General features: G+C 70.2%; 46 protein-coding genes and 2 riboswitches. Of the genes, 28 read left to right on the top strand and 18 right to left on the bottom strand.

Going from position 1 to position 51,862, the window contains the following annotated elements; genetic code table 11:
* The 6 genes from ACNFOC_RS09220 to ACNFOC_RS09195 all read right to left on the bottom strand — a co-directional run.
* On the bottom strand, nucleotides 1-1,706 hold a 1,706-nt coding region (locus ACNFOC_RS09220), incomplete at its 3' end, for a protein kinase domain-containing protein (protein ID WP_416958573.1).
* On the bottom strand, nucleotides 1,703-2,482 hold the full coding sequence (locus ACNFOC_RS09215) for a hypothetical protein (protein ID WP_416958571.1): 780 nt from the start codon (nucleotides 2,480-2,482) through the stop codon (nucleotides 1,703-1,705). The genes ACNFOC_RS09215 and ACNFOC_RS09220, both read right to left, overlap by 4 nt.
* Before the next feature lie 134 nt (nucleotides 2,483-2,616).
* Complete coding sequence (locus tag ACNFOC_RS09210; RefSeq protein WP_416958569.1) at nucleotides 2,617-3,660, bottom strand: hypothetical protein; 1,044 nt, start codon at nucleotides 3,658-3,660, stop codon at nucleotides 2,617-2,619.
* A 31-nt stretch (nucleotides 3,661-3,691) separates the two neighbouring features.
* The gene (locus tag ACNFOC_RS09205; protein WP_416958567.1) at nucleotides 3,692-5,656 is read right to left on the bottom strand and encodes a DNA/RNA non-specific endonuclease; all 1,965 of its coding nucleotides are present in this window, start codon (nucleotides 5,654-5,656) and stop codon (nucleotides 3,692-3,694) included.
* 74 nt (nucleotides 5,657-5,730) lie between these two features.
* A complete protein-coding gene (locus tag ACNFOC_RS09200) occupies nucleotides 5,731-7,944 on the bottom strand; it encodes a trypsin-like serine protease (protein ID WP_416958565.1) in 2,214 nt (737 codons plus the stop codon).
* Nucleotides 7,945-7,999: 55 nt separating this feature from the next.
* Nucleotides 8,000-8,542, bottom strand: a complete 543-nt coding sequence (locus ACNFOC_RS09195) for a hypothetical protein (protein WP_416958563.1) — start codon at nucleotides 8,540-8,542, stop codon at nucleotides 8,000-8,002.
* A 388-nt stretch (nucleotides 8,543-8,930) separates the two neighbouring features.
* On the opposite strand from ACNFOC_RS09195, the gene ACNFOC_RS09190 reads away from it, so the two are divergent.
* Complete coding sequence (locus ACNFOC_RS09190) at nucleotides 8,931-12,302, top strand: ALF repeat-containing protein (RefSeq protein ID WP_416958561.1); 3,372 nt, start codon at nucleotides 8,931-8,933, stop codon at nucleotides 12,300-12,302.
* 286 nt (nucleotides 12,303-12,588) lie between these two features.
* Here ACNFOC_RS09190 and ACNFOC_RS09185 read toward each other — a convergent pair whose 3' ends face one another.
* The 4 genes from ACNFOC_RS09185 to gcvT form a co-directional block, all read right to left on the bottom strand.
* Nucleotides 12,589-13,956: an L-serine ammonia-lyase gene (locus tag ACNFOC_RS09185; protein ID WP_416958559.1), complete on the bottom strand. Its 1,368-nt coding sequence runs from the start codon at nucleotides 13,954-13,956 to the stop codon at nucleotides 12,589-12,591.
* A 114-nt stretch (nucleotides 13,957-14,070) separates the two neighbouring features.
* The gene (gene glyA / locus ACNFOC_RS09180) at nucleotides 14,071-15,369 is read right to left on the bottom strand and encodes a serine hydroxymethyltransferase (protein WP_416958557.1); all 1,299 of its coding nucleotides are present in this window, start codon (nucleotides 15,367-15,369) and stop codon (nucleotides 14,071-14,073) included.
* Between the two features lie 14 nt (nucleotides 15,370-15,383).
* Nucleotides 15,384-15,761 (bottom strand): glycine cleavage system protein GcvH, encoded by a 378-nt coding sequence (gene gcvH, locus ACNFOC_RS09175; protein ID WP_019058529.1) that lies wholly within the window; start codon nucleotides 15,759-15,761, stop codon nucleotides 15,384-15,386.
* 111 nt (nucleotides 15,762-15,872) lie between these two features.
* On the bottom strand, nucleotides 15,873-17,015 hold the full coding sequence (gene gcvT / locus ACNFOC_RS09170) for a glycine cleavage system aminomethyltransferase GcvT (RefSeq protein WP_416958555.1): 1,143 nt from the start codon (nucleotides 17,013-17,015) through the stop codon (nucleotides 15,873-15,875).
* Between the two features lie 34 nt (nucleotides 17,016-17,049).
* Nucleotides 17,050-17,158: riboswitch (glycine riboswitch) on the bottom strand.
* Nucleotides 17,159-17,272: riboswitch (glycine riboswitch) on the bottom strand.
* 149 nt (nucleotides 17,273-17,421) lie between these two features.
* Between gcvT and ACNFOC_RS09165 the strand changes: the two genes are divergently transcribed.
* The 10 genes from ACNFOC_RS09165 (at nucleotide 17,422) to ACNFOC_RS09120 (ending at nucleotide 28,661) form a co-directional block, all read left to right on the top strand.
* Nucleotides 17,422-18,114 (top strand): AAA family ATPase, encoded by a 693-nt coding sequence (locus ACNFOC_RS09165; RefSeq protein WP_416958575.1) that lies wholly within the window; start codon nucleotides 17,422-17,424, stop codon nucleotides 18,112-18,114.
* Between the two features lie 64 nt (nucleotides 18,115-18,178).
* Nucleotides 18,179-18,964 (top strand): enhanced serine sensitivity protein SseB, encoded by a 786-nt coding sequence (locus tag ACNFOC_RS09160; protein WP_416958552.1) that lies wholly within the window; start codon nucleotides 18,179-18,181, stop codon nucleotides 18,962-18,964.
* 136 nt (nucleotides 18,965-19,100) lie between these two features.
* Nucleotides 19,101-19,889: an enhanced serine sensitivity protein SseB C-terminal domain-containing protein gene (locus ACNFOC_RS09155; RefSeq protein ID WP_406121848.1), complete on the top strand. Its 789-nt coding sequence runs from the start codon at nucleotides 19,101-19,103 to the stop codon at nucleotides 19,887-19,889.
* A 343-nt stretch (nucleotides 19,890-20,232) separates the two neighbouring features.
* Nucleotides 20,233-21,231, top strand: coding sequence for an ABC transporter permease (locus tag ACNFOC_RS09150; RefSeq protein WP_416958550.1), 999 nt, complete (start codon nucleotides 20,233-20,235; stop codon nucleotides 21,229-21,231).
* A 53-nt stretch (nucleotides 21,232-21,284) separates the two neighbouring features.
* Nucleotides 21,285-23,033: an ABC transporter substrate-binding protein gene (locus ACNFOC_RS09145; RefSeq protein WP_416958549.1), complete on the top strand. Its 1,749-nt coding sequence runs from the start codon at nucleotides 21,285-21,287 to the stop codon at nucleotides 23,031-23,033.
* Nucleotides 23,034-23,108: 75 nt separating this feature from the next.
* A complete protein-coding gene (locus ACNFOC_RS09140; protein ID WP_416958547.1) occupies nucleotides 23,109-24,116 on the top strand; it encodes an ABC transporter permease in 1,008 nt (335 codons plus the stop codon).
* A complete protein-coding gene (locus ACNFOC_RS09135; protein WP_416958545.1) occupies nucleotides 24,113-25,216 on the top strand; it encodes an ABC transporter ATP-binding protein in 1,104 nt (367 codons plus the stop codon). Before ACNFOC_RS09140 ends, ACNFOC_RS09135 begins: the two co-directional genes overlap by 4 nt.
* On the top strand, nucleotides 25,213-26,469 hold the full coding sequence (locus ACNFOC_RS09130; protein WP_416958543.1) for an ABC transporter ATP-binding protein: 1,257 nt from the start codon (nucleotides 25,213-25,215) through the stop codon (nucleotides 26,467-26,469). The genes ACNFOC_RS09135 and ACNFOC_RS09130 overlap by 4 nt, the downstream gene beginning before the upstream one ends.
* Nucleotides 26,470-26,566: 97 nt before the next feature.
* Nucleotides 26,567-27,958, top strand: coding sequence for a M1 family metallopeptidase (locus ACNFOC_RS09125; protein ID WP_416958541.1), 1,392 nt, complete (start codon nucleotides 26,567-26,569; stop codon nucleotides 27,956-27,958).
* Nucleotides 27,959-28,004: 46 nt separating this feature from the next.
* Nucleotides 28,005-28,661, top strand: a complete 657-nt coding sequence (locus ACNFOC_RS09120) for a trimeric intracellular cation channel family protein (protein WP_416958538.1) — start codon at nucleotides 28,005-28,007, stop codon at nucleotides 28,659-28,661.
* On the opposite strand, the gene ACNFOC_RS09115 is transcribed toward ACNFOC_RS09120, so the two are convergent.
* Complete coding sequence (locus ACNFOC_RS09115; RefSeq protein ID WP_416958536.1) at nucleotides 28,570-29,808, bottom strand: alpha/beta hydrolase; 1,239 nt, start codon at nucleotides 29,806-29,808, stop codon at nucleotides 28,570-28,572. The genes ACNFOC_RS09120 and ACNFOC_RS09115 overlap by 92 nt on opposite strands.
* Before the next feature lie 174 nt (nucleotides 29,809-29,982).
* Here ACNFOC_RS09115 and ACNFOC_RS09110 point away from each other — a divergent pair, with 174 nt between their 5' ends.
* Nucleotides 29,983-30,855, top strand: a complete 873-nt coding sequence (locus tag ACNFOC_RS09110) for a thioesterase family protein (protein ID WP_416958534.1) — start codon at nucleotides 29,983-29,985, stop codon at nucleotides 30,853-30,855.
* Here ACNFOC_RS09110 and ACNFOC_RS09105 read toward each other — a convergent pair.
* Complete coding sequence (locus ACNFOC_RS09105; protein WP_416958532.1) at nucleotides 30,848-31,435, bottom strand: TIGR03086 family metal-binding protein; 588 nt, start codon at nucleotides 31,433-31,435, stop codon at nucleotides 30,848-30,850. The two genes, ACNFOC_RS09110 and ACNFOC_RS09105, sit on opposite strands and share 8 nt — an antisense overlap.
* A 78-nt stretch (nucleotides 31,436-31,513) precedes the next feature.
* On the opposite strand from ACNFOC_RS09105, the gene ACNFOC_RS09100 reads away from it, so the two are divergent.
* Together ACNFOC_RS09100 and ACNFOC_RS09095 are read left to right on the top strand one after the other, a co-directional pair.
* Nucleotides 31,514-32,491 carry a helix-turn-helix transcriptional regulator gene (locus tag ACNFOC_RS09100; protein ID WP_416958530.1) on the top strand — a complete coding sequence of 326 codons (978 nt, stop codon included), beginning with the start codon at nucleotides 31,514-31,516 and terminating at the stop codon, nucleotides 32,489-32,491.
* 140 nt (nucleotides 32,492-32,631) lie between these two features.
* On the top strand, nucleotides 32,632-33,006 hold the full coding sequence (locus ACNFOC_RS09095) for a hypothetical protein (protein ID WP_416958528.1): 375 nt from the start codon (nucleotides 32,632-32,634) through the stop codon (nucleotides 33,004-33,006).
* A gap of 82 nt (nucleotides 33,007-33,088) precedes the next feature.
* Here the strand turns inward: ACNFOC_RS09095 and ACNFOC_RS09090 are convergent, their stop codons facing one another.
* Entirely contained in the window at nucleotides 33,089-33,712 is a 624-nt protein-coding gene (locus tag ACNFOC_RS09090) for a TetR family transcriptional regulator (protein ID WP_416958526.1), read from the bottom strand.
* A gap of 150 nt (nucleotides 33,713-33,862) precedes the next feature.
* Between ACNFOC_RS09090 and ACNFOC_RS09085 the strand changes: the two genes are divergently transcribed.
* From ACNFOC_RS09085 to ACNFOC_RS09075, 3 genes are all read left to right on the top strand, one after another.
* Nucleotides 33,863-34,030 carry a hypothetical protein gene (locus ACNFOC_RS09085; RefSeq protein WP_365306810.1) on the top strand — a complete coding sequence of 56 codons (168 nt, stop codon included), beginning with the start codon at nucleotides 33,863-33,865 and terminating at the stop codon, nucleotides 34,028-34,030.
* 65 nt (nucleotides 34,031-34,095) lie between these two features.
* The gene (locus ACNFOC_RS09080; RefSeq protein ID WP_416958523.1) at nucleotides 34,096-34,392 is read left to right on the top strand and encodes a DUF4190 domain-containing protein; all 297 of its coding nucleotides are present in this window, start codon (nucleotides 34,096-34,098) and stop codon (nucleotides 34,390-34,392) included.
* A gap of 73 nt (nucleotides 34,393-34,465) precedes the next feature.
* Nucleotides 34,466-35,629: a cysteine desulfurase family protein gene (locus ACNFOC_RS09075; RefSeq protein ID WP_416958521.1), complete on the top strand. Its 1,164-nt coding sequence runs from the start codon at nucleotides 34,466-34,468 to the stop codon at nucleotides 35,627-35,629.
* A 9-nt stretch (nucleotides 35,630-35,638) separates the two neighbouring features.
* Here the strand turns inward: ACNFOC_RS09075 and ACNFOC_RS09070 are convergent, their stop codons facing one another.
* Together ACNFOC_RS09070 and ACNFOC_RS09065 are read right to left on the bottom strand one after the other, a co-directional pair.
* Entirely contained in the window at nucleotides 35,639-37,204 is a 1,566-nt protein-coding gene (locus ACNFOC_RS09070) for a multicopper oxidase family protein (RefSeq protein ID WP_416958519.1), read from the bottom strand.
* Nucleotides 37,205-37,418: 214 nt separating this feature from the next.
* On the bottom strand, nucleotides 37,419-38,162 hold the full coding sequence (locus ACNFOC_RS09065; RefSeq protein WP_416958516.1) for an N-acetylmuramoyl-L-alanine amidase: 744 nt from the start codon (nucleotides 38,160-38,162) through the stop codon (nucleotides 37,419-37,421).
* Nucleotides 38,163-38,222: 60 nt separating this feature from the next.
* Here ACNFOC_RS09065 and mnmA point away from each other — a divergent pair, with 60 nt between their 5' ends.
* On the top strand, nucleotides 38,223-39,353 hold the full coding sequence (gene mnmA / locus ACNFOC_RS09060; protein WP_416958515.1) for a tRNA 2-thiouridine(34) synthase MnmA: 1,131 nt from the start codon (nucleotides 38,223-38,225) through the stop codon (nucleotides 39,351-39,353).
* Nucleotides 39,354-39,391: 38 nt separating this feature from the next.
* Here mnmA and ACNFOC_RS09055 read toward each other — a convergent pair whose 3' ends face one another.
* Complete coding sequence (locus ACNFOC_RS09055; RefSeq protein ID WP_416958513.1) at nucleotides 39,392-40,171, bottom strand: alpha/beta fold hydrolase; 780 nt, start codon at nucleotides 40,169-40,171, stop codon at nucleotides 39,392-39,394.
* 48 nt (nucleotides 40,172-40,219) lie between these two features.
* Nucleotides 40,220-40,546 (bottom strand): DUF427 domain-containing protein, encoded by a 327-nt coding sequence (locus ACNFOC_RS09050; RefSeq protein WP_416958511.1) that lies wholly within the window; start codon nucleotides 40,544-40,546, stop codon nucleotides 40,220-40,222.
* Nucleotides 40,547-40,596: 50 nt separating this feature from the next.
* Between ACNFOC_RS09050 and ACNFOC_RS09045 the strand changes: the two genes are divergently transcribed.
* The 5 genes from ACNFOC_RS09045 (at nucleotide 40,597) to ACNFOC_RS09025 (ending at nucleotide 47,658) form a co-directional block, all read left to right on the top strand.
* Nucleotides 40,597-41,136 carry an LOG family protein gene (locus ACNFOC_RS09045; protein ID WP_416958508.1) on the top strand — a complete coding sequence of 180 codons (540 nt, stop codon included), beginning with the start codon at nucleotides 40,597-40,599 and terminating at the stop codon, nucleotides 41,134-41,136.
* A 7-nt stretch (nucleotides 41,137-41,143) separates the two neighbouring features.
* Nucleotides 41,144-41,842, top strand: coding sequence for an SDR family oxidoreductase (locus ACNFOC_RS09040; RefSeq protein WP_416958505.1), 699 nt, complete (start codon nucleotides 41,144-41,146; stop codon nucleotides 41,840-41,842).
* Nucleotides 41,843-41,913: 71 nt separating this feature from the next.
* Entirely contained in the window at nucleotides 41,914-42,921 is a 1,008-nt protein-coding gene (locus ACNFOC_RS09035) for a methionine synthase (protein ID WP_416958503.1), read from the top strand.
* A 15-nt stretch (nucleotides 42,922-42,936) separates the two neighbouring features.
* A complete protein-coding gene (ligA, locus tag ACNFOC_RS09030) occupies nucleotides 42,937-45,129 on the top strand; it encodes an NAD-dependent DNA ligase LigA (RefSeq protein ID WP_416958501.1) in 2,193 nt (730 codons plus the stop codon).
* A gap of 270 nt (nucleotides 45,130-45,399) precedes the next feature.
* Entirely contained in the window at nucleotides 45,400-47,658 is a 2,259-nt protein-coding gene (locus ACNFOC_RS09025) for a putative bifunctional diguanylate cyclase/phosphodiesterase (protein WP_416958499.1), read from the top strand.
* 119 nt (nucleotides 47,659-47,777) lie between these two features.
* Here ACNFOC_RS09025 and ACNFOC_RS09020 read toward each other — a convergent pair whose 3' ends face one another.
* Nucleotides 47,778-48,362, bottom strand: a complete 585-nt coding sequence (locus ACNFOC_RS09020; RefSeq protein WP_416958497.1) for a TetR/AcrR family transcriptional regulator — start codon at nucleotides 48,360-48,362, stop codon at nucleotides 47,778-47,780.
* A gap of 97 nt (nucleotides 48,363-48,459) precedes the next feature.
* On the opposite strand from ACNFOC_RS09020, the gene ACNFOC_RS09015 reads away from it, so the two are divergent.
* The 5 genes from ACNFOC_RS09015 to gatB all read left to right on the top strand — a co-directional run.
* A complete protein-coding gene (locus tag ACNFOC_RS09015) occupies nucleotides 48,460-48,831 on the top strand; it encodes a DUF4267 domain-containing protein (protein ID WP_416958495.1) in 372 nt (123 codons plus the stop codon).
* Nucleotides 48,832-48,937: 106 nt separating this feature from the next.
* Nucleotides 48,938-49,234: an Asp-tRNA(Asn)/Glu-tRNA(Gln) amidotransferase subunit GatC gene (gene gatC / locus ACNFOC_RS09010; RefSeq protein ID WP_007384860.1), complete on the top strand. Its 297-nt coding sequence runs from the start codon at nucleotides 48,938-48,940 to the stop codon at nucleotides 49,232-49,234.
* Nucleotides 49,235-49,240: 6 nt separating this feature from the next.
* Nucleotides 49,241-50,740, top strand: a complete 1,500-nt coding sequence (gatA, locus tag ACNFOC_RS09005; protein ID WP_416958493.1) for an Asp-tRNA(Asn)/Glu-tRNA(Gln) amidotransferase subunit GatA — start codon at nucleotides 49,241-49,243, stop codon at nucleotides 50,738-50,740.
* Nucleotides 50,737-50,979, top strand: coding sequence for a hypothetical protein (locus ACNFOC_RS09000; protein ID WP_019068646.1), 243 nt, complete (start codon nucleotides 50,737-50,739; stop codon nucleotides 50,977-50,979). The genes gatA and ACNFOC_RS09000 overlap by 4 nt, the downstream gene beginning before the upstream one ends.
* A 15-nt stretch (nucleotides 50,980-50,994) precedes the next feature.
* A partial coding sequence (gene gatB, locus ACNFOC_RS08995) for an Asp-tRNA(Asn)/Glu-tRNA(Gln) amidotransferase subunit GatB (protein WP_416958490.1) occupies nucleotides 50,995-51,862 on the top strand: 868 nt, incomplete at its 3' end.

The following is a 51,862-nucleotide window of genomic DNA, read 5'->3' as shown; positions in this document are numbered from 1 at the left end:
CCCTGCGCGTAGCCGGCGTAGATGAAGGAGTCGATCCCGGCCCGCAGCATGTCGGTGACGACGGGCTTGACGTTCCGGGTGTTCGCCGGGATCACCCGGGGGTAGGGCGGGATGCCGTACCCGCGCAACAGCAGGGTGGTGCCCTGGGCGCAGTCCCAGCTGTACGTCTGCGCGGTGCGGTCCTGGATCAGTCCGGGCAGCCGCGTCCCCTTCCGCTGCGCGAGACGGACGGCGAGCGGGAAGGACATGAGCGCGTCGGAGGGGCGGCACTGGAGGTAGGACCGGTGCTCCGCCGAGGTCAGCAGCAGTGCTCCGGACGAGACGGACAGCAGCGGCAGAAATGCCCCGTCGTACGCGGGGAGGACCTTGACGGCCGTCTCGTTGTTGGACGGACCGAGCACGGCCAGCACGTCCGCGTCCTGGATCAGCTTCTCTGCCGCGGCCGGTGCGCGCACATCGCTGCCGCCGTCGTCCGCAGTCTTCACAGTGAGCGTGAAGGGCTTGTTCCTACGGGAGTTGTACTGCTCGACCGCCAGCCGCGCGCCGCGCTCCTGCGCCTGTCCCGCCGTTCGCTGCGGCCCGCTGAGATCCGCCTGCACGCCTATGGCCCAGTGGCGGGTCGGCGATGCCGAGGTGCCCGGGGTGTCGTCGTCGCGCAGGACGGCCCAGGCCGCGGTGGAGCCCGCCGCCAGGAGCAGTGCCGCGCCGGAGGCCATGAGCAGCCGTCGTCGGCCGGGCGACGCCGGTTCCGCGTCCCCCGGCGCGTCGGCGACGGTCGGCTCGATGTCGGGCAGCGCCAGCATCTCGGCCGAACGGTCGGCGATTCCCCGTACGACGTCGTCGGGCAGCCAGTCGATCGGCCCGCCCTTGGGGACGGCGTCCTCGGCCAGCAGCACCGTGCAGATCTGCTCGGCCGTCGGACGGTCCGCCGGGTCCTTCGCCAGGCACAGGTGCAGCAGCGTCAGCAGATCGGTGCCCGTGTCCTCGTCGGCCTCGATGCCTTCCAGGTCCGGTTCGTCGTGGACCGTGCGGTAGAGCAGGGCGTCGACCGCGCCGGTACCGAACGGCGGACGGCCGCTCACCGCGTAGGCCAGCAGGCAGCCCAGCGAGAAGATGTCGCTCGCCGGGCCCAGCGCGGCGCCGCGCGCCTCGGCCTGCTCGGGGGAGAGGAAACCGGGCGTGCCGACGACCAGGTCGGTGGAGGTGATCGCGGTCTCGTCGGCGGCGCGGGCGATCCCGAAGTCGATCAGGCGCGGACCGTCCACGGCGAGCAGGACGTTGGCGGGCTTGACGTCACGGTGGACAAGACCGACGGCGTGCACCTCGCGCAGCGCCGCGGCGAGCATCCTGCCCAGGACCCGTACGCTCCTGACGGGTAACGGACCATGACCTACGACCGCCTCCCCGAGCGAGGGGCCCGGCACGAACGCGGTGGCCAGCCAGGGTGCCGCCGCGTCCGGGTCGGCGCCGGTGACCGGCACCGCCCAGGGGCTGGTCACCCGGCGGGCCGCCGCCACCTCGCGGCGGAACCGGGCGCGGAAGTCCGGTTCGTCCGCGTACTCGGCCTGGATGACCTTGACCGCGGCCAGCGTTCCGGCCTCCGTACGGCCGAGGTAGACCACGCCCATGCCGCCCGCGCCGAGCCGGGCCAGCAGCCGGTGTCCGCCGATCGAGGCAGGGTCGGTGGGGAGCAGCGGCCCGCTCATTCCGCGGCCTCCAGTTCGCCCTTGGCGCGGCTGATCATGGCGCCCGCGCCTTGCTGAAGAGCGGCGCTGACCTCGTCCGCGGACCTGCCCTCGGAGCCCTTGCCGACGGCGGCGACGGTGACCGGGCCCAGTCGGCTCTGCGCCCAGGAGTAGTAGTAGGGGCCGCCGAGTTCGTCGCTGTAGTACTTGCCGCCCTCGGTCAGCATGTCCTCGGCGGCCAGGTTGCCCAGGGTGCCGAAGTCCGAACCCTGGGAAGCCAGTCCGGTGATCCGCTCACCCTGGCGGAGCTGCTGGTCGGGGCAGCGCAGGGCTTCTTCGAGGGTCTCGGACATCTCCCAGTCGGCGTCGTTCACGGTGCGGTGCACGGTGACGACGGCGGCGACGCGGATCGGGCCCTTGCCGTCCTTGGCGGGCACTTCGCTGTAACGGGTGAGGGTGGCGAGCACCGTCGCGGGCAGTGACTCGCGCTCCCATACGCAGTCCGCGTCGAGCACGGGCCAGAAGTCGGGGTCACTCTCGTACGGATCGCGCTTCACGAAGCCGGGACCCCAGTTGATCGGCACCGCCGCGACGGCGCGGGCGAGGCGTTCGGCCTCCGCGGAGGTCTTCGGCGCGCGGCCGGGATCGGCGGTGAAATCCAGGCCTGTGGCGCTGGGAGCCGGAGTCGGGCTGGAGCGCGTGCCGCTGCCCGTGGTCGCGCCCTTGGAGCCGGCGGGCCCGGTGGTCCCGCCTCCCGCGGCCCCCGAACAGCCGGCCAGTAACAGCCCGGTGGCCAAGGCCCCGCAACATAACCGCACCGGTCTCTGATGCGCCATCAACTTCCCCCATCCATACGCCAGTTACCCCCGCAGGGAGCGTAGCGACTATGCCACTGGCGCACTATGAACGTGCCGGAGTCCGTCGTCCGCGCTCACTGGACCAGTTCGATGTGGGGATGGTCCGGGGAGGCCGGGCAGATGTGGAGTTGCAGGTCGGAGCCCCGGGCGATGTCGAGCATGGTGAAGTTCGCCGGAGGGGTGCCGGGGAGGAGTGGTGTGGGGTCGGTCTGTTCCTCTTCGGGGGTCCAGCTCTTGCTGCCGGCGTTCCATTCGGTGGTGGCGATGGTCAGCAGCGGATCCGCCTCGGTGCCGCATGCGGGGCAGAGCCGGGGCACGGGGTCGGTGAGGCCCCAGCGGGTCCAGCCGCCGACCTTCCAGCCGGGGGCATGGGAGAGCTGCTCCCCGTAGAACTCGTCCGGGGCCGCCGCGTACGCGCTGTCCACCGCCGCTCCCGCCGCCTCCCAGCTGCGCGGGTCTCCCAGTTGCTGCTGCAGTTCCTTGCTCAACTCCATGAAGTTGGGGAACTCGGTGACCTGCTCCGGTGCGAGCAGGCACGGCTCCGGCAGATAGCCGCGGGACTGGAGCACGGGTGGTTCGGGCGGTGCGTCGAGTACGTGGGTGACGGTGGCGGCGGACCGCCAGAACAGCGCGGTCCTGGGGTGTGTCGGGTGGTCGAAGGGGCACCAGAGGACCTGGAGCAGATCGGCCTCGGACTGCCCGGGCGGGCGCAGCAGGGGGATGTCGCGGACGTACAGCTGGGCTACGGGCAGCATGGCCGTCGGACCCTCGGGCCACGGCCGGCCGGCCTTGATCCGCTTCTCGGTGGCCAGTTCCTCGGGCGTGGCCGCAGGCGCCTGGGGATCGCGGCGCCGCCGTTCGGCCGCCGCCGCCCGGTTGCGGCGCAGCAGCCGCATGTCGTCCGGTGAGATGACCGGCCGACGGCTCGGCACGTGCGGCCCTTCGCAGTACGGCCACGGCTGGTCGGCGGGCCACAGCAGCGGCCCGCCGACAGAGCTGTCGTGCGGCGACGGTGACCCGGGGCGTGGGTGCAGCCGGGTCGCCGTGCGTGCCAGCGGGGCCAGTTGAGGGAAGACCGCGGCGACGTCCAACGGCCGCGGCGGGGTGGTGAAACTCATTCCGGCTCCCGATGGCACGAACAGGGTGGGATCAGTTACCGAGGTTGAACAGCCCGGTGTTTCCACGGGTGTTGGGGATGTAGACGTCGGGGAACAGCTGCTCCACCGATCCGTCCTCACGCTCGATGACGGCGCTCATCGTAACTCCCACGGGAATCGTGCTGGTGGCGTCCAGATACGTGGGCGTGACCTGATAAAGGATCGCGTCGTCCTCCCCGAACGACTGCTCCGCCACCTCGTCCCGGGCCTGCTCCTCGTAGTCCCACATACTTCCCGCACCGGTGTTCATCCCCACCTGCCAGCAGGGGACGAGGTTCTTCGAGATCCTCCCGCCGAGGATATTGGCGATCAGGTGGCACCGAGAAAGTCCGGCGGTGTCGAGCTGGTTCGCCTGGGCGAACAGCTGTGCGTCCTGCCAGCCGGTGATGTCTCCCCCGGCATCACTGCCCGGTCCGGGCGTCTTCCCCAGGCAGGCCTGGGCCGTGGTCGCCCGGACACCGGCCGCACCCTGCGGGTTGGTGGTCTTGTTGACGTGGGCGACCGGTTCGGTGGTGTTCAGGATCCACCCGTTGCCCGCCAGGCGCGCCCCCTCCGGCGAGACCCCCAGGCAGGCAGCGTGCGAGCCGTCGATCGACGCCGTGAGTGCCAGCTTGAACTGGTCGGCGTCGATGACCCGCTGGCTCTTGAAGCCTTCCGAGAGCTGACCGTCGGCGAACTGCTTGTCGGCAAGCGCGACATGGGCACGTACGCAGGGCTTGGCGGGGTCCACACTCGAACCGCCTCCCAGCTCGAAGATGATCCATCCACCGTTGCCCTGGTTGGGGATGACCTCGGCGCATCGGGCTCCGTCCGTTCCTCCTTCCTGGGTCTCCGCGAAGGGGAACGCGGCACAGGTGTCGGTCGGAATGAGGTCGGTCGCGTCCGCGAACGGCTTCGACGACGCGCTTCCACAGGTGCGACTCGTACGGTCGGCGACGCCGCTCTTGGCCCGGGTCAGCAGCGTGTCCCGGCCCCAGTGGTCGACGAGGTTCTGCTGGGCCCACAGGTAGGCCGCCACCGCACCGCCCTGGTCCGAGCCCTGAGTGCTCATCGGCACGACGGCCGTGACTGTGGGGATGACGCAGCCCGGCGACGCCGTGGGCTCGGCCGTGACATCCCTGACGGCGTCGTCGCAACGGATCTTGCGCGGGTTGTCCCACGAGGCGTTCGGGTCGACGGCCGTGGCACCCGGGGAGGTCACGTACAGCTTGTACGAGGTGGTGAAGTCGACGCTGCTGTTCAGGGCGGGCGCCGAGGAGTAGGCGACGGTGCCGGTGAGGGACTGGCCCAGGGTCAGGTCGCCGCCGTACCAGGGCGCGGTCTTCGTCGCTGTGCAGCCGGTGGTGCAGGCGGCCCGGAACTTGGCGTTGAGAGCGGTGACTTCGCCGCTCGCGGCGGCCATCGTCACCGTGACCTGCTCGCTCCACGTCGTGCCACTCGCGGGCAGGGTCGCACTGGTCGAGATCTCCAGGGTGCCGCGTCCCAGCTCCTTGCCGTTGCTGTCACGCAGGATGTAGACGACGCTCACCCCGGTCACGCAGTACCCGAAGCGCTCGTAGGAGTAGGTGCCGGGGCTGGTGATGTCGCAGCCGCCGGCGACTGCTGCCGCGGCGAGGGTCCGCTGCTCTGTCGCCGTGCTCTCGGCCGGAGCGGGGCTCGTGCTCACACATGCCTCGGCGGCGCCTGCCCGGCGTTCCTTCGAGCCTGCCCGCGTGGGCTCGCAGTGCTCCCCGGAGTCCGCCGGAAAGGCGCTGGTCCTGGTGAGGGGCGCGGTCGCCGGCACATCCGCCGCATCGATCGTGCCCACTTGTCGCGGCTTCGCCTCCACTCCCTGCTGCGCGTAGCTCACGCCAGGCGTGGTGAACCCCAGCGTCACCACGGTCAGCAGGGTCAGTACGGCCGATCTGACACGTATTCGTCCAGGCCGTTCAGGTCGTATCGCATGCTTGGTCGTCATACCTCTCCTCTTGGCAGGGGGCATCGGAAGAGCCCCTGGGAACCGGCCGTCGCCGGCCCCCAGGGGCTCATGGGTCAGCGCGCCGCGTAGCCGAAGTCGGTGTCGGCGGCGGGGAGGCCGCCCGCGCCCGGCTGGTACGTGGTCACCGCGGCGACTGTGCCGCCGGCGGTCACGTTGGACAGGGGCAGCGCGTACAGGGAGCCGTATGCCGAGGGGCCGTTGGGCATGCCGACGTACAGGTTGCCGCCGGTGTAGTGGATGCTGCTGCCCAGTCGCTGGTTCGCGCCCGGGGTGCCGGGGATGCCGTCGCCGTCGCCCGCCTCCAGCCAGCGGTCGCTCGCGCCGGGTGTGCCGAGGAGCGAGAAGGTCTGCACGGCGCCCGCGCTCGCGGTGGTGCCGATGGCCTCGTCCGGGATGCCGACGGCCAGCTTGAGAGTGCCTGCCGAACTCACCGAGCGCGGCGCGGTGTTCACCGCGGCCAGGGTCTGGCCGAAGTGGTCCCCGGCCTCGGAGACGCCGGAGACGTCGTCCTCGCCGGTGCCCCCGGAGTAGCCCTGCAACTGGCTGTAGGTGCCTGCGGCGGTGATCCGGAAGGTCAGGACCCAGCCCGTTTCGGCCTTGTCCACGCCGTCGACGGCCAGGGTCTCGCCGGGCGAGCCGACCGCGAGGATCGACTCGGTGGCGGCAGCGGTCGCCGAGGGGCGGTAGGGGACCAGAGCCAGGGACTGGCCGAAGAGGTCACCTGCCTCGGCGGCGCCGGAGACGGTGTCGAGGTCCTGGTCCAGGCCGAACAGCGGGGTGGGACGGCCCTCGGAGTTCAGCGTGTGGGAGAAGACGGCCAGGTTGCCGGCGTTGGCGTCGGAGCCGATGGCGTCGCCGGGCGCGCTGATGGCGATGTGGTTGGCGTCGGCGGCGACGCTGGTGCCGAAGCCGTCGCCCGCCTCCGCCGCTCCGTCGACACCGGTGGCTTCCTGGTTGACGGCGATGTTGGTGGTGCCGTGCAGATAGATCGCGCTGCCGGCCTTGGCGACGGAGCCGAGGGCCTCGCCGGGCACGCCGATCACCAGGAACGGCTCGCCGGTGGTGGTGGCGCCCGCGGCCAGGGCGTGGCCCATACGGTCGCCGGTCTCGCTCGCGGAGGCGGCCAGTCCGCCGGTGCCCGCGCCCTGTTCGAGGTGGGTGTCCTTCGCCGTGCCGGTGCCGAGGCCGCCGGTCGCGCCGTGCAGGATGTCGACCATGCCGGCGTCGGCGACGGTGCCGATGTCCTCGGCCGGGGTGCCCACGGCCAGGTCGGTGCAGCCGTCCTCGTCGTAGTCGAAGGTGGCGATGGACTCGCCGAACCTGTCGCCCGCCTCGCCGGCGCCGGTCACCCAGTCGAGGTCCTGGTTGATCTCGGCGGTGCCCTTGCCGCCGCCGTACACGATCCGCACCAGGCCCGCCCCGGCGTCGCCGCCCACGGTGGCCCCGGGGTCGGAGACCGCGATGTCCCCGACGCCGTCGCAGTTGAAGTCGGTGACGGGCACCGCGTCGACGGTCGCGCTCACCCAGGAGGCGAGGTCGTCGACGCGGGAGACGACACCGCCGGTGCTGGTCACGCCGGCGTCGATGCCGTAGCAGCCGCCCTGGTACGACTGGCTGGCGAGGGCGGCCAGTTGGGCGGTGCCGCTGCCGGCCCGGACCAGGGGGCCGCCGGTGTCGCCCATGCAGGCGGCGATGCCGCTCGTGCCGGTGACCGAGGCGGTCGTGGTGGCGGCGGAGTTCACGGTGAAGGCGCCGGTGTGCAGGCTCAGCGGTGCCCATTCGCTCGCGGTGCGGCCGTAGCCGGCGAGGGTGAGGGTCTCGCCGGCGGTGGGCGCGGCGGTGGCCAGGGCAATCGGGCTGACGCCCGTGACCGGGCGGTCGAGGCGGGCCAGGACGGCGTCGCGGTCGGTGCGCGGGACCAGTTGGACGATCTCGCGGGCCGCGCCGGCCGTGCCGGTCAGGTCGGAGCGGCCGATGACGGCGGTGGTCCTCACGGCCGGCTTGCCCGCGGGCACGCTCAGGCCGGCGGCCGGGTCGGCGGCGAAGCAACTGGCCGCGGTCAGCAGCCACTCGGCGTCCACGAGAACGCCGGAGCAGCCGCGGTCGTGATCGCCGAGGGTGATCTGCGCGGTGTAGGCGTAGGTGGTGTCGGCGGCGGCGACAGCGGGGCCGGTGACGGCGGTGGCGGGGGCGGCCGCGAGCCCGGCGGAGCCGAGGGTCAGCGCGGCGGCCAGTGCGGCGAGGCGCACAGGTCTGGCGTAGGTCATGAAGTCGGTTCCCTGGTGGGTGGTGGCGGATCGGGCAGGAGTGCTCGGCAGGGCGCTACTTGGAGGTCCGAAGCTCCAGGAGCGTCCATTCACGGGCCTGGTCGTCCGCGCTCTCGCCCACCGGGGTCCAGGCGTTCTTGGCGATGTCGTACGACTGCTCCTCGGTGCCGACCGTCATCTCCGCCTCGGTCGTGTAGTCGTTGCCGCGGATGAGGTAGACCGACGGCAGCTCCAGGGTCAGCCAGCCGGAGTTGCCCTTGACGTCGAAGCAGACCTTGCTCTGGTCCCGGGCCTGGACCTCCAGCTGGCCGGTGCCGCTCACGCAGTCGGCGAGCGTGATGTGACCGTCACCCCGCTTGAGCACGATGTTCTTCTCCGCGAGGATCTTGTCCGCCTGCGGGTAGTCGAAGTTCTCGACCGCGTAGCCGGGGGCGCTGTCCGCGACGGCCGCGGCCGGGCCGGCCTCGGCGTGGGATCCGCCGGGGACGCCGACCGCCAGGGCGGCCCACGCCAGGGCGCCGACCGCGGCCGTGGCCAGGGTGCGGGCCAGAAATCTATTACGCCGCGGCTGTGCCGCAGATGTGATACGCGACTTCATCACTTTCCTAAACTCGTGGCTTCCGAATCGATTTCAGTAGCGCGCTTCAAGGCAAACGTGAAGGAAATAGACAAAGCCGCGAGTGCTTCCGCATCGCTTTCCCCCGCCTAGATGCCACCTCGCTTCCTCGGGTTTGTCCACTCCTCAAAACCCTTAAAAAGGACGGCAGTTGGAGCTCCGATGTGACGCTCATCACACCGCTGAAGGGTTGTACGGCTTCTATAACGAAGAGATAAAGAAAGCTTTCTGTGTCGGATTCCAGCCGCTTTTTAAATTCACGGCGGCACATTGATTGCTCTGCGAACCTGCGTTTGTATGGTCACGTCATCGCGCAGGCAGCACGCACGCCCCACCGGGGGCCACACAGAAACCACGGGGGAAAATCCACATGCAGACGATCTTCTGGAGCCGCAGACGAGTGCTCGGCTCGCTCGCCGCGGTGACGGCCGCCGCCAGCACGCCCCTGACGTGGGCGCCCGTGGCCCGAGCGGCCGACGCGGCAGCGACGACGGCCGGTCCGCTCGCGCTGCCGGACACCGCCCGGGCGAAGGTGGTCAAGGCCTGGATGACGGGCGGCAGGGCCACCAGGGCGGCAGCGGCCGACGCGCTTTTCGGCACCGACGCCGACATCACCACCTTCCTCGCCCAGACGCTGTCGACGGTGACGACGGAGGACAACCGCGTCGCGATCGCCAGCTACCTCACCCGCTCCGGCAAGGGCCTGCGCCGCGAGGCCGTCGCCGCTCTCGACAACGGCGACAGTTCCATCGCCGCCTTCCTCCAGGGCGGTTACGAGCCGGCTCTCCTGGAAGACCTCCAGGTGGCGACCGCCATCCTGTCGGCCACCGGCGGAACGGCCCTCCAGCGCAAGGCGTCCGCCGCCCTGGACACGGGCACCCGGCCGGCGCTGGAGGCGTTCCTGACGGAGGGCCAGTACACCGCCCGCCTTGAGGACTCGCAGGTCCAGGTCGCCGCCATGCTGGTCAAGGCAGGGCCCGAGGTGCAGAAGTACGCGAACCGCGCCCTGGACGGCACCGCGACGGACATCCAGTGGTTCCTCGACACCGGCCAGCACATCGCCCGCGCCCGCGACCAGGAGTCGGCGACCATCGAGGAACTCGTCGCGGTCGTCGACCGGGAGGGCAAGCGCGCCCAGGCCGAGACCGACCTGGCCGTCGAGGCGTCCGAGCGGGCCCAGGCCGCCGCGGCCGCGGCGAAGGCGGCGGCGGAGAAGGCCGCGGCCGAGGCGGCGGCCGCCAAGGACGACGTACAGAAGTCCGCGGCGGCGGCCCGCAAGGCGGCCAGCGCGGCCACGGGCGCGGCGAACGCCGCCCGTATCGCCATCAACGCCTCCAACGCGGCCGTGAACGCCTCCCGCCGCGCCTCCATGGCGGCCACCGCCGCAGGCGGGGCCGCGGCCGTCGCCGGCGGGGCCGCGTCCCGTGCCTACAACGCGGCCATCGCCGCCTCCAAGGACGCGAGCAAGACCCAGGCGGCCAAGGACGCGGCGGTCGCCGCCCGCAACTCCGCCGCCAAGGCCCGTACCGCGGCCAAGGCCGCCGACTACGCGCGGGCCGCCTGCGCGCAGTCCGTCACCGCCAGTTCCTCGGCCGCCTCCGCCGCCCGCAACTCCGCGGCCGCCGCCACCTCCGCCGCGCAGGCCGCCGCCGCGTCCGGAGTCGCCCAGTCGCAGGCCGCCGAGGCCAAGCGGCAGGCCGCCATCGCCACCACCGCCGCCAACCGCGCCACCAACGCCGCCTCCACCGCCCAGGCCCTCAACAACACGGCGGCGGCGGCCGCGGCCGCCGCGCGGGACGCCGCCAACTCCGCCGCCGCCCACGCCGAGAAGGCGGCCGACGCCGTCGACGAGGCCGTGGCGAACGCGGGCAAGGCCATCGACTTCGCGAACAAGTCCACCGCCCACGCCGGCGAGGCCGTCAAGGCCTCCGACACCGCCACCAAGGCCGTGACGGACGCCATGGCGGTCGCCAAGGCGGCCCGGGACGCGGAGCTCGCGCGCCTGGAGCAGGAGCGGCTCCAAGGCGTGGACGAGGCCCGGCTGCTGGCCGAGATCGAGACACAGGAACTGGCCGAGTACGCGAACAAGCGGGCCCAGGAAGCGCAGACCGATCAGGCGACCAAGGACCTGATCAGCGGCGCAGAGAAGGCCCTCTTCACGGACGGCGACCTGTCGCTCGCCGCCACGCTGGGCCGCAAGGCCGCCACCGCGCTGCTCGAAGCCAAGGGCGCCTGGACGCGGGAGGCCGCCCAGTTCGCGCTGTCCGGCAGCGACGACGACGTGTTCTCCTGGATCGACCTCGACCGGGGCGTCGCCCAGGGCCAGGACGACCGGGAGACCGTCCTCTACATCGCCCAGGTCTCCAACCCCGCCATCGCCAGGGCGGCACAGGCCGCGCTGGCGAGCACCAGCTCCACGGCGGTGGGCGACTTCCTCACCTCCGGGGTGATCAAGGCCTCGCAGGACGACAACCGGGTGCAGATCGGCAAGATCCTCGACCAGAAGCCGGGCAAGGCCGTCACCGAGGCGGCCAACGACGCGCTGGACGAGAACACCCCGGAGGCGCTCCAGGACTTCTTCGACCGCACCTACCCCGCCGCCGTGCGGGAGGACGACGCGGTCGAGACCGCGACCTCGGTGGCGAACGGCGGCGACTACACCAAGGCCTACGGCGACGTCGCCCTGGAAGGGCCGACGTGGATGCGCCGGAACTTCGTCCAGGTCGTGCAGCACTCCTCGGCCCAGCTCGACCACGACTCCGCCACCCACGTCGCGGCGATCCAGGGGGCGATCGCCGCCGCGGCCAAGACCGCCTACGCGGCGCAGCAGACCGCGGCGCTGGCGTCACAGGTGGCGGCGACCGCCCGCGAAGCCGCCACGGAGGCCCAGGAGTGGGCGGACAAGGCCGTCGCCGCGGGGACGAAGGCCGGCCAGTACTCCGACCAGGCCAGACAGAACGCCGACGCGGCGGACAAGTCGGCCGCGGACGCGCAGGCCTCGGCGGCCAAGGCCTCGGCCGCCGCGACGTCGGCGCGCACCGCCTCCCGCTCGGCCAACTACTCCGCGAACAAGGCGATCGACTCGGCCCGTTCGGCCCTGGCCTCCTCCTACAGCGCCCAGGCGTCCGCGGCCGACGCGCGCGCGTCCGAGCTCGAAGCGGGCCGGGACGCGGCCACGGCGGCCGCGGCGGCGACCCAGGCACGCGCCATCGTCATCGAGAAGCGCCAGGCCGAGGCCCGTGAGGCCGCCCGTGAGGCCGCCGAGAAGGCGCAGGAGGACCGGAACAACGGCAGCAACCCGGCCGACAACGGCACCAACGACGAGGTCAACCAGAACGGCAGCGGCTCCGACAACGACGCGTGGTACTCGGACGCCGGCTGGTGGGCCGACGCCTTCAACTACGTCAGCATCGGAGCGGGGTTCATCTCCGCCGGCCTCGGCCTCGCCAGCCTCGTCTTTCCCCCGTTCGCCGTCGTCGGTCTCCCGGCCGCGGCGGTCTTCGCCGACATAGCGATGGGAGCCGGCGCGCTGAGCACCCTGTTCACCGGCATCGAATACGGCTTCACCAGCGGCGAGTTCGGCTGGGCCGCGGCGGGCACCGCGTTGAGCCTGGTCACCTACGGCCAGTCCAAGTGGATCACCCCGGTCGCCAAGCGGGTGGCTCCCGTGGTGAAGCAGGTCGCGGAGGAGGGCAAGGAGCTCGTCTCCTCGATCACCAGCGGCCTGTCGTCGATGTTCTGACAGCAGGGCGGCCGTTCTTCACGCTTCGAGGTGTCGGGCAACGTCGCGTGAAGGAACGGCCGTTGGTGAACCGGCGTCCGCCGAACCGGGCGAGGAGCAGGCCGCCTTGGAGGACGAGGTGTTCCCGGTTGGTCATCGGGCGAGCACCGCCTCCACGGCGGGGCGGATGACGCAGAGAGGCCGGTCAGCCGCTGCTCCAGGCGGGTCGGGGCGGATCGGAACAGTGATCCAGGGTGCCGCGAACTCCCAGGTCAGGCGCCCGTCCCAGGGGATTTCCCGGGGCCTTTCAACACTCGATGATGTTCACCGCGAGCCCGCCCCGGGCCGTCTCCTTGTACTTCACGCTCATGTCCGCCCCCGTCTCCTTCATCGTCTTGATGACCTTGTCGAGGGACACCTTGTGCGAACCGTCCCCCCGCATCGCCATCCGCGCCGCGGTCACCGCCTTCACCGCGGCCATGCCGTTGCGTTCGATGCAGGGGATCTGGACGAGGCCGCCGACGGGGTCACACGTGAGGCCGAGGTTGTGCTCCATGCCGATCTCGGCCGCGTTCTCGACCTGTTCCGGGGAGCCGCCGAGGACCTCGGCCAGCGCGCCCGCCGCCATGGAGCACGCCGAGCCGACCTCGCCCTGGCAGCCGACCTCCGCGCCGGAGATGGAGGCGTTCTCCTTGAAGAGCATGCCGATCGCGCCGGCGGCGAGCATGAAGCGGACCACGCCCTCCTCGTCCGCGCCCGGCACGAAGTTGATGTAGTAGTGCAGGACGGCCGGGATGATTCCGGCGGCGCCGTTCGTGGGGGCCGTGACGACTCGCCCGCCCGCCGCGTTCTCCTCGTTCACCGCCATCGCGTAGAGCGTGATCCACTCCATCGCGTGCGCCAACGGGTCGCCCTCCGCCCGGAGTTGGCGTGCCGACATGGCCGCCCTGCGCCGGACCCGGAGGCCGCCGGGCAGGATGCCCTCCCGCGACATGCCCCGCGAGACGCACGCCTGCATCACCCGCCAGATCTCCAGCAGCCCGGCCCGGATCTCCTCCTCCGTACGCCAGGCGCGCTCGTTCTCCAGCATCAGCGCGGAGATCGACAGACCGGTCTCCTGCGTCAGCCGCAGCAGCTCGTCGCCCGTGCGGAAGGGGTACTTGAGGACCGTGTCGTCCAGCTTGATGCGGTCGGCGCCCACCGCCTCCTCGTCGACGACGAAACCGCCGCCCACCGAGTAGTACGTCTTCGACAACAGCTCGGTGCCCGCCGCGTCGTACGCCCACAGCGTCATGCCGTTCGCGTGGTACGGCAGGGCTTTTCGGCGGTGCAGCTTCAGGTCGGAGTCGTAGGAGAACGGGATCTCGTGCTCGCCGAGGAGCCGGATGCGCCCCAACTCCTTGATCCGCTCGACCTGTTCATCCGCCCCCTCCACGTCCACCGTGCGCGGCGACTCGCCCTCCAGGCCGAGCAGCACCGCCTTCGGGGTGCCGTGCCCGTGGCCGGTCGCGCCGAGGGAGCCGTACAGCTCGGTGCGGACGGAGGCGACGGAGTCCAGCAGTTCCTCGTTGCGCAGCCGGCGCGCGAACATGCGGGCCGCCCGCATCGGGCCGACCGTGTGGGAGCTGGACGGGCCGATGCCGATCGAGAACAGGTCGAAGACCGAGATGGCCACGGTGACTCCTCAGAACGCAGGACAAGCAGGGTGGTGCAAGGGGGTAGGACACCGGCGCGCACCTCCCAGTGTGCGCCGGTGTCCCCGACGGCGACTGCCGCCCGGTGGGCCGACCTACAGCCCGGGATACAGCGGGTACTTCTCCGCCAGCGCGGTAACCCGGGCCTTCAGACCCGCCACGTCGGCCTCCTCGAAGGGACTGGGCGCCTTCAGCGTCTCGGCGATCACGTCCGCGACCTCGGCGAAGTCCTCGGCCGTGAAGCCGCGGGTCGCCAGCGCCGGCGTACCGATGCGCAGACCCGAGGTGACCATCGGGGGCCGCGGGTCGTTCGGGACGGCGTTGCGGTTGACCGTGATGCCCACCTCGTGGAGCCGGTCCTCGGCCTGCTGGCCGTCAAGCTCGGAGGTGCGCAGGTCGACCAGGACCAGGTGCACGTCCGTACCGCCCGACAGGACGTCGACCCCTACGGCCTTCACGTCGTCCCGCACCAGGCGCTCGGCCAGCAGCCGCGCACCCTCAACGGTACGCCGCTGCCGCTCCTTGAAGTCCTCGCTCGCCGCGACCTTGAAGGAGACCGCCTTCGCGGCGATCACATGCTCCAGCGGACCGCCCTGGAAGCCCGGGAAGACGGAGGAGTTCAGCTTCTTCGCGAACTCCTTCTTCGCCAGGATGATGCCGCCGCGCGGGCCGCCCAGCGTCTTGTGGGTCGTGGACGTGACGACGTCCGCGTACGGCACCGGGTTCGGGTGCAGCCCCGCCGCGACCAGGCCCGCGAAGTGCGCCATGTCGACCCACAGGTACGCCTCGACCTCGTCCGCGATCCGGCGGAACTCGGCGAAGTCCAGCTGGCGCGGGTACGCCGACCAGCCCGCGATGATCACCTTCGGGCGGCGCTCCTTGGCGAGCTTCTCGACCTCGGCCATGTCGACCAGACCGGTCTGCGGGTCGACGTGGTAGGCGACCACATCGAACTGCTTGCCGGAGAAGTTCAGCCGCATCCCGTGGGTGAGGTGGCCGCCGTGCGCCAGGTCCAGGCCGAGGATCGTGTCGCCGGGCTTGGCCAGCGCGAACAGGGCGGCCTGGTTGGCGGAGGCGCCCGAGTGCGGCTGCACGTTGGCGTACTCGGCGCCGAACAGCTCCTTGACCCGGTCGATCGCGATCTGCTCGGCCACGTCGACGTACTCGCAGCCGCCGTAGTAACGACGGCCCGGATACCCCTCGGCGTACTTGTTGGTGAGGACCGAGCCCTGTGCCTCCATGACCGCGACCGGAGCGAAGTTCTCCGAGGCGATCATCTCCAGCGTGGACTGCTGCCGGCGCAGCTCGGCGTCGACGGCCGCGGCGATGTCCGGGTCGAGCTCGTGCAGGGGAGTGTTCAGGACGGACGTGTGGTCGGACGTGTGGTCAGACATGGTGCTACGACTCCTCAGCCGGCGGAAAACGCGGTGTACTCGTCGGCGGAGAGCAGGTCGCCCGGCTCCTCCGCGACGCGCACCTTGAACAGCCAGCCGCCCTCGAAGGGGGCCGAGTTCACCAGCGACGGGTCGTTCACGACGTCCTCGTTGATCTCGGTGACCTCGCCGCCGACGGGCGAGTACAGGTCGGACACCGACTTCGTCGACTCCAGCTCACCGCAGGACTCGCCCGCGGTCACCGTGGAGCCGACGTCGGGGAGCTGGGCGTAGACGACATCGCCGAGCGCGTTGGCCGCGAACTCGGTGATGCCGACCGTCGAGACGCCGTCCTCGGCGACCGACAGCCACTCGTGCTCCTTGCTGTAGCGCAGCTGCTGGGGGTTGCTCATGGCCTGAATTCTCCTGTACGCGGGGGAGTGCTGATGAATGGGGGACTACGGAGGACATCGGCGGGCAGGGGCGATCCGCCCCGGGTCACGGACGTGACGCTACGACGACTGTCACTTCTCGCGCTTGTAGAACGGCAGCGCCACGACCTCGTACGGCTCGTGACTGCCCCGGATGTCCACGCCGACACCGGCCGTGCCCGGCGCCGAGTGCGCGGCGTCGACGTAGGCCATGGCGATGGGCCTGCCCAGCGTGGGGGAGGGGGCGCCGGAGGTGACCTCGCCGATCACCTGGCCGTCGGCGACGACGGGGTACCCGGCGCGCGGGACCCGGCGGCCCTCGGCGACGAGCCCGACGAGGACGCGCGGCGGCTGCGAGGCGGCGCGCTCGGCGGCCGCCTCCAGGGCCGTACGTCCGACGAAGTCGCCGTCCTTCTCGAACTTCACGACCCGGCCGAGCCCGGCGTCGAACGGCGTCAACTCGGTCGACAACTCATGCCCGTACAGCGGCATGCCCGCCTCAAGGCGCAGCGTGTCCCGGCAGGACAGCCCGCACGGGATCAGCCCGACAGACGCCCCGGCCTCCGTCAGCGCCGCCCACAGCTTCTCCGCGTCGGCGGGCGACACGAACAGCTCGAAGCCGTCCTCGCCGGTGTAGCCGGTGCGGGCGATCAGCGCGGGGACGCCCGCGACCGTGCCGGGCAGACCGGCGTAGTACTTCAGGCCGTCGAGGTCGGCGTCGGTGAGCGACTTGAGGATGCCGGGGGACTCGGGGCCCTGGACGGCGAGCAGCGCGTACGCGTCACGGTCGTCACGGACGACGGCGTCGAAGCCCTCGGAACGCTCCACCAGCGCGTCCAACACCACCTGGGCGTTGGAGGCGTTGGCCACGACCATGTAGTCAGAAGATGCAGCCTCGTCGTCGGCCAGCCGGTAGACGATCAGGTCGTCCAGGATGCCGCCGTCGGCCCGGCAGATCATGGTGTAGCGGGCGCGGCCGAGGCCCACGGAGGCGATGTTGCCGACGAGGGCGTAGTTGAGGAGACGGGCCGCGTCCGGTCCGGTGACCGTGATCTCGCCCATGTGGGAGAGGTCGAAGAGGCCGGCCTTCGTGCGGACGGCGAGGTGCTCGTCGCGCTCCGAGCCGTAGCGCAGCGGCATGTCCCAGCCGGCGAAGTCGGTCATCGTCGCACCGAGCGAGCGGTGCAGCGCGTCGAGCGCGGTGCGGCGCTTCTCAGGGATGGCGGTACTGCTCATCGGTCGGTCTCCCAAGGCATGACGGCGAGGTCGTTCCTCCCCATCTGTCATCGGGACCTGAGAGGTTCGCCATGACCGCACGCGGGACATGGGTTGCACCTTGGGTGGGGCCACCGGGAGGGCGGCCCGCTTTTCAGATGTGCCTCGCCCGCGCGGTAACGGGGCCTGAGAGATTCAAGGGAGGGACTTGCTCCTTCGGCGCCCCGGATGACGTACGACTGACGACGTACGACCGGGGACTCTCCCGCGCGGATTCAAGCGGCCGGTATGCAGTTAGGCGGGCACATCATCGCACAGGCTTTGTAACAGGCCTGTGGCCGGACGCGAACGGAACCGCGAGACACCGTGCATTACCTTCTCTTTACGTTCAGTGGGGAGAACCTTTCCTGACCCCGCAGGGAGGACGATCACGGTGACAAGGACCACGGTGTACGCCACGACCTCGGCCGTAGCGCTGCCCAAGCAGCCCTCGGCCCCGGCCAGGGAGGCATGCCCGGCCCGGCCGGTGCGGACGGTCCGCGATCTCCGCGAGCGCGCCGGCCGCAGTCCGCACGGACTCCTCTTCGGCCCCCGCGACCTGGTCGTGGTCACCGGCCTGCCCGGCAGCGGCAAGTCCACGCTGATGCGGCGCGCGGTGGCGGGCGGCGACGGCGTCCGCGTCGACAGCCAGGACACCCGCGACCGCTGGGACGCCCGTATGTCCCGTATATCGGGCGTCCTTCCCTACGCGGTCTACCGCCCCCTGGTCCGCGTCGCGCACTACGCCGGGCTGCACCGCGTGCTGCGTTCCGCGTCCGGAGCCGTCGTGCACGACTGCGGTACGCAGACCTGGGTGCGCGGCTGGCTGGCCCGGGCCGCCGGGCGCCGGGGCGGCGCGCTGCACCTGGTGTTCCTCGACGTCAGCCCGGACCTCGCGCTCGACGGCCAGCGCGAGCGGGGGCGCGGAGTCTCGCGGTACGCGTTCCTGCGGCACCGCAGGGCCGCCGCCCGGCTGCTGCGCTCGGTGGAGCGCGGTGAGCTGCCCCGGGGCGTCGACTCGGCGGTCATCCTGGACCGGGACGCGGCGGACGTGCTGCGCCGGATCGACTTCGCGGACTGAGCCGCTAGCCTTTTCAGCCACAGCAGGGTTACAGCAGGCGGTTTCACCAGCAGGCGGTAGGTAGATGGACTTCCCGGCGGACTTTCCCGGTCAGGCGCACCCCCACCCCCATCCGCACGGCGGTTGGCCGGGCAACGAGCTGGAGGAGGTGCTCTCGGCGTCCCTCGGCATGCCCTCGGCCGGCGGCCGGATCGTCGAAGTGCTCGGCCGCAGCTTCGTCTGGGTCCCGCTCCCCAGCGGCGGCGGCCCGCAGAGCGGCCCCCTGGACCTGCCGACGCTGGACATCGAGGGACAGGCGTTCGTCCCGGTCTTCAGCTCCGAGGAGCAGTTCCGCCAGGTCGTCGGCTCGCATCTGTCGTTCACGATCGCGCCGGCGGTGGAGTTCGCCCGCGGGCTGCCCCCGCAGGTCGGCCTCGCGGTGAACCCGGGCGGCGTGGTCGGTGTCCCCCTCCCGCCCCTCGCGGTGGCCGAGCTGTGCCGCATCGGCCGCTCCGCCCTCGACGGCCCCACCAGCGGCGGCCGCGTCCGCCTCTTCGAACCCGACTGGCAGGACGACCCGGTCGACTTCCTCGCCGCGGCCTCCGCCGAGTTCGCCGCGATCGGCGTCGTCGGCTCGGCCCGCCGCTGCCTCGCCGCCATCGAGACGGCCGACCCGGTGATGTTCGTAGGCGTCGAACTCACCAACTGGGACGGCGACTTGAGAGCGGCCCCCATGGAAGCCCTGGCCCGAGCCCTGGGCACCACCACAGTCCCCTGGCAGGTAAACCTGGTCCTCCTGGACGTAACCCAGGACCCGGTGGCGGACTGGATGAGGCAGACAGTGCGACCCTTCTATACGCAGGGTCACTGAGGCGCCCCTTTAGGGGCGCGGGGAACTGCGCGCTCAGCCACAACGCACCGCCACTCGCGAACGCACCCCAGGCCCCCACCCATTGGGCGCTTAAGCTGTTTCCAAACGCAGGGCACCTACAAAAAGGAGCGGACACGTGAGCGCCAGCGGCACCGCGACCGGCCAGGTCGAGCACATGCTGCGCCAGGTGACGCCCGGGCGCTACGACGCCTACGAGGCGCTCCTGCGCGCCCTCGCGACCCCCCACTCCGGCCAGATCTGGATGCTCCTGTGGCACGGCCAGTCCGGCTCCCCGGACGCCCAGTACGGAAACATGCAGGTCGACAAGTACGGCTACGCCCCCTGCGTCACCTCCGCACAGGAACTGTCGGCGAGCGGCTGGAACCGCTCCTACGAGGTGGTCGACGGCCTCGACGTCGCCCGCACCCTCTACCCCGACCACTTCGGCCTCTGGCTCAACCCGCACGCGCCGGGCGGCGGCGTCGGCATCCCCTGGCTGGACCTGCGCCGTATCGCCACCGGCCTGGAACGCCAGCCGGCAGGGCCCCTGCGCCTGTCGGAGCCGGGCATCGAGATCCCGCAGTTCTACGCCCTGCTCACGCAGAACGCCCACCGCACCCCGGCGGTCCGCGCCCTGCGCCGCGCCTGGGTGCAGCCCGCGCTCGGAGCGCCGTATCTCGCGATCGGTCTCGACGTCTACGACACCAGTCCGCCGGCCGTGGACTCGGTGCGCGGCATGATGCAGCAGTCGATCGGCGTGGTCCCGGACGGGCTGCCGGTCTCGACCGTGGCGATGTCCGACGAGTACGACCCGGTGGCGCTCTGGCTGCGGGCGAACGCGCGCCCGTTCTACGACCGTGAGGCGCACGCGGCGCCCGCCCAGGCGGGTGGGTACGGCTACCCACCCGTCCGTGGTGGATACTGACCCGGCGAGTCCTCTTCTCCGCTTCTCCGCAGGATTTACGTCTACGACACATTTCTTCGCGCGTAGATAGCGGTGTGGTGCCCCAAAAGACGCCGGATCTCCGTTCTGTCCCAAGTGCCCGGCGTCCGGGGTCCGTTACCCACTGTTCGGATAACGGAATCCCTAGTTAAGCATCACGGTTGCGCATACTTTCGCCGTCAGGCCTGGCGGGTGATCGCAGCCACGCTGAAGACTCGCGTTTCAGACACAGGGTCCAGCGACCCATGTCCACTGCATGTCGACAAAGCCGCTAATCCGCGGCAGGCGTAAGCCGGTAACCACCGGCGAGAGGGGTCGGGTCACAGTGACCGCACCGATCGAGACCACGGGGGCGGAAGCCGGGGCGCAGCCGGAGGCTGTGCTCGTCGGCGCCGATAAGGGGCAGATCGAGGGCCGTTCCCTTGGACAGATCGCCTGGACCCGGTTCAAGAAGGACAGAGTCGCCGTCGCCGGCGGTGTCATCGTCGTCCTGCTGATCCTGGTCGCGGCACTCTCCCGTCCGATCCAGTCGATGTTCGGCCTGGACCCCGACGCCTTCAACCAGGGCTTGATCGACGCCAACACCTCGCTGCCCAAGGGCGGTTGGGGCGGCATGAGCTGGGACCACCCGCTCGGTGTGGACCCGCAGTTCGGCCGGGACGTCGCCACCCGCATCCTCGAAGGCTCCTGGGTGTCGCTGGTGGTCGCCTTCGGCGCCACGATCCTGTCGAACGTGATCGGCACGATCCTCGGCGTCGTCGCGGGGTACTACGGCGGCCGGGTCGACTCGATCATCAGCCGGCTGATGGACACCTTCCTCGCCTTCCCCCTGCTGCTCTTCGCCATCGCCATCTCGGCGACCCTCCAGGGCGGCGCCTTCGGCCTCAGCGGCCTGCCGTTGCACCTGAGCGTGCTGATCTTCGTCATCGGCTTCTTCAACTGGCCCTACCTGGGCCGGATCGTCCGCGGCCAGACTCTCGCCCTGCGCGAGCGCGAGTTCGTGGACGCCTCCCGGGGCATGGGCGCCAAGGCGCCGTACATCCTCTTCCGGGAACTGCTGCCCAACCTGGTCGGCCCGATCATCGTCTACTCGACGCTGCTCATCCCGACGAACATCCTCTTCGAGGCGTCCCTGAGCTTCCTCGGGGTCGGCATCCAGCCCCCGCAGGCATCCTGGGGCGGCATGTTGCGGGACGCGGTCACCTATTACGAGGTCGACCCCGCGTACATGATCGTGCCCGGCCTCGCCATCTTCGTGACCGTCCTGGCGTTCAACCTGCTGGGCGACGGTCTCCGCGACGCTCTCGACCCCCGCAGCCGCTAGGGCCCGCACCCGAGAGTCCATCAAGTTTCCGACAATGGAGGAAGCAGACCATCATGCGAAGGTCAGCGCTGGCCGCAGTTGCGGCCATCGGCGCTGCGACACTGCTCATGGCAGGTTGCAGCAAGGCCGATGACAGTAAGAGTGACAACGGTACGAAGGCGGCTGGGGCCAACGCAGCGACCAAGGACGTCGTCAACGCCTCTACGCACAAGGGCGGGACGGTCACCTACGAACTGTCCGACGTTCCGGACTCGTTCGACCCGGGCAACACGTACTACGCGTACATGTACAACTTCAGCCGGCTGTACGCCCGTCCGCTGATGACGTTCGAGCCCGCCGCCGGTTCCAAGGGCAACACCCTGGTCCCGGACCTCGCCGCGAGCAAGGGTGTCTCCAGCGACGGCGGCAAGACCTGGACGTACAAGCTGCGTTCGGGCCTGAAGTACCAGGACGGCACGGCGATCACGTCCAAGGACGTCAAGTACGCCGTGGAGCGCTCCAACTTCGCGCGTGACGTGCTCTCCCTCGGCCCGAACTACTTCCAGCAGTTCCTGGTCGGCGGCAAGGACTACAAGGGCCCGTACAAGGACAAGAGCGCCGAGGGCCTCAAGTCCATCGCGACGCCGGACGACACCACGATCGTCTTCCACCTGAACACGGCCTTCCAGGAGTTCGACTACCTGGTCGCGGCGCCGCAGACGGCTCCGGTTCCGCAGGCGAAGGACACGGGCGTCGACTACGTCAAGAACATCGTGTCCTCCGGCTCGTACCAGTTCTCCAGCTACGAGGACGGCAAGTCCGCCACCCTCGTGCGCAACAAGAACTGGGACCCGAAGACCGACCCGCTGCGCAAGCAGTACCCGGACAAGATCGTCGTCAACCTGAAGGTCAACGCCGACACGATCGACAAGGACGTCCTCGCGGGCAACGCGATCGACATGGGCGGTACGGGTGTCCAGGCCGCGACCCAGGCGCAGCTGCTGACCTCCGCCGACAAGAAGGCGGGCACGGACAACACCTTCGGTGGCCGTCTCGTCTACATGGCGATCAACACCAAGGTCGCGCCGTTCAACAACGTCGCCTGCCGCAAGGCCGTCGAGTACGCCATCGACAAGGTCTCCGTGCAGACCGCCGAGGGCGGCCCGATCCGCGGTGAGATCGCCACCACCGTGCTCCCGCCGGACATCACCGGTTACGAGAAGGCCGACCAGTACGCCACCACGGGCAACAAGGGTGACGTCGCCAAGGCCAAGGCGCAGCTGAAGGCCTGTGGCAAGACGTCGATCTCGACCAACCTCTCGGCCCGCAGCGACCGCCCGCAGGAGATCTCCGCGGCCACCGCGATCATCAACTCGCTGAAGGCCGTCGGCATCAACGCCAGCCTGAAGCAGTACCCGTCGGGCAAGTACTTCACCGACTACGCGGGTGTCCCGAAGTTCACCGAGCAGCAGAACATCGGCCTGATCATGATGCAGTGGGGTGCCGACTGGCCCTCCGGCTACGGCTTCGAGCAGCAGATCCTGAACGGTGCGGCGATCGGCGCCTCGGGTAACACCAACCTGTCGCAGTACGACAACAAGACGGTCAACGAGCTTCTCTCCAAGGCCATCGGCACGGAGGACGTGAGTACCCGCAACAGCATGTACGCCCAGATCGACAAGCAGACCATGAGCGACGCGGCCCTCGTTCCGCTGACCTACTTCAAGGTCCTGCTGGCCCGTCCGGCGAACTACAGCAACCTGGTGTCGACGGCGGCCTTCAGCGGCCAGTACGACTACCTCAACATCGGCACCACGAAGTAGTCGTAGCCCCGGAAGGCAGGTGAAGGCATTGGTGCCCGCGGGCTTTGCGGCCCGCGGGCACCAGCGCCGATCCCCGTGATCTCGTACATTCTCCGTCGGACGGTCGCAGCGGTGATCCTGCTGCTGGTCGTCTCCGCGGTCACCTTCGGCATCTTCTTCCTGCTGCCACGGCTCGCCGGCCAGACCGCGGACCAGCTGGCCCAGCAGTACATCGGGAAGAGCCCGTCCGCGGCGGACATCGCCGCGGTCAAGCACAACCTCGGTCTGGACCAGCCGCTTTACCTGCAGTACTGGCACTTCATCAAGGGGATCGTGGCGGGCGCCACCTACAACCTCGGCCCCACCACGGTGCACTGCGACGCGCCCTGCTTCGGCTACTCCTTCAAGGACCACGTCGAGGTCTGGCCGCAGCTCACCTCCCGCCTTCCGGTCACCATCTCGCTGGCCTCCGGCGCCGCCGTGCTCTGGCTGCTGTCCGGTGTCACGGTCGGTGTGATCTCCGCGCTCAAGCCGCGGTCGTTCTTCGACCGAGCCTTCATGGGCGTGGCGCTCGCGGGTGTCTCGCTGCCCATGTTCTTCACGGGCAACCTGGCCATCCTGCTCTTCACGTACCAGTGGCCGATCTTCGGCCGCACCTACGTCCCGTTCACCGAGAACCCCGTGCAGTGGGCCAACACGCTGTTCCCGGCGTGGTGTTCGCTCGCACTCCTCTACTCCGCCATCTACGCGCGGCTCACCCGCTCGGGCATGCTGGAGACGATGAACGAGGACTTCATCCGCACGGCCCGCGCCAAGGGCCTGCGGGAACGCAACGTCGTCGTCAAGCACGGTCTGCGGGCCGCCCTGACGCCGATCATCACCGTGTTCGGCATGGACCTCGGTCTGCTGCTCGGCGGTGCGCTGATCACCGAGTCGGTGTTCTCCCTGCACGGCATCGGCCAGTACGCGGTGCAGTCGATCGAGAGCAACGACCTGCCCCCGATCCTCGGCGTGACCCTGCTCGCAGCGTTCTTCGTAGTGATCGCAAATCTCCTGGTGGACCTGTTGTACGCCGCCGCCGACCCGCGGGTGAGGCTCTCGTGACCGACCTTGATCCTTTGTCTGCGACTGGAGCCGCAGTGGGCGAGCCCGTCGACGCGTCCAAGGCCCCGAACGCGTTCCTGGAGGTCCGCGACCTCAAGGTGCACTTCCCGACCGACGACGGCGTGGTCAAGTCCGTCGACGGGCTCAGCTTCTCGCTGGAGAAGGGCAAGACCCTCTCCATCGTGGGCGAGTCGGGCTCCGGCAAGTCCGTCACCTCGCTGGCGATCATGGGCCTGCACCGGCTCGGCCCGCGCGGCAAGAACGTGCGGATGACCGGCGAGATCTGGCTCGACGGCCAGGAACTCGTGGGTGCCCAGCCGGACGAGGTGCGCAAGCTCCGCGGCCGGCAGATGTCCATGATCTTCCAGGACCCGCTGTCCGCGATGCACCCGTACTACAAGATCGGCGACCAGATCGTCGAGGCGTACCGGGTCCACAACGACGTCAGCAAGAAGGCCGCCCGCACGCGTGCGATCGAGATGCTCGACCGGGTCGGCATCCCCGAGCCGGCCAAGCGGGTCGACGGCTACCCGCACGAGTTCTCCGGCGGTATGCGCCAGCGCGCCATGATCGCGATGGCCCTGGTCAACAACCCCGAACTGCTCATCGCGGACGAGCCGACGACCGCCCTGGACGTGACCGTCCAGGCGCAGATCCTCGACCTGATCCGGGACCTTCAGAAGGAGTTCGGCTCCGCGGTCGTCCTGATCACGCACGACCTCGGTGTCGTCGCCGAGATCGCCGACGACGTCCTGGTCATGTACGGCGGCCGGTGCGTGGAGCGCGGTCCCGTCGACGAGATCTTCGAGAAGCCGCAACACCCGTACACCTGGGGCCTGTTGGGCTCGATGCCGCGCATCGACCGGGAGACCTCGGAGCGGCTCATCCCGGTCAAGGGCCAGCCGCCGAGCCTCATCAACGTCCCCTCGGGCTGCGCCTTCCACCCGCGCTGCCCGTACGCGGACATCCCCAAGGGCGACGTCACGCGAACCGTGCGCCCCGAGCTGGAGCTGGTCCCCGGCGGGCACTGGTCCGCCTGCCACCTCCCGGCTGCGGACCGTACGCGGATCTGGACCGAAGAGATTGCGCCGAAGCTGTGAGCGATACGAACAAACAGACCGCCACCGCGGTCGTACCGGAGCAGGCGTCCTCCTCGGAGGACCGTGAGGTACTGCTCAAGGTCGAGGGCCTGAAGAAGCACTTCCCCATCAAGAAGGGGATCCTTCAGCGTCAGGTCGCCGCGGTGAAGGCCGTCGACGGCATCGACTTCGAGGTGCGCAAGGGCGAGACCCTGGGCGTGGTCGGGGAGTCGGGCTGCGGCAAGTCGACCATGGGACGGGTCATCACCCGGCTCCAGGACCCGACGGGCGGCTCGATCCACTTCGAGGGCCAGGACATCACGAGCCTGAACGCGGCCGGGATGCGTCCGCTGCGGCGGGACATCCAGATGATCTTCCAGGACCCGTACGGCTCCCTGAACCCCCGGCACACCATCGGCTCGATCGTCTCGGCGCCGTTCCGGCTCCAGGGCGTGGAGCCCGAGGGCGGGGTGCGCAAGGAGGTCCAGCGCCTTCTGGAGCTGGTGGGTCTGAGCCCCGAGCACTTCAACCGCTACCCGCACGAGTTCTCCGGCGGCCAGCGCCAGCGCATCGGCATCGCCCGCGCGCTCGCCCTCAAGCCCAAGCTCGTGGTGGCGGACGAGCCGGTCTCGGCGCTCGACGTGTCGATCCAGGCGCAGGTCGTCAACCTCATGGACGACCTCCAGACGGAGCTCGGCCTGACGTACGTGATCATCGCGCACGACCTCTCCGTCGTACGCCATGTCTCGGACCGCGTCGCGGTGATGTACCTCGGCAAGATCGTCGAACTCGCCGACAGCACCAAGCTGTACGAGTCGCCGATGCACCCGTACACCAAGGCCCTGATGTCGGCCGTGCCGGTGCCGGACCCCAAGCGCCGGGGCGCCAAGAGCGAGCGCATCCTGCTCAAGGGCGACGTCCCCTCGCCGATCTCCCCGCCCAGCGGCTGCCGTTTCCACACGCGCTGCTGGAAGGCCACGGAGATCTGCCGCACGAAGGAACCCCAGCTGATCGAGCTCCGGCCCGGCCAGCAGGTCGCCTGCCACCACCCGGAGAACTTCGCGGACCAGGCCCCGCAGGACACCGTCCTGCTGAGCGCCGCGAAGGAAGCGGTGGAACTGGTGGGCGCCGCGGTCCTGGAGAAGTCGGCGGAGACTCCCGGGGCGGAGGCCCCGGCGGCAGTGGCTCCCGCGACGGAGACCCCGGAGGCGGCGGCTCCCGAGGCGGAGACGCCCGAAGCGGAATCCGGCGATCAGGAGTCAACTGCCAAGTAGGGCATGACAAGTTGGTAAAGTCATGACCATGACGAAACGGGAGAGTGCAGAGTCGAGCGCGTCCGACTGATCGGAAACGCACCCGAAGGGACGACTCATGGCACTCTCCCGTTCGGCACGTTTAGGGGCCCTCGCTACCGCGGCGGCCTCTTTTCTTGTCATAGCCGCCTCCTCCGCCCCCACCCCCGGCGCCGACGGCATCGGTGACTCCTACTTCCCGCAACTGGGCAACGGCGGCTTCGACGCCCGGCACTACGCCCTCGACGTCGCCTACAACCCCGACACCGACCGCCTCGACGGCCGTACGACGCTCACCGCCCGCGCCACCCAGAACCTCTCCTCCTTCGACCTGGACCTCCAGAAGCTGGAGGTCACGAAGGTCGAAGTGAACGGAAGACGGGCCCAGTTCACCCGCACCGGCGACGAACTGCGCATCACCCCGCGCGACTCCCTCCGCAAGGGCAGGGACTTCACGGTCACCGTCACCTACGGCGGCGTCCCCGAGCCCCTCAACGGCCCCATCGTCTTCGGCTCCGACTACGGCTGGATGAAGACCGCCGACGGAGTCTTCGTTGCCTGCGAACCCAACGCCGCCTCCACCTGGTTCCCGTCCAGCGATCACCCCTCCGACAAGGCCACCTACGACATCCGTATCAAGGCCCCCAAGGGGCTCACCGGAGTCTCCAACGGCCGCCTCGTCTCGACGTACGACAAGGGCGACTCGACGTACACCCACTGGCGGGAGTCGAAGCCCATGGCGACCTATCTCGCCACCGCCACCATCGGGAAGTTCGACGTCAAGACGGGGACGACCCCCGGCGGGACGCCGATCTACGTCGCCATCGACCCCGTCCTCGCCAACAGCAACAGCGTCGACGTGTACGCCGTGACGGCCGCCGCCACCGACTACTGGTCGCAGGTCTTCGGGCCCTATCCCTTCGAGGAGACCGGTGCGATCGTCGACGACATGCCGGAGGCGGGGTTCTCGCTGGAGGTGCAGAGCAAGCCCGCCTACTCGGCCGTGCGCAGCGAGACGACGATCGTGCACGAGCTGGCCCACCAGTGGTTCGGCGACTCCGTGTCGGTCGCGCACTGGAAGGACATCTGGCTCAACGAGGGCTTCGCGACCTACGCCCAGTGGCTGTGGGCCGAGCACCAGGGCACCCGCACCGCGCACGACTCGTTCCTGGCCGGCTACAACTCCCGCCCGGCTGACGCCGCGTTCTGGCAGACCGTGGTCGGCGACCCGCAGCGGGACACGATGTTCGCCTCGGCCGTCTACCAGCGCGGCGCGATGACCCTCCAGATGCTCCGCGAACGCATCGGCGACACCGCGTTCTTCAAGCTGCTGCCGACCTGGACGAAGCTGCACCGCTACGGCAACGCGAGCACCGCCGACTTCATCAAGCTCGCGGAGAAGATCAGCGGACAGCAGCTCGACGATCTGTTCCAGACCTGGCTGTTCACGCCAGGGAAACCGACCCTGTAACCCTTGCTTTGAAAGGGAGGCACCCTTCTGTAGGTAAGAATGTGGGGTGCTTCAGCAACTGTTCAGCCCCTCCGTCCAGCACACGCTCGACCTCGTCGGCATCTTCGTGTTCGCGATCTCCGGCGCGCTGCTGGCCGTCCGCAAGAACTTCGACGTGTTCGGCATCGCCGTGCTCGCCGAGGTCACCGCGCTGGGCGGAGGGGTGTTCCGGGACCTCGTCATCGGGGCGGTGCCCCCGGCCGCCTTCACGGACCTGGGGTACTTCCTCACTCCGTTCCTCGCCGCCCTGCTCGTCTTCTTCCTCCACCCGCAGGTGGAGCGGATCCAGCTCGGGGTCAACGTCTTCGACGCGGCCGGCCTCGGCCTGTTCTGCGTCACCGGCACGGTGAAGGCGTACGACTACGGGCTCGGCCTGACCGCCTCGGTGGCCCTCGGTCTCGGGTCCGCCGTCGGCGGCGGTGTGCTGCGGGACGTGCTGGCCAACGAGACCCCGTCGCTGCTGCGCTGGGACCGCGACCTGTACGCGGTCCCAGCGATCGTCGGCGCCACCATGGTCGCGCTCTGCATCCGCTACGACGTGCTGGGCCCGTTCACCAGCGGGCTCGCGGTCGTCACCGCTTTCGTGCTGCGCCTGCTCGCGATGCGGTTCCACTGGCGAGCTCCGCGTGCGTGGAACCGGAGGTCGACCGTCCGCGAGGAGTAGTCGTCCCGGTCTTCGCGTGCGGGTGGTTCTTGCCCATCTCCAGGGTCAGCCAGCGGAACACCGCCTTCACCTGCGGCCGCCACAGCGCCATCGTGTGACCACCGTCGCTGCGCGGCAGGAACACCACGTGCACGGTCGTCGGCGCCTCGGCGACCGACGCCAGCGCGGTGCCCGCCTCGTAGCCGTCGCCGGACTCGCCGGAGATGTACAGCGCGATCGGCGGCGGGGTCCTCTTCGCCTTCAGCAGCAGGTACGGGTTGTTCGCGGCGCGCAGGGCCGGGCTGGCCGCGGCGAGTGAATTGCGTTCGCCGATCGGGTCGTTGTAGCCGGACATGCCCACGGCCGCGCGGTAGCGGTCCGGGTGGGCGACGGCGAGCTTGACCGCGCAGTGCGCCCCGGCCGAGTAACCGGCCACCGCCCAGCCCGAAGGGGCGGGCTCGGCGCGGAAGTTGTCCATGACCATCCTCGGCACGTCGACGCTCAGCCAGGTGTCGGCGTCGACCGTGCCGGTGATGTTGGCGCAGCCCGTGTCGACGCCGGCCAGCAGGTTGGTGCGCGGCGCGACCAGGATGAAGGGCGCGACCCGCCCGCTCTTCATCAGCGGCAGCAGCTGTTGGTTCGCGTGCAGCGACCCGAACCAGGCCTTCGCCGAGCCGGGATAGCCCGGCAGCAATTCCACCACCGGGAACTTGTGATGCCGGTAGGCGGGCTCCTTGTACTGCGGCGGCAGCCACACGTACACCTCGGCGTTGACACCCGACACCTGGCCCTTGAGCTGGGTGACCTCGACCCCGCCGGCCGCGCGCATACCGGCGCCCTCGGCGGGGGAGAAGTGCTGCTTGACCTTGGGCAGCCGTTTCAGCGAGATGTCGCCGGTGCCGTTCTTGCCGAGGTCGGCGGCCTGCTGGACGTGGTTGCCGGTGCCGAGGAGGTCCGCCCAGTTGTCGTAGAGGTTGTTCTGGTTGTTGACCATGACGAAGACCAGGGTGACCGCCGTCGCCTGGGCGAACAGCAGCATCAGGGCCCGTGCCGCCACGCGTACGGCCTTCGGGCCGCGCATCCGCGACCACAGCACGAGCGGCAGGATGAGGGCGACGATCGTCAGCACGACGGCGGTGTAGAGGAACGAGGTCCCGGTGAGGCTCATGTCCCCCAAGAGGCGGATCACCGGCCGCGGGTCGCGGACGAGTCCGGACACTTACCGAGAAATTGCCGGTTCCTCACCCAGGAGCCCGGTGGTTCGGCGGTGGTTCGCCGGAGGTTTCATCTGCCCGCAATAACAAAGCTACCGCTTAGTAATTACCTGTTGTACGGTTCATCCATGCGAGAAGCAGCATCCGCGCCGGCGGCCACGACGGCTACCCGGGCCACGATCGGCGACAGCGAGTTCGACCGCGACACGGCGGTCACCCGTCGCGCGCCAGGCGTCTACGACATCGACCTCTCGGCCGGATGGACGATCATCAGCGCCGTCAACGGCGGGTACCTCCTCGCCGTCCTGGGCCGAGCCCTCGCGGACGCCCTCCCGCACAGCGACCCGTTCACGATCTCCGCGCACTACCTGACCGCGTCCCAGCCGGGCCCGGCGGTCATCCGCACGGACACCGTCCGCACCGGCCGCACCCTCTCCACGGGCCAGGCGTCCCTCTTCCAGTACGACGAAGAGGGCGTGGAGGTCGAGCGCATCCGCGTCCTGGCTTCCTACGGCGACCTGGACACCCTCCCGGACGACGTCCGTACGACAGCGCGCCCGCCGGTGTTCCCGCCCATGGACCAGTGCTTCGGCCCGGAAGACGGGCCCGCCCCGGTCTCCGGCAGTTCGGCGATCGCCGACCGCCTGATGCTCAAGCTCGACCCGTCCACCCTCGGCTGGGCCCTGGGCGCCCCCTCCGGCAAGGGCGAGATGCGCTCCTGGTTCGGCCTGGCGGACGGCCGCGACGCCGACCCCCTCTCGCTCCTGCTCGCGGTGGACGCGCTCCCCCCGACCGCCTTCGAGATCGGCCTGAAGGGCTGGGTCCCCACGGTCGAACTCACCGTCCACGTCCGCGCCCGCCCCGCACTGGGACCGCTGCGGGTGTCGATCACCACCCGCAACCTGGCCGGCGGCTTCCTGGAGGAGGACGCGGAGGTCTGGGACAGCGAGGACCGACTGGTGGCCCAGTCACGGCAGTTGGCGCGAGCCCGGCTCAGCTGACCGGCTTCCGCCCCAGCCAGGCCGCCAACTGCCCGTAGGCGTCGGCCCCTTCGGCCACCGGCTGGGCCGTGTCGAAGGGTGTGCCGGCGTCCCGCTGCTCGTCGGGCAGGACCCGGCGGGCCACGGCTAGGGCGAACTCGGCCAGTTCCGGGTCGAGTTGGACGGGGTGGCCCAGGGCCTCGGAAAGGTCCCAGGTGTGGGTGACGCCCTCCATCAGGTAGCCGGAGAGTGCGACGCGGCCCGGAGCCTTGCCCCACGGGACCTGGACCAGGGCGTCCAGGCGTGCGTCGTCCGCCCAGGCGTTCCTGACCCGGAAGCGGGCCTCGTCGTACGCGGCCGGCCAGCCGTCGTCGTCGATGCCGTCCACGAAGGGGTGTACGGCCATGCCGTCGCCGCCCTCCCCGATCGTCGCGATGCGGTGGGCGCCGCCGGCGAGGTGGCTCAGCAGGGTCCGGACATCGAACTCCGTGCACGGGGTGGGGCCGGCCAGCTGCTCCGGTCGTACCGTCCTGATCAGCGCGGCCGCCTGCTCGGTGGCGCGAGTGTAGAGGGGGCGGGGGTCGTTCGCGTTGGTGTTCATGGCGGTGATGCTGGACCCATAACCTGACAGTTTCCGTCAACATTTGTGCCGGGTTTCCGGGAGGCGGATGCTGGAGTCGTGAAGGCCGACCGACTGCTCTCGATCCTGTTGCTGCTCCAGACCCGGGGCCGGGTGCCCGCGCATGAACTCGCCGACCGGCTGGAGGTGTCGGTGCGGACCGTCTACCGGGACGTCGAGGCGTTGTCCGCCTCCGGGGTGCCGGTGTACGCCGAGCGGGGGCGGCACGGCGGGATCGAGCTGCTCGCCGGGTTCCGTACGGACGTCACGGGACTGACCGCCGACGAGTCGCGCGCCCTGTTCATCCTGGCCGCGCAGGGCGCCCACGCCGCACTCGGCCTCGACGCCGCGCTCGGTTCCGCGCTGCGCAAGGTGATGGCCGCGCTGCCGGCGCCGTACCGGCCGGCCGCCGAGGTGACCTCCCGGCGGATCCTCGTCGACGCCACGCGCTGGAAGGGCGGGCCCCAACCCGCCGTGGATCTCGACGTGTTGCAGGACGCGGTGTTCGCGGACCGGCGGCTGCGGCTGCGCTACCGGCACAGCGGGGCGAAGGAGCCCAGCACCTACACCGTCGACCCGTACGGCCTCGTCTCCAAGGCCGGTGTCTGGTATCTCGTCGCCGACCGCCGTGCGCGCCCCCGCCTCTTCCGCGCCGACCGCGTGCACTCGGCCACCCTCCTCCCCGACCCCGTGAAGCGCCGTCCGGGCGTCGAACTCGCCCACGCCTGGGAGGAGTTGCGCCGCCAGGTCGAGGAACGCCCCGGCGGACTCGACGTCACCGTCCGCGTCCGCCGCTCCCGCCTCGACATGTTCCTGCGCCTCAACGCCTCCTCGCTCGCCGAACTCCCCGAGGACCAGGGCGAGAACGAGTGGGTGACGGTCCGTCTGTCGTACGGCGTCGTCCGCGAGGCCCGTCAACTGCTCCAGTTCGCCGACGCGTTGGAGGTCGTATCACCGCCGGAGGTGCGCGCGGAGGTGGCCGCGGCGGCCGCTTCTGTCACGGAGCTGTACCAGCGAGTAGGGGAGGGCCGATCGTGAAGTACCTGGTCACGACGGTATTTTGAGCTGCCCTTTACTCGGCGCACAGGGTGGGGACAGGGTGCCGACAACGAAGCCTTAAGCGGCGTTGGTTGAGTTCCCAACTCAAGACCTCCTCATCGTTTTTGGAGCTGTTTCTCATGAAGCGTGCGCGTCTCGTCCCCGCGGTGGCCCTGTTGGCGCTCTCGCCCCTGGCCCTGGCGGCCTGCGGCTCGAGCGACTCGTCGTCGTCCTCCGGCAGCGGCAACTCCGGCTCCACCCAGTCCTGTTCCGCCGCCTCCGGCATGCCGACCGGCAATTCCACGGCACGACCCAGCGGCGCCCCGTCCGGCGCGCCCACGGGTGCCGCGGCCTCGGGCAAGCCCACGGGGCAGCCGACCGGCAACCCCTCCGGCATGCCGACCGGTGGACCCGGCGGAGGGGGCGGACAGGGCGGCCAGGGCGGCGGCCCCGGCGGCGGGTGCGGCGGCGGCCCGGGCGGTGGCCAGATGAGCGGGGCCCCGCAGCAGGGCTGACCGCGGCTCCCGCACGACAGGGGCGGCACACCCGTACACCGGGCGCGCCGCCCCTGTCGTATGTCTGTCCCGCGCGGTGCGCTCAGCCGAGCCAGTGCCGGCGGCCCACGCTGATCAACCGCATCTGCTGCTGCGCGAGTTGGGCCACGCGCTCGCGCTCCTCGGTCGACGACTCCAGTGCCTCCAGGAAGAGCGAGGCCGTGATGAGCATCTGGTCGACGTAGAGATGGGCCAGCATCAGCAGGTCGTCGTCGCGCCAGCCCCGTGACTCCGGGTCCTTGGCGAGCTCGGCCTTCACCTCCTCGGCGAACCGAGCGAGTTGGTCCCGGATGGCCTCCCGCACCGGCTGCACCCCGCCGTGCCGCTCGCGCGCGATGAAGCGGACGTGGGCCGGATACGTGTCCACGTGACGGGCGATCAACTCGACCGCGCGCGTGATGCGTTGACCGCTGTCCGCCGGGGCCACCGTCTGCCGGATCATCGGATGCAGACTGCCCAGCGCCTCCTCGACGAGCGCGACCCCGAGGTCGGCCGTGGAGCGGAAGTGCCGGTAGAAGGCGGTCGGGGCGACGCCCACGGCCCGGGTGACCTCGCGCAGACCCAGGCTGCTCAGGCTCTGCTCCTCCAGCAGCCCCAACGCGGCGTCCAGCAACGCCTGTCGGGTCTTCTGCTTCTGTACCTGCCGGATGCCGAGGGTGTGACTCATGTCATCCAGTTAACAACTGTTCTCCGTAATTGGAAAGTCGCCGGACGCGCTAGACTCAAGTTCAGTGAACAAGTGTTACTACAACCGTTCACCGAAACGTAACGAGAGCCGTCCCGGACGTACCGGTCGGCTCGGAGGGGGATTCATCCCATGCTGTTCCTCGTCGTAGCGCTCCTGCTGTTCGGCGTCGTGGTGGGCACCGTGGCCCACGCCCCGCTCGCCTTCACCGCCGTCGCCGCCACCGTCATCGCCGTCTGGCTGGGCATCTTCGCGCTCCGTGAGCGGCACGGCCGCCGCAGCCGTACGACCGCCAACTGACCGTCCGCGGCCGCCAGTCGACCGCCCGTCCCGCCATCCGCCCGATCATCGGGAGCTGAACCCACATGCAACTCACCGCACCGGCAACCAGCACCACCACCGACAACAACGCCGACGTGAAGCCCACCGGCCGTCGTGACGCCGACGGCATGGCCGTCGCGTCCTTCATCCTCGGCCTCGTCGGTCTGCTCGTGCTCAACGTCTTCCTCGGCCCGATCGCCATCGCCCTGGCCGGCGTCGCCCTGTGGCGCGGCACCGTCCGTCGCGGCCGTGCCTTCCTCGGCCTGGGACTCGGCATCGCCGATCTGCTGGTCCTCGTCGCCTTCATGCAGCTGGACAGCACGGTCTCCTGGAGCTTCTAGGAGGCGGGCCGGATCCCGTCGAGGCGCCCGCCCCTCCGACGTGCCCACCGGGGCCCGTAGAATCGGCGTCACCATGGCATACCTCGACCACGCCGCGACCACCCCGATGCTTCCCGAGGCAGTCGAGGCGATGACGGCCCACCTGAGCATCACGGGCAACGCCTCCTCCCTCCACGCTTCCGGCCGCAAGGCCCGGCGTACGGTCGAAGAGGCCCGGGAGACCCTCGCCGAAGCGCTCGGCGCCCGCCCCAGCGAGGTCGTGTTCACCTCCGGCGGCACCGAGGCCGACAACCTCGCGGTGAAGGGCCTGTACTGGGCCCGCCGCGACGCCGACCCGGCCCGCACCCGCGTCCTGGCCAGCCCCGTCGAGCACCACGCCGTCCTGGACGCCGTGCACTGGCTCGGCGAGCACGAGGGCGCCACCGTCGAGTACCTCCCGGTCGACTCCTACGGCCGTGTCCACCCCGAGGTGCTGCGCGAGGCGATCGCCCGCAACCCCGACGACGTCGCCCTGGCGACCGTGATGTGGGCCAACAACGAGATCGGCACGGTCCTGCCGGTCCGTGAACTCGCCGATGTGGCGGGGGAGTTCGGCATCCCGCTGCACGCCGACGCGGTGCAGGCCTTCGGTCAGGTCCCCGTCGACTTCGCCGCCTCCGGGCTCGCCGCGGCGACCGTCTCCGGGCACAAGATCGGCGGTCCGTACGGCATCGGCGCCCTGCTGCTGGGCCGCGAGTACACCCCCGTGCCCGTCCTGCACGGCGGCGGCCAGGAGCGCCATGTCCGCTCCGGCACCCTCGACGTCCCCGCGATCGCCTCCTTCGCGGTCGCCGGCCGGCTGGCCGCCGAACAGCGCGAGTGGTTCGCCCGCGAGATCGGCGCCCTGCGCGACGACCTCGTCGCGGCCGTCCGTACGGCGGTCCCGGACGCGATCCTCGGCGGCGACCCGGTGGAACGCCTCCCGGCCAACGCCCATTTCACCTTCCCCGGCTGCGAGGGCGACTCCCTGCTGCTCCTGCTGGACGCCCAGGGCATCGAGTGCTCCACCGGCTCGGCCTGCACGGCGGGCATCGCCCAGCCCAGCCATGTCCTGCTCGCCACCGGCACCGATCCGGACCTGGCCCGCGGCACCCTGCGCTTCTCCCTCGGCCACACCTCCACGGAGGCCGATGTGGAGGCGGTCGCGAAGGCGATCGGCCCGGCGGTGGAACGAGCGCGTGCCGCCGGGCTGACCTGACCTCGCTACCTAACTGTCCGTCACCATGAGGGCGGCCATCATGCCCTCGTCCTCGTGCTGGAGGAGATGGCAGTGGAGCATGTACATGTACGTGTCGTCGCTGAAGTCGGTGAACTCCATGGCGATCTGGATCGAGCCGCCACCGACCACTTCGTAGGTGTCGTACCAGCCGAGTTCGACGCCCGTCGGTGTCTCGCCGTTGATCGATATGAGCTGGTACGGCACGTCGTGCAGATGGAACGAGTGTTCCAGCTGGGTGCTGTTGGTGATCGTCCAGATCTCCTTGGAGCCCAGCGTGGTGCTGATCATCGCCATGGAGTCCATGCTGGTGCCGGCCGAGCCGTTGATCAGCATGGTGGTGCCGCTCTGGCCGAGCGTGATGGTGCGGGCGGTGAAGTCGCTGGTGTCGTACCGGTCGATGGTGTTGAGGGTGCTGGGGAGGTCGTCCGGAGTGTCCGTGCCGCTCGCGGTGATGGCGAGGACGTCGTAGGTGCCGCTGCCGCCGCGGACCCAGCCGGTGGTGATGACGGCCTGGAGCGTGGCGTCCGCGCTCAGGTCCATCACGAACTCGGCGCGGGCGCCGGCCACCAGCCGGATCGACGTCACGTCGGTCGCCTCGGTCAGATAGCCCTGGTCGGTGGAGATCTGGCTGAGCGTGCCGCCGTCGCTGCGCTGGATGGTGATGATGTCCGACGGCGAGGCGTTCAGCGCCCGGAACCGGGTGCGGGTCTTGGTGGCGGTGAAGCCGAGTGTGGTGGCGTCGACGTTCGTGCCGTTCAGCAGCAGCGGGTAACTGAGGCCGGTGCCGAGGTAGCCGGCCAGGTCGTACTTGATGTCGCCGGCGCTGTCGGTGGCGAGGCACTGGAAGATGAGCGGGATGTCGTCGACGCCGTAGTCGCTGGGCAGCGCGGCGGACGCGTCCGAGGAGTCCTCGACGATGATCATCCCGGCCAGGCCGTGCACGGCCTGCTTGGCGGTGGTGCCCAGCGCGTGCGGGTGGTACCAGAGCGTGGTGGCCGGGTCCTTGACCGTGAACGTGGGCGCCCAGGTCGTGCCGTCGGAGAAGGCCACCTGCGGGCCGCCGTCCATCTTGGGCGGGACGTGGGCGCCGTGGAAGTGGACGGTGGTGTCCTCGCCGAGGCTGTTGGTGATGTTCAGCAGGACCGTGTCGCCGTTGGTCCACTTCATGGTGGGGCCGAGGAACGACTGGTTGTAGCCCATGGTGTCGCTGGTGACACCGCTCAGCACCTCGGCGGTGCCGGTTTTGGCCTCCAGGGTGAAGGTCGTGGTGCTGTCGGTGGTGGTGCCCTCCAGAAGGTCCGGGATGACCAGGGTGCTGTCCGCCGCGGAGGCCTTGTTCTTCGCCGCGTCGTTCAGCAGTGAGAAGGCGCCTCCCGCCGCGGCGACCGCCGCGATGCCGGCCCCGGCCATGCCGCCGAGGAACTTGCGCCGGTGCAGACCCTTGCCCCGCAGCGCGAGGTCCTTGCCGTGCTCGCGCTTCTCGGCCGTGGACTTGCGGTGGTTGCCCTTCGCGTCTCTGTTCTGTTCGGACGCGGGCTCGCTGGTGTGTGTCATGCGGCCAGAGATTTGACCTAAGGGCTGTGTAAAGACTTGGGGACAGTTAGTAGTCAGCAGAGCAATCTATGAAAGGTAAGCGTGCGCGATCGCTCCCCAACTCCCCTTGGGTGAAAGCCGAGTTGGCATGCCCCAGGTCACATCCGGAGCAGGGGACGCATCGGACACCGCCGTGACTGAAACGACTCATAGCCAAACCGCCATGTGACCAGCGTCACGCTTGCGTCCGATGTGCCCGCCTTACGAGCCCCATGTACCGGTCCCAGTCCCAGTACCGCCCGGGGTCCGTGTGATCGGTCCCCGGCACCTCCACGTGTCCGATGACGTGCTCCCGGTCCACGGGGATGCCGTAGCGCTTGCATATCTGCGCCGTCAGCCGCGCGGAACTCGCGTACATCGCGGTCGTGAACGACGACTTCCGCTCCACGAAGCCCTCGTGCTCGATGCCGACGCTGTGTTCGTTGTACTCCCGGTTCCCCGCGTGGAACGCCACGTCCAGCTCGCGGATCATCTGCGTGATGCCCCCGCCCTCGCGGACGATGTAGTGCGCGGCCGCCTGGTGCCCGGGGTCCTGGAAGGCCTTCACCGCGCTGTCGTAACTTCCCTGCGTGACATGGATGACCACGCGGTCTATCGCGTAGTCGTCCGGCCGGTCGGCCCGCCGGTAGTTCGCCGAGGACGCCGCCACCCACGTGGCCCCCCGGAAATCGACCGCCCCCGGAGTCCGCGGCTTCTCCACCCCCGGCATCCGCCACCACAACCGCGACAACTCGTCCCGAGCCACCACAGCGGTCCCTACGGCGGCCACGGCGCCGCCGATCAGCAGCGCCCGCCGCCCGGGCCGCCGGCCGGTGGAACCCGGTGACCTGTCCGCGCCGCCAGGCGGCTTTCCCGCCCGATCGTCCCGAGCGCCGTCATGACTGTCCTGATGGCTCTGATCGCTCTGTGTCTCCCCCATGTGATCGTCAACGGATACTCGCGGGTCCCGGTTCCCGATGCCCCGTACCCTGGAAGGGTTATGACTGAGACCTCGCCGCGCCCCCGCCCCCTTCGCGTACTCGCCGCCATGTCTGGCGGAGTCGATTCCGCCGTCGCCGCCGCCCGCGCCGCCGAAGCCGGCCACGACGTGACCGGCGTCCACCTCGCGCTCTCCGCGAACCCGCAATCGTTCCGCACGGGCGCGCGTGGCTGTTGCACCATCGAGGACTCCCGGGACGCCCGCCGCGCCGCCGACGTCATCGGCATCCCCTTCTACGTCTGGGACCTCGCCGACCGTTTCCGCGAGGACGTCGTCGAGGACTTCGTCGCCGAGTACGAGGCCGGGCGCACCCCGAACCCCTGTCTGCGCTGCAACGAGAAGATCAAGTTCGCCGCCCTCCTCGACAAGGCCCTCGCGCTCGGCTTCGACGCGGTCTGCACCGGCCACTACGCCCAGGTGATCGTGAACGAGGACGGCACCCGCGAACTGCACCGCGCCTCCGACATGGCGAAGGACCAGTCGTACGTCCTCGGTGTCCTGGACGAGCGGCAGCTCGCGCACGCGCTGTTCCCGCTCGGCGACACCGTGACGACGAAGGACGAGATCCGGGCGGAGGCCGAGCGCCGCGGCCTCGCCGTCGCCAAGAAGCCCGACTCGCACGACATCTGCTTCATCGCCGACGGCGACACCCAGGGCTTCCTCGCGGGCCGCCTCGGCAAGGCCGAGGGCGACATCGTCGACGAGTCCGGCTCCGTCATCGGCTCGCACGAGGGCGCGTACGGCTTCACCATCGGCCAGCGCAAGGGCCTGCGCATCGGCACCCCGGCCGCCGACGGCAAGCCGCGCTACGTCCTGGACATCTCCCCGGTCGACAACACGGTGACGGTCGGCCCGGCCGCCTCCCTGGACGTCAGCGGCCTCACGGCCGTCAAGCCCCGCTGGTGCGGCACGGCACCCTCCGGCCCCGGCACCTACACCGCCCAGCTCCGCGCCCACGGCGGCGAGACCCAGGTCACCGCCGAACTCGTCGACGGCACCCTGGAGGTGACGTTCACCGAGCCGGTACGGGGCGTGGCCCCCGGGCAGGCGATCGTGCTCTACGACGACACGCGCGTGGTGGGGTCGGCGACGATCGCGACGACCACGCGCGCGGCGACGGCGATGGCCTGACCCGGCCGTTACAGGGCCCGTTCGCGGTTCGCCTGCGGCTAGACCGAGAAGAACTCCGTGAGCAGCGGCGCCAGCACGGCCGGGTCCACCATGTGGGCCTGGCCGTCCAGGGTGCGGTACGTCCCGTCCGGCGCCGCGTCCGCCACCGCCCGCGCGGCCTGCCGCATCCACTCGGCGCTCGCGCCGCCCGCGATCGTGAGCACCGGGACGGACAGGGACGCCAGTCGTTCCGCCGGCACCAGGCCGTCGCCCATGGCCGCGTCGTCGTAGGCGAGGGTGGGGGCGATGGCCTCCATGCCGGGCCACATGGGCGAGTTGCGGGCGCCGTCGATCATCTCCGGGGGTGCGCCGGTGAGTGCCATGAAGAGCGCGACGGCGTCGCCGTGGCGGTCCTCGGCGAGCAGTTCCGTCAGCCGCTCGGTGTACTCGGCGCGCTCCTTGGCGCCGGACGCGTCGAGGGCGAACGGCGGCTCGTAGAGGGCGACTTGGGTGACGGGCAGGCCGCTCGCCGCCGCGTGCAGGACCAGGGCGGCGCCGGAGGAGTGGCCGTAGAGCGCGGCGCTGCCGCCCACGGCGTCGATCAGCGCCGCGAGGTCCTCGACCTCCCGGGCCACCGCGAAGGGCGCCGTGTCGCCGCTCGCGCCCCGGCCCCTGCGGTCGTAGGGGACCGCCCCGAACCGGTGCGCGAGCTGCGCGGCGAGCGGCAGGAGCCCGTCGCCCGTCGTCATCGCGCCACCGACCAGGACGACGGGCGGACCCGCACCGATGCGCTCGTACGCGATGGCGCTGCCGTCGCGCGAAACAGTCTTCTTCTCCATGAAGGTGAAGACTGCCGAAGGAACTTCGACTAATCGGCTACGACACTTCTACTTCGACACTTCTACTACGTAGAAGCAGAGGTGGTCCTTGATCTGCGCGACGTCGGGCTTGGGGTCGGGGTACGCCCACACCAGGTCGGCCGCGTCGGGGAGCGACCAGTAGGACGCGTCGCCCTTGAAGGGGCAGTGCGTGTGGGTCTCGGAGGGGGTCAGGAGGTCGAGGCGCACGTCCTCCGGGGGAAGGTAGTACCGCACCGGGGAGCCGGTCTCCTTCAGGATCAGGGGGCGGTCGCTCTCCGCCAGTACCTGGTCGCCGTGGACGACGCGTACATGCTGGTCGCCCTGCTCGATCGTGATCGTGTGTCCTTGGGCCATACCGGAAAAGCACTCGCGGACCCCTGGTTCTTCCCGCGTACGGTGACGACATGAAGATCTGTGTCTTTCTCTCCGCCGCCGATCTGGACGAGCGCTACACGCGCCCCGCGCGGGAGTTCGCGGAACTGCTCGGCAAGGGCGGGCACACGCTCGTGTGGGGTGGTTCGGAGGCAGGGCTGATGAAGGTGGTCGCCGACGGCGTACAGGCGGCCGGCGGACGGCTGGTGGGCGTCTCGGTGACCTTCCTGGCGGCGTCGGCACGGGAGGGCGCCGACGAGATGGTGATCGCTTCCGACCTCGCCGAACGCAAGAAGCTGCTCCTGGAGAAGTCCGACGCCGTGGTGATCATGGTGGGCGGCACCGGGACCCTCGACGAGGCGACCGAGATCCTGGAGCTGAAGAAGCACGGTCACACCGACAAGCCGGTGGTGCTGCTCAACACGGCGGGCTTCTACGACGGCCTGAAGACCCAGTTCCGGCGCATGGAGGACGAGGGGTTCCTGCCCGTCCCGCTCACCGACCTGGTGTTCTTCGCGGAGGAGCCGGTGGGGGCGCTGGCGTACCTGGAGGAGTCGCTCGGTATGCAGTGATGCGAGCATGGCGGGCATGGCTACACATGTGATCACCGGGGCCGGTTCCGGCATCGGCGCGGCCGTCGCCCGCCGGCTGCACGCGCGCGGGGACGAACTCGTGCTCCACGCGCGCGACGCGGGCCGCGCGAAGGAACTGGCGGCGGAGTACCCCGGGGCACGCACCCTGGTGGGCGACCTCGCGGACCCCGACAAGCTCAGCTGGGCGTTCTCGCACCAGAGCCTGCCCGACCGCGTGGACACGCTCCTGCACATCGCCGGGGTGGTCGACCTCGGCCCGGTGGGCGAGCTGACCCCGAAGACCTGGCGCCACCAGCTCAACGTCAACCTGATCGCCCCCGCCGAACTGACCCGCCACTTCCTGCCCCAACTCCGGGTCTCCGGCGGCCACGTCCTCTTCGTGAACTCCGGCGCGGGCCTGCGGGCGAGCGCCGACTGGTCCGCGTACGCCGCCTCCAAGCACGGCCTGAAGGCCCTGGCGGACTCCCTGCGCCACGAGGAGCACCCCAACGGCGTCCGCGTCACCTCGGTCTACCCGGGCCGCACCGCCAGCCCCATGCAGGCCAAGGTCCACCAGCAGGAGGGCAAGCAGTACGACCCCTCCCAGTGGATCGACCCCGAGTCGGTCGCGACGACGATCCTGATGGCGATCGATCTGCCGGGGGACGCGGAGGTGAACGACCTGACGGTGCGGCCGGGGCGCTGAGGTCGCCCCCTGGGGCTCCGCCCCAGTCCCAGGGGCGTCACCCCAGCCGAAGGGTTCCGTAGGCTGCCCGGGTGAGCAACAAACCTACGTTCAGCTTCGGCGCGGCCACCGGTATCGGTTCGCTGCCCGGCACCGACGCCCGTGAGGCCGCGAAGACCGCGACCGGCGCCTTCGAGGACTTCCCGTTCCTGCCCGAACTGCCCGCCCGGGGACCCGGCGCGGACATGATCGGCCGGACCGCCGGGCTGCTCGTCGAGGTGTACGCGCGTGTGGAGCCCAGCGGTTGGCGGATCGGGGACCGGCCGGGGCGGGACACGAAGCGGGCGTGGGCGTGGCTGGGGGAGGACCTCGACGCGTTCGAGGAGTTCACCCAGGGGTACGAGGGGCCGCTCAAGGTGCAGGCCGTGGGTCCCTGGACCCTCGCCGCCAGTCTGGAGTTGAGGAACGGCGAGTCCGTGCTCTCCGACCTCGGAGCATGCCGTGACCTCGCCGGCTCGCTCGCCGAGGGCCTGCGCAATCACCTCGCCGACGTCCAACGCCGCGTCCCCGGCGCCCAGATCGTGCTCCAGCTCGACGAACCGTCCCTCATCGCCGTCCTGCGCGGACAGGTCAGGTCCGCCAGCGGCTACCGCACGCACCGCGCCGTCGACCGTCAACTCGTCGAGGACACGCTCCGCCAGGTCGTCGGGGTGCACGAGAACGGCCCGGTCGTCGTCCACTCCTGCGCACCGGACGTGCCGTTCGCCCTGCTGCGCCGGGCGGGCGCGGCGGGGGTGTCCTTCGACTTCGCCCTCCTCACCGAGCGTGACGACGACGTGATCGGTGAAGCGGTCGAGGCCGGCACCCGGCTCTTCGCCGGTGTCGTGCCGGGCACGGACACCGCATTGTCAGACCCTGCCGGTAGCGTCATGGGTGTCAGGACGCTGTGGCGCAGGTTGGGGCTGCGACCGGGACTTCTCGCGGAGGCGGTCACGATCACCCCGTCGTGCGGACTCGCGGGGGCTTCTCCCGAGTACGCGCGCCGAGCTCTCGCCCACTGCGTCCGGGCGGCGAGATCCCTCGCGGACAACCCTGAGTGACGGAAGGACAACACGGTGGCCGGCGACAGGCAAGCGGAGACGACGGTGCCCGCAGAGGCACGGGAGAAGCACGCGCAGCTCGCTGAGCAGATCGAGGAGCACCGCTTCCGGTACTACGTGAACGACGCTCCGGTCGTCAGCGACGCGGACTTCGACAAACTCCTGCGCTCCCTGGAGGCGTTGGAGGAGGAGTATCCCGAGCTGCGCACGCCGGACTCCCCGACGCAGAAGGTCGCGGGGGCGTACGAGACGGAGTTCACCTCCGTCGTCCACCGCTCGCGCATGCTCTCCCTGGACAACGCCTTCGACGACCTGGAGCTGGCGGCCTGGGCCGAGCGCGTCCACAAGGACGTCGGCACCTCGGAGCACCACTTCCTGTGCGAGCTGAAGGTCGACGGCCTCGCCGTCAACCTGACGTATGAGCACGGCCGCCTCACGCGCGCGGCGACCCGCGGCGACGGTCGTACGGGCGAGGACATCACGCCCAACGTCCGCACGATCGCGGAGATCCCGGACCGCCTCACCGGCGACCGCGTGCCCGACCTCGTGGAGATCCGCGGCGAGGTCTACTTCCCGATGGAGAAGTTCGAGGAGCTCAACGCCCGCCTGGTGGAGGCGGGCGACAAGCCCTTCGCCAACCCCCGTAACGCGGCGGCCGGTTCACTGCGCCAGAAGGACCCGCGCGTCACCGCCACCCGCCCCCTGCACATGGTCGTCCACGGCATCGGCGCCCTGGAGGGCTTCGACGCCCTCACCCGCCTCTCCGAGGCCTACGACCTGCTCAAGACTTGGGGCCTGCCCACCTCCGCGCACAACAAGGTCGTCGACGACCTCGACGGCGTACGGGAGTTCATCAGGTACTACGGCGAGAACCGCCACTCCGTGGCGCACGAGATCGACGGCGTCGTCGTCAAGCTCGACGAGATCCCCCTCCAGGGACGGCTCGGCTCCACCTCCCGCGCCCCGCGCTGGGCGATCGCGTGGAAGTACGCGCCCGAGGAGGTCAACACCAAGCTCGTCAACATCCGCGTGGGCGTGGGCCGTACGGGCCGGGTCACGCCGTACGCCCAGGTCGAGCCGGTGACGGTGGCCGGCTCGGAGGTCGAGTTCGCGACGCTGCACAACCAGGAGGTCGTCAAGGCCAAGGGCGTCCTCATCGGCGACACGGTGGTGCTGCGCAAGGCCGGTGACGTCATCCCGGAGATCCTCGGCCCGGTCGCCGACCTGCGCGACGGCAGCGAGCGGGAGTTCGTGATGCCGGCCGAGTGCCCAGAGTGCGGTACGCCGCTGCGGCCGATGAAGGAGGGCGACATCGACCTGCGGTGCCCCAACGCCCGTGCCTGCCCCGCCCAGTTGAGGGAGCGGCTCTTCTACCTCGCGGGCCGCAAGGCGCTGGACATCGACCACTTCGGTTACGTCTCGGCGGCCGCGCTCACCAAGCCGCTGGAGCCGGCGGACCCGCCGCTGCGGGACGAGGGCGACCTGTTCGGCCTCACCATCGAGCAGCTGCTGCCCATCAAGGCGTACGTCCTCGACCAGGACAGCGGGCTGCCCAAGCGTGACCCGAAGACCGGCGAGGAGAAGATCGCGACGGTCTTCGCCAACCAGCAGGGCGAGCCCAAGAAGAACGCCCTCGCGATGCTGGAGACCATCGCCGCCGCCAAGGACCGCCCGCTCGCCCGCATCCTCACCGGCCTGTCGATCCGTCATGTCGGCCCGGTCGCGGCCGAGGCGCTGGCCCGCGAGTTCCGTTCGATCGAGCGGATCGAGCAGGCCGACGAGGTGGAGCTGGCGAACACCGAGGGTGTCGGCCCGATCATCGCCGCCTCGCTCAAGGAGTGGTTCGCCGAGGACTGGCACCAGGAGATCCTCCGCAAGTGGCGGGCCGCCGGTGTCCGCATGGAGGAGGAGGCTTCCGGTGAGGACGAGGGCCCGCGTCCCCTCGAAGGGCTGACCGTGGTCGTCACCGGCACACTCGAGCACTTCACACGGGACGGGGCGAAGGACGCCCTACAGAGCCGGGGAGCGAAAGTGACCGGTTCTGTTTCGAAGAAGACGTCTTTCGTCGTCGTAGGTGACAATCCTGGTTCGAAGTACGACAAGGCGATGCAGGTCAAGGTGCCTGTTCTGAACGAGGACGGCTTCACCGTCCTGTTGGAACAGGGACCCGAGGCGGCCGCCGAAGTCGCGCTTCCGGTCGAGGAGTAGCGAGGAGCAGCGGTTGAAGGCCACCCGATCGGCGCATACCAGATGCATACGGGTGGCCGGGTCGCATTCGGGCAACCGTCTACGACCGCTGCCCGTGGAAGCCTTCTGCGGCCTACTGTTGAGGTGTGCACCTGCCGTGCCCAGCTGCGGTTGGGGCAACCCCCTGCTCTTGGTGAGCAGGGGGAGGGGTTTTCCAAACGCGGTGCCGTTGACGGAAGTCGGGCATCGGACCGCGTGGCGTGGGCACCGCCGGCTGTGAGAGGGACGGGAATGGAACCGACCGAGAGCGCCCCCCCGGACTCACCGCTGCGCCGGCTCACCGGCGCCTGGCGGGAGAGCCGTTGGGGAGCGCGCCCCGTGGAGCGTCCGGGCGCCCAGCCGCGCGCCACCGGACAGTACTCCACACCCGATGCCCGCCACTCCGCACCACTCTCCGCCAACCCCGCCTCAGGGCTGCCGGGCGGCGACGGCGAACGCCATCTGACCTGGCCCGCCCTGCCCACGGCGGTCGTCGTCGCGGCCGGGTTCGTCCTCGGCGCCGGCTTCTTCCGGGCGTTCACCGGCGACCACGCGCTCTTCCCGTCCGGCACGGTCGGCTGGTCGCTGGCCGTCCTGACCGGCATCATCGTCGGCCACCTCGTCGCCCTGGGCCGCGCCCGCTGGTGGGGCGGCACCGGCTCGGGCGCCGCCCTCACCCTCGGCGTCCTGCTGCTCTACGGCTGGGTCGCCGCCGGCATGGTCAGCCTCACCGTCGTCGTCCTGGTCGGCATAGCCCGGCGCAACCGCTGGCGCCAGGGCCTGCTGCACGGCGCGGTGGACATCCTCGGCATCGCCGCCGGAGCACTCGTGCTGGGCGCCTTCGGCCGGGTGCCGTCCGTCGAGAAGCCCTGGAACCCCGACACCTGGACGGTCTACACCGCTCCCGAAGTGGTCCTGGTCGCCGTCGCCTATCTCGCCGTGACCCGCACCCTGCTCTGGTACCTGCACGCCCCGCGCCACGGCGGACTGCCCACCGTCGCCCGCACCGCCCTGCTCAGACAGGGGCTGGTAGCCGTGGCCCTGCTCGGCATCGCACCCCTCATCTGCGTGGTCGCCGTAGCGCAGCCGGTACTGCTGCCCCTGTTCTCGATCCCGCTCATCGCCCTCGACTCCACCTTGTGGATGGCTCGGGCCAGAGCGGAGGAACAGCTGCGCGACCCGCTGACCGGGCTGCCCAACCGGCAGTGGCTCCTGGAGCGCATCTGGACCGCGCTGGACGACGCCGAGCGCATCGGCGCCAAGGCCGCCCTCATGCTGATCGACCTCGACCGGTTCCGGTCGGTCAACGACACATTGGGTCATCTCGCCGGAGACCGGCTGCTGTTGCAGATAGCCGACCGGCTGCGGGTGGCGCTGCCGCGCGGGGCGGAGGCCGCGCGGCTCGGCGGTGACGAGTTCGCCGTCCTGCTGCCCGTCGCCGACTCCACCACGTCCGCGACCCGGGTCGCCCGCAACCTCGTCGCCGCGCTCAGCTCCCCGCTCGACCTCGACGGGCTCACTCTCGTCCTGGAGGCCAGCGCGGGCGTCGCCGTCTTCCCCGACCATGCCCTCGACGCCGAGGGACTGCTGCGCCGGGCGGACGTCGCGATGTACCAGGCGAAGCGGGACCGTACCGGCGTCGAGGTCTACGAGTCCAAGCGGGACTCCAACACCCCGGACCGGCTCGGCCTGTTGGGCGACCTGCGCCGCGCCCTCGACGCGCACGAGGTGCAGCTGCACTACCAGCCCAAGGTCCGTTTCGACGGCCAGGTCGCCGGCCTGGAGGCGCTGGTGCGGTGGGTGCACCCGGAGCGCGGGAAGGTGCCGCCGGACGAGTTCATAGCGATCGCCGAGTCGTCCGGGCTGATGCCCCATCTCACGGAGTACGTGCTCGACACGGCCCTCGCCCAGGTCGCCAGATGGCGCGCCCAGGGCCTGTTCGTACCGGTCGCGGTCAACGTCTCCCCGCGCGACGTCCACACCCCCGGCTTCGCGGGCTCGGTCGCCGCGCGCCTCGCCCGCCACGGCGTCCCGCCGGGTTCGCTCCAGCTGGAGATCACGGAACACGTCCTCCTGGAGGACCCCCAGCGCGCCGCCGACACCCTCAACGGGCTGACCGGACACGGCGTGAAGATGTCTCTCGACGACTTCGGCACGGGGTACTCGTCCCTGGTGCATCTACGGCGGCTGCCGGTCAGCGAGTTGAAGATCGACCGGTCGTTCGTGGCGCGGCTCGCGGTGGACACGGAGGACGCGGAGATCGTGCGGTGCACGGTGGATCTCGCGCATTCCCTCGGGTTGCTCGTCGTCGCCGAGGGTGTTGAGGACGACGAGACGTGGGAGCGGTTGCGGGATCTGGGGTGTGATGCGGTTCAGGGGTGGCTTGTTGCTGCGGCGATGCCTCCGGAGGACATGACGGCGTGGCTTCGGGCGAGGGGTTCGCGGGGTTGGCAGCGGCCTCGCGCCGCGTTGCCTGCGGCTGCGGCAGATGATCCGGGGCGGATCGGCTGACGTCGCTGCGCCCATGGGGGTGGGGGCTTCTGTTCGTTCGCGACCGCCGGTCCGTCGTGGCTTGTCGCGCCCACGCGGCGGAGCCGCAAATCGACACAGCCCCGCGCCCCTTGGGTGTCTCAGCGCAACCCTGTTGTGAAGTGGGCGATCAGTAGCGCCAAGCGCTGCTCATGTGCGCCTTCCGGTAGGCGTCCGCTGCGCATCAACGTCACCAAGCCGTGCAGGCCCGCCCAGTATGTCTCCGTGAGCAGGCCCGGGTCGTCGTCCTCGGCCGCGATGGGCTCGACCGCCTGGAAGATCTCGCCGAAGGCCGCCTGCAAGGGCGCCGGTGCCTCCGGGGTGGCGAACGGCAGGTCGACGATGTGCGTGAACATCGCGTCGTAGAGGGCCGGGCGGCGGCGTCCGAACGACGTGTACGTCTCGCCGACCGCGCTGAGCGCCCCGCGCGCACCCTTCGCCGCCGTGCGCGCCGTACGCAACTCGGCGGCCAGTACGGCGCAGCCCTCCACCGCGACCGCCGCCATGATGGCGCCCTTGTCCTTGAAGTGGCTGTAGAGCACGGGCTGGCTGTACTCGATCTCGGCCGCCAGACGTCGGGTCGTCACCGCGTCCCAGCCCTCCGTCTCGGCCAGTTCCCGCGCGGCCGAGACGATCAGCCGCTCCCGCTCCGCCCGTTCGCGCTCACGGCGCGTCTGAATCGTCATGACCCGGATTCTAGCATCGCTAGCCTTCCTGTCGACGCTCTGCTAGCTTCGCTCCAAGAGCTAGCGCTGCTAGAAAACAGTCGTGAGGAGAAGTGACGTGACCATCACCGCCTACACCCTGGCCGTCGTGCTCGACCTGTTCTGCCTGTTCCTCGGCTACCGGTTCCTGTTCCAGCCCGGCCCCGCCGCCGCCGGTTACGGAGTCCCGGCCGATCCCGCCGGTGACGCCGGCGCCTACCTCACGATCAAGGGCCTCAGGGACGGCACGCTGGGCCTGGTGGGCCTTGCGGTGCTGGTCTTCGCCGGGGTGGATGCCGAGGCCTGGTTCATGCTCTGCGTGGCGCTCGTGCCGCTCGGCGACACCCTGATAGTGCTGCGCAACGGGGGCAAGAAGGCGGTGGCGTACGGGATCCACTTCGCCACGGCGGTCGTCGTGCTCATCAGTGCCGTCCTGCTGTTCCTCGTCTGACGCGGCGCCCCGGACCGGGGTCCCGGCGAAACCGTTTAACGGCTGAGGGCCCCCGCCCCATAGGATTGGCGCCAAACCACACACACTCACCCCAGAGGAACGCTGCATGCCTGGCATCACGCGCGAGGAGGTCGCCCACCTCGCCCGGCTGGCGCGTCTGGAGCTGAAGCCCGAAGAGCTCGAGCACTTCGCGGGACAGCTGGACGACATCATCGGCGCGGTCGCCCGCGTCAGCGAGGTCGCCGACCAAGACGTACCGCCGACCTCCCACCCGCTGCCGCTGACGAACGTCATGCGCGCGGACGAGGTCCGTCCCTCGCTCACCCCCGAGCAGGCGCTCTCCGGCGCCCCGGCCCAGGAGCAGCAGCGTTTCAAGGTGCCGCAGATCCTGGGGGAGGACTAGAACACCATGACGGACAGCAACATCATCAAGCTCACCGCAGCCGAGATCGCCAGGAAGATCGCCGCCGGCGAACTCACCGCGGTCGAGGTCACCGAGGCCCACCTGGCCCGGATCGAGGCCGTCGACGAGAAGGTGCACGCCTTCCTGCACGTCGACCGCGAGGGCGCCCTCGCACAGGCCCGTGCCGTCGACGAGAAGCGGGCCAAGGGCGAGAAGCTCGGCCCCCTGGCCGGCGTACCGCTCGCGCTCAAGGACATCTTCACCACCGAGGGCATCCCGACCACGGTCGGCTCCAAGATCCTCGAGGGCTGGATCCCGCCGTACGACGCGACCGTCACCAAGCGGCTGAAGGCCGCCGACGTCGTCATCCTCGGCAAGACCAACATGGACGAGTTCGCCATGGGGTCGAGCACGGAGAACAGCGCTTACGGGCCCACCGGTAACCCCTGGGACCTCACCAAGATCCCCGGCGGCTCCGGTGGCGGTTCCTCCGCCGCGCTCGCCTCCTTCCAGTCGCCGCTCGCGATCGGCACCGACACCGGCGGTTCCATCCGCCAGCCGGCCGCCGTCACCGGCACGGTCGGCGTCAAGCCGACGTACGGCGCGGTCTCCCGCTACGGCATGGTCGCCTTCTCGTCCTCCCTCGACCAGGGCGGGCCCTGCGCCCGTACGGTCCTGGACGCGGCGCTCCTGCACGAGGCCATCGCCGGACACGACCCGCTCGACTCCACCTCGATCGACGCGCCGGTCCCGCCGGTCGTCGAGGCCGCCCGCAACGGCAGCGTCCAGGGCATGCGCGTCGGCGTCGTCAAGCAGTTCCGCGGCGAGGGCTACCAGGCCGGCGTCATCCAGCGCTTCGACGAGGCCGTGGCCGTACTGAAGGAACTGGGCGCGGAGATCGTCGAGCTGGACTGCCCGTCCTTCGACCTCGCCCTGTCGGCGTACTACCTGATCGCGCCCTCCGAGTGCTCCTCCAACCTCGCCCGCTTCGACGGCCTGCGCTACGGCCTCCGGGTCGGCGACGACGGCACCCACTCGGCCGAAGAGGTCACCTCGATCACCCGTGAGGCGGGCTTCGGCCCCGAGGTCAAGCGCCGCATCATGCTCGGGACGTACGCGCTCAGCTCCGGCTACTACGACGCGTACTACGGAAGCGCCCAGAAGGTCCGTACGCTCATCACCCGCGACTTCGAGAAGTCGTTCGAGAGCGTCGACGTGATCGTGTCGCCCACGACGCCGACCACCGCCTTCCCGATCGGCGAGCGTGCCGACGACCCGATGGCGATGTACCTCGCGGACCTGTGCACCATCCCGACCAACCTGGCGGGCAACTCGGCCATGTCGCTGCCCTGCGGTCTCGCGCCGGAGGACGGTCTCCCGGTCGGGCTCCAGATCATCGCCCCGGCGCTGAAGGACGACCGTCTTTACAAGGTCGGCGCCGCCGTCGAGGCCGCCTTCGTGGAAAAGTGGGGCCACCCGCTGCTTGAGGAGGCACCGTCGCTGTGAGCAACGCACTGTCGAAGGCCAAGGGCTTCAAGAAGTCGAAGTCCGGCACGTATGTGTCCATCGCCACCACCGCGTTCGGCGCGCTGGGTGTCGCCAAGCAGATCAAGAAGGCGCGCACCGAGCACGACACGCTCCGTCTGATCGACGCCACGGTCTCCGCCGTCGCGATCGTCACCGGCCTCGCCATCCTGTACCGCGAGCTGAAGCGGCTGGGCGACGACGACGTCCTGCTGGGCTGAGAGGGAAAGTTCACCGTGACCACCACGACCGACCTGGAGTCGTACGAGGACGCTCTCGCGTCGTACGACCCCGTCATGGGCCTCGAGGTCCATGTCGAACTCGGCACCAAGACCAAGATGTTCTGCGGCTGTTCGACCGAGCTGGGCGCCGAACCGAACTCGCAGACCTGCCCGACCTGCCTCGGCATGCCCGGCGCGCTCCCGGTCGTCAACGCGATCGGCGTCGAGTCCGCGATCAGGATCGGCCTCGCGCTGAACTGCGAGATCGCCGAGTGGTGCCGCTTCGCCCGGAAGAACTACTTCTATCCGGACATGCCGAAGAACTTCCAGACCTCCCAGTACGACGAGCCGATCGCCTTCAACGGCTACCTCGACGTACAGCTGGAGGACGGCGAGACCTTCCGGGTGCAGATCGAACGCGCCCACATGGAGGAGGACACCGGCAAGTCGCTGCACGTCGGCGGCGCGACGGGCCGTATCCACGGCGCCTCGCACTCGCTGCTCGACTACAACCGCGCCGGCATCCCGCTCATCGAGATCGTCACCAAGCCGATCGAGGGTGCGGGGGAGCGTGCTCCCGAGGTCGCGAAGGCGTACGTCGCCGAGCTGCGCGAGCTGATCCGGGCGCTCGGTGTGTCGGAAGCGCGCATGGAGCAGGGGCAGATGCGCTGCGACGTGAACCTGTCGCTGCGCCCGCACGGCCGCGAGAAGTTCGGCACCCGGAGCGAGACGAAGAACGTCAACTCGCTGCGTTCCGTGGAGCGTGCGGCCCGTTACGAGATCCAGCGCCACGCCGCGGTGCTGAACTCCGGCGGCACGATCATCCAGGAGACCCGCCACTTCCACGAGGACACCGGGTCGACGACCTCGGGCCGCGTGAAGG

This window comes from Streptomyces colwelliae (genome assembly GCF_048158785.1).
Lineage (GTDB): Bacteria > Actinomycetota > Actinomycetes > Streptomycetales > Streptomycetaceae > Streptomyces.
Note: the sequence above shows the minus strand (reverse complement) of the source record. Positions and strands in the feature narration are given on the sequence as shown.

Excerpts from the sequence above, each read along its gene's own strand:
- ACNFOC_RS09190 (WP_416958561.1), top strand. The coding sequence starts at position 8,931 with ATGCAGACGATCTTCTGGAGCCGCAGACGAGTGCTCGGCTCGCTCGCC.
- ACNFOC_RS09125 (WP_416958541.1), top strand. The coding sequence starts at position 26,567 with ATGGCACTCTCCCGTTCGGCACGTTTAGGGGCCCTCGCTACCGCGGCG.
- ACNFOC_RS09210 (WP_416958569.1), bottom strand. The coding sequence starts at position 3,660 with ATGAGTTTCACCACCCCGCCGCGGCCGTTGGACGTCGCCGCGGTCTTC.
- gcvH (WP_019058529.1), bottom strand. The coding sequence starts at position 15,761 with ATGAGCAACCCCCAGCAGCTGCGCTACAGCAAGGAGCACGAGTGGCTG.
- ACNFOC_RS09055 (WP_416958513.1), bottom strand. The coding sequence starts at position 40,171 with ATGGAGAAGAAGACTGTTTCGCGCGACGGCAGCGCCATCGCGTACGAG.
- ACNFOC_RS09200 (WP_416958565.1), bottom strand. The coding sequence starts at position 7,944 with ATGACCTACGCCAGACCTGTGCGCCTCGCCGCACTGGCCGCCGCGCTG.
- mnmA (WP_416958515.1), top strand. The coding sequence starts at position 38,223 with ATGACTGAGACCTCGCCGCGCCCCCGCCCCCTTCGCGTACTCGCCGCC.
- ACNFOC_RS09085 (WP_365306810.1), top strand. The coding sequence starts at position 33,863 with ATGCTGTTCCTCGTCGTAGCGCTCCTGCTGTTCGGCGTCGTGGTGGGC.
- ACNFOC_RS09080 (WP_416958523.1), top strand. The coding sequence starts at position 34,096 with ATGCAACTCACCGCACCGGCAACCAGCACCACCACCGACAACAACGCC.
- ACNFOC_RS09045 (WP_416958508.1), top strand. The coding sequence starts at position 40,597 with ATGAAGATCTGTGTCTTTCTCTCCGCCGCCGATCTGGACGAGCGCTAC.
- ACNFOC_RS09040 (WP_416958505.1), top strand. The coding sequence starts at position 41,144 with ATGGCGGGCATGGCTACACATGTGATCACCGGGGCCGGTTCCGGCATC.
- ACNFOC_RS09070 (WP_416958519.1), bottom strand. The coding sequence starts at position 37,204 with ATGACACACACCAGCGAGCCCGCGTCCGAACAGAACAGAGACGCGAAG.
- gatC (WP_007384860.1), top strand. The coding sequence starts at position 48,938 with ATGCCTGGCATCACGCGCGAGGAGGTCGCCCACCTCGCCCGGCTGGCG.
- ACNFOC_RS09050 (WP_416958511.1), bottom strand. The coding sequence starts at position 40,546 with ATGGCCCAAGGACACACGATCACGATCGAGCAGGGCGACCAGCATGTA.
- ACNFOC_RS09110 (WP_416958534.1), top strand. The coding sequence starts at position 29,983 with ATGCGAGAAGCAGCATCCGCGCCGGCGGCCACGACGGCTACCCGGGCC.
- ACNFOC_RS09075 (WP_416958521.1), top strand. The coding sequence starts at position 34,466 with ATGGCATACCTCGACCACGCCGCGACCACCCCGATGCTTCCCGAGGCA.
- ACNFOC_RS09195 (WP_416958563.1), bottom strand. The coding sequence starts at position 8,542 with ATGAAGTCGCGTATCACATCTGCGGCACAGCCGCGGCGTAATAGATTT.
- ACNFOC_RS09205 (WP_416958567.1), bottom strand. The coding sequence starts at position 5,656 with ATGACGACCAAGCATGCGATACGACCTGAACGGCCTGGACGAATACGT.
- glyA (WP_416958557.1), bottom strand. The coding sequence starts at position 15,369 with ATGTCTGACCACACGTCCGACCACACGTCCGTCCTGAACACTCCCCTG.
- ACNFOC_RS09145 (WP_416958549.1), top strand. The coding sequence starts at position 21,285 with ATGCGAAGGTCAGCGCTGGCCGCAGTTGCGGCCATCGGCGCTGCGACA.
- ACNFOC_RS09090 (WP_416958526.1), bottom strand. The coding sequence starts at position 33,712 with ATGAGTCACACCCTCGGCATCCGGCAGGTACAGAAGCAGAAGACCCGA.
- gatA (WP_416958493.1), top strand. The coding sequence starts at position 49,241 with ATGACGGACAGCAACATCATCAAGCTCACCGCAGCCGAGATCGCCAGG.
- ACNFOC_RS09160 (WP_416958552.1), top strand. The coding sequence starts at position 18,179 with ATGGACTTCCCGGCGGACTTTCCCGGTCAGGCGCACCCCCACCCCCAT.
- ACNFOC_RS09105 (WP_416958532.1), bottom strand. The coding sequence starts at position 31,435 with ATGAACACCAACGCGAACGACCCCCGCCCCCTCTACACTCGCGCCACC.
- ACNFOC_RS09020 (WP_416958497.1), bottom strand. The coding sequence starts at position 48,362 with ATGACGATTCAGACGCGCCGTGAGCGCGAACGGGCGGAGCGGGAGCGG.
- ACNFOC_RS09025 (WP_416958499.1), top strand. The coding sequence starts at position 45,400 with ATGGAACCGACCGAGAGCGCCCCCCCGGACTCACCGCTGCGCCGGCTC.
- ACNFOC_RS09115 (WP_416958536.1), bottom strand. The coding sequence starts at position 29,808 with ATGAGCCTCACCGGGACCTCGTTCCTCTACACCGCCGTCGTGCTGACG.
- ACNFOC_RS09065 (WP_416958516.1), bottom strand. The coding sequence starts at position 38,162 with ATGGGGGAGACACAGAGCGATCAGAGCCATCAGGACAGTCATGACGGC.
- gcvT (WP_416958555.1), bottom strand. The coding sequence starts at position 17,015 with ATGAGCAGTACCGCCATCCCTGAGAAGCGCCGCACCGCGCTCGACGCG.
- ACNFOC_RS09095 (WP_416958528.1), top strand. The coding sequence starts at position 32,632 with ATGAAGCGTGCGCGTCTCGTCCCCGCGGTGGCCCTGTTGGCGCTCTCG.